Annotated in this window: 50 protein-coding genes, 1 tRNA gene and 2 pseudogenes (2 of these 53 only partly in view); 30 read left to right on the top strand and 23 right to left on the bottom strand. The window is 58.6% G+C overall.

Going from position 1 to position 57,671, the window contains the following annotated elements:
* The 4 genes from dinB to GMO_RS08105 form a co-directional block, all read left to right on the top strand.
* Positions 1–382, top strand: the final stretch of a protein-coding gene (gene dinB / locus GMO_RS08090; RefSeq protein ID WP_040508802.1) for a DNA polymerase IV. 698 nt of this gene lie to the left of the window's left edge; the window shows 382 of its 1,080 coding nt (coding positions 699–1,080); the start codon falls outside the window, past its left edge; its stop codon occupies positions 380–382.
* Positions 383–528: 146 nt separating this feature from the next.
* Positions 529–1,014 carry a hypothetical protein gene (locus tag GMO_RS13550; RefSeq protein WP_008851863.1) on the top strand — a complete coding sequence of 162 codons (486 nt, stop codon included), beginning with the start codon at positions 529–531 and terminating at the stop codon, positions 1,012–1,014.
* A 164-nt stretch (positions 1,015–1,178) separates the two neighbouring features.
* Positions 1,179–2,378: an MFS transporter gene (locus GMO_RS08100; protein WP_008851865.1), complete on the top strand. Its 1,200-nt coding sequence runs from the start codon at positions 1,179–1,181 to the stop codon at positions 2,376–2,378.
* 34 nt (positions 2,379–2,412) lie between these two features.
* Positions 2,413–2,967, top strand: coding sequence for an LOG family protein (locus GMO_RS08105; RefSeq protein WP_008851866.1), 555 nt, complete (start codon positions 2,413–2,415; stop codon positions 2,965–2,967).
* A 7-nt stretch (positions 2,968–2,974) separates the two neighbouring features.
* Here the strand turns inward: GMO_RS08105 and GMO_RS08110 are convergent, their stop codons facing one another.
* Positions 2,975–3,445 carry a GAF domain-containing protein gene (locus GMO_RS08110; RefSeq protein ID WP_008851867.1) on the bottom strand — a complete coding sequence of 157 codons (471 nt, stop codon included), beginning with the start codon at positions 3,443–3,445 and terminating at the stop codon, positions 2,975–2,977.
* 118 nt (positions 3,446–3,563) lie between these two features.
* Here GMO_RS08110 and GMO_RS08115 point away from each other — a divergent pair, with 118 nt between their 5' ends.
* The 4 genes from GMO_RS08115 (at position 3,564) to GMO_RS08135 (ending at position 8,672) form a co-directional block, all read left to right on the top strand.
* Positions 3,564–4,166, top strand: a complete 603-nt coding sequence (locus GMO_RS08115; protein WP_008851868.1) for a glutathione S-transferase family protein — start codon at positions 3,564–3,566, stop codon at positions 4,164–4,166.
* Between the two features lie 146 nt (positions 4,167–4,312).
* Positions 4,313–5,809, top strand: coding sequence for a mannitol dehydrogenase family protein (locus GMO_RS08120; RefSeq protein ID WP_008851869.1), 1,497 nt, complete (start codon positions 4,313–4,315; stop codon positions 5,807–5,809).
* Positions 5,810–5,906: 97 nt separating this feature from the next.
* Entirely contained in the window at positions 5,907–6,659 is a 753-nt protein-coding gene (locus tag GMO_RS08125) for a dienelactone hydrolase family protein (protein WP_008851870.1), read from the top strand.
* 1,038 nt (positions 6,660–7,697) lie between these two features.
* Positions 7,698–8,672, top strand: a complete 975-nt coding sequence (locus GMO_RS08135) for a hypothetical protein (protein ID WP_139064414.1) — start codon at positions 7,698–7,700, stop codon at positions 8,670–8,672.
* A gap of 82 nt (positions 8,673–8,754) precedes the next feature.
* Here GMO_RS08135 and murA read toward each other — a convergent pair whose 3' ends face one another.
* The 8 genes and pseudogenes from murA to GMO_RS08170 all read right to left on the bottom strand — a co-directional run bounded on the left by murA (position 8,755) and on the right by GMO_RS08170 (position 17,062).
* Entirely contained in the window at positions 8,755–10,011 is a 1,257-nt protein-coding gene (murA, locus tag GMO_RS08140; protein ID WP_008851873.1) for a UDP-N-acetylglucosamine 1-carboxyvinyltransferase, read from the bottom strand.
* A 23-nt stretch (positions 10,012–10,034) separates the two neighbouring features.
* Positions 10,035–10,586, bottom strand: coding sequence for a dCTP deaminase (dcd, locus tag GMO_RS08145; protein ID WP_040508718.1), 552 nt, complete (start codon positions 10,584–10,586; stop codon positions 10,035–10,037).
* Between the two features lie 70 nt (positions 10,587–10,656).
* Positions 10,657–11,565, bottom strand: coding sequence for a DMT family transporter (locus GMO_RS08150; RefSeq protein ID WP_008851875.1), 909 nt, complete (start codon positions 11,563–11,565; stop codon positions 10,657–10,659).
* 15 nt (positions 11,566–11,580) lie between these two features.
* A complete protein-coding gene (locus tag GMO_RS14395; protein WP_008851876.1) occupies positions 11,581–11,754 on the bottom strand; it encodes a hypothetical protein in 174 nt (57 codons plus the stop codon).
* Positions 11,751–12,928 (bottom strand): annotated as a pseudogene (locus GMO_RS08155) (glycosyltransferase family 4 protein). Before GMO_RS08155 ends, GMO_RS14395 begins: the two are co-directional and overlap by 4 nt.
* A 183-nt stretch (positions 12,929–13,111) precedes the next feature.
* Entirely contained in the window at positions 13,112–15,379 is a 2,268-nt protein-coding gene (locus GMO_RS08160; protein WP_008851879.1) for a pyrroloquinoline quinone-dependent dehydrogenase, read from the bottom strand.
* Positions 15,379–15,759 carry a hypothetical protein gene (locus GMO_RS08165; RefSeq protein ID WP_040508720.1) on the bottom strand — a complete coding sequence of 127 codons (381 nt, stop codon included), beginning with the start codon at positions 15,757–15,759 and terminating at the stop codon, positions 15,379–15,381. Before GMO_RS08165 ends, GMO_RS08160 begins: the two co-directional genes overlap by 1 nt.
* A 163-nt stretch (positions 15,760–15,922) precedes the next feature.
* Positions 15,923–17,062, bottom strand: a complete 1,140-nt coding sequence (locus tag GMO_RS08170; RefSeq protein WP_008851881.1) for a hypothetical protein — start codon at positions 17,060–17,062, stop codon at positions 15,923–15,925.
* Between the two features lie 303 nt (positions 17,063–17,365).
* Here GMO_RS08170 and dnaK point away from each other — a divergent pair, with 303 nt between their 5' ends.
* Positions 17,366–19,267, top strand: coding sequence for a molecular chaperone DnaK (dnaK, locus tag GMO_RS08175; protein ID WP_008851882.1), 1,902 nt, complete (start codon positions 17,366–17,368; stop codon positions 19,265–19,267).
* Between the two features lie 135 nt (positions 19,268–19,402).
* Positions 19,403–20,551: a molecular chaperone DnaJ gene (gene dnaJ, locus GMO_RS08180; RefSeq protein ID WP_008851883.1), complete on the top strand. Its 1,149-nt coding sequence runs from the start codon at positions 19,403–19,405 to the stop codon at positions 20,549–20,551.
* Positions 20,552–20,628: 77 nt separating this feature from the next.
* Here dnaJ and GMO_RS08185 read toward each other — a convergent pair whose 3' ends face one another.
* From GMO_RS08185 to GMO_RS08195, 3 genes are all read right to left on the bottom strand, one after another.
* Complete coding sequence (locus tag GMO_RS08185; protein ID WP_008851884.1) at positions 20,629–21,192, bottom strand: histidine phosphatase family protein; 564 nt, start codon at positions 21,190–21,192, stop codon at positions 20,629–20,631.
* Between the two features lie 140 nt (positions 21,193–21,332).
* Entirely contained in the window at positions 21,333–22,229 is an 897-nt protein-coding gene (locus GMO_RS08190; RefSeq protein ID WP_008851885.1) for a fructose bisphosphate aldolase, read from the bottom strand.
* Positions 22,230–22,442: 213 nt separating this feature from the next.
* Positions 22,443–22,904, bottom strand: a complete 462-nt coding sequence (locus GMO_RS08195; RefSeq protein ID WP_008851886.1) for an RrF2 family transcriptional regulator — start codon at positions 22,902–22,904, stop codon at positions 22,443–22,445.
* A gap of 82 nt (positions 22,905–22,986) precedes the next feature.
* Between GMO_RS08195 and GMO_RS08200 the strand changes: the two genes are divergently transcribed.
* Complete coding sequence (locus GMO_RS08200) at positions 22,987–24,168, top strand: globin domain-containing protein (protein WP_008851887.1); 1,182 nt, start codon at positions 22,987–22,989, stop codon at positions 24,166–24,168.
* Positions 24,169–24,244: 76 nt separating this feature from the next.
* Complete coding sequence (gene dapB / locus GMO_RS08205; protein ID WP_008851888.1) at positions 24,245–24,991, top strand: 4-hydroxy-tetrahydrodipicolinate reductase; 747 nt, start codon at positions 24,245–24,247, stop codon at positions 24,989–24,991.
* Positions 24,992–25,017: 26 nt separating this feature from the next.
* On the opposite strand, the gene GMO_RS08210 is transcribed toward dapB, so the two are convergent.
* Complete coding sequence (locus GMO_RS08210; RefSeq protein WP_008851889.1) at positions 25,018–25,815, bottom strand: SDR family NAD(P)-dependent oxidoreductase; 798 nt, start codon at positions 25,813–25,815, stop codon at positions 25,018–25,020.
* Between the two features lie 297 nt (positions 25,816–26,112).
* Between GMO_RS08210 and metK the strand changes: the two genes are divergently transcribed.
* From metK to GMO_RS14400, 7 genes are all read left to right on the top strand, one after another.
* Positions 26,113–27,297, top strand: coding sequence for a methionine adenosyltransferase (gene metK / locus GMO_RS08215; RefSeq protein ID WP_008851891.1), 1,185 nt, complete (start codon positions 26,113–26,115; stop codon positions 27,295–27,297).
* Positions 27,294–28,010 (top strand): tRNA (guanine(46)-N(7))-methyltransferase TrmB, encoded by a 717-nt coding sequence (trmB, locus tag GMO_RS08220; protein WP_040508805.1) that lies wholly within the window; start codon positions 27,294–27,296, stop codon positions 28,008–28,010. The genes metK and trmB overlap by 4 nt, the downstream gene beginning before the upstream one ends.
* A 53-nt stretch (positions 28,011–28,063) precedes the next feature.
* On the top strand, positions 28,064–29,704 hold the full coding sequence (locus tag GMO_RS08225; protein ID WP_008851893.1) for an electron transfer flavoprotein-ubiquinone oxidoreductase: 1,641 nt from the start codon (positions 28,064–28,066) through the stop codon (positions 29,702–29,704).
* Between the two features lie 105 nt (positions 29,705–29,809).
* The gene (locus GMO_RS08230; protein ID WP_040508807.1) at positions 29,810–30,559 is read left to right on the top strand and encodes an electron transfer flavoprotein subunit beta/FixA family protein; all 750 of its coding nucleotides are present in this window, start codon (positions 29,810–29,812) and stop codon (positions 30,557–30,559) included.
* On the top strand, positions 30,559–31,464 hold the full coding sequence (locus GMO_RS08235; protein ID WP_008851895.1) for an electron transfer flavoprotein subunit alpha/FixB family protein: 906 nt from the start codon (positions 30,559–30,561) through the stop codon (positions 31,462–31,464). Before GMO_RS08230 ends, GMO_RS08235 begins: the two co-directional genes overlap by 1 nt.
* A 320-nt stretch (positions 31,465–31,784) precedes the next feature.
* Positions 31,785–31,861: transfer RNA gene (locus GMO_RS08240), tRNA-Pro, on the top strand.
* Positions 31,862–32,074: 213 nt separating this feature from the next.
* Entirely contained in the window at positions 32,075–32,224 is a 150-nt protein-coding gene (locus tag GMO_RS14400) for a hypothetical protein (RefSeq protein WP_008851897.1), read from the top strand.
* Between the two features lie 71 nt (positions 32,225–32,295).
* Here the strand turns inward: GMO_RS14400 and GMO_RS08245 are convergent, their stop codons facing one another.
* Together GMO_RS08245 and GMO_RS08250 are read right to left on the bottom strand one after the other, a co-directional pair.
* Positions 32,296–33,594 carry a glycoside hydrolase family 68 protein gene (locus tag GMO_RS08245; RefSeq protein WP_083813636.1) on the bottom strand — a complete coding sequence of 433 codons (1,299 nt, stop codon included), beginning with the start codon at positions 33,592–33,594 and terminating at the stop codon, positions 32,296–32,298.
* A 57-nt stretch (positions 33,595–33,651) separates the two neighbouring features.
* Positions 33,652–33,939 (bottom strand): hypothetical protein, encoded by a 288-nt coding sequence (locus GMO_RS08250; protein WP_008851899.1) that lies wholly within the window; start codon positions 33,937–33,939, stop codon positions 33,652–33,654.
* On the opposite strand from GMO_RS08250, the gene GMO_RS14185 reads away from it, so the two are divergent.
* Positions 33,927–34,124, top strand: a complete 198-nt coding sequence (locus GMO_RS14185) for a hypothetical protein (protein WP_139064415.1) — start codon at positions 33,927–33,929, stop codon at positions 34,122–34,124. The genes GMO_RS08250 and GMO_RS14185 overlap by 13 nt on opposite strands.
* A gap of 79 nt (positions 34,125–34,203) precedes the next feature.
* On the top strand, positions 34,204–34,575 hold the full coding sequence (locus GMO_RS08255) for a hypothetical protein (RefSeq protein ID WP_040508726.1): 372 nt from the start codon (positions 34,204–34,206) through the stop codon (positions 34,573–34,575).
* A gap of 73 nt (positions 34,576–34,648) precedes the next feature.
* Here GMO_RS08255 and hemH read toward each other — a convergent pair whose 3' ends face one another.
* The gene (gene hemH, locus GMO_RS08260) at positions 34,649–35,680 is read right to left on the bottom strand and encodes a ferrochelatase (RefSeq protein ID WP_008851901.1); all 1,032 of its coding nucleotides are present in this window, start codon (positions 35,678–35,680) and stop codon (positions 34,649–34,651) included.
* 459 nt (positions 35,681–36,139) lie between these two features.
* Here hemH and GMO_RS08265 point away from each other — a divergent pair, with 459 nt between their 5' ends.
* Complete coding sequence (locus GMO_RS08265; RefSeq protein ID WP_008851902.1) at positions 36,140–36,562, top strand: host attachment protein; 423 nt, start codon at positions 36,140–36,142, stop codon at positions 36,560–36,562.
* 148 nt (positions 36,563–36,710) lie between these two features.
* Here GMO_RS08265 and GMO_RS08270 read toward each other — a convergent pair whose 3' ends face one another.
* From GMO_RS08270 to GMO_RS08280, 3 genes are all read right to left on the bottom strand, one after another.
* The gene (locus GMO_RS08270) at positions 36,711–37,778 is read right to left on the bottom strand and encodes an aspartate-semialdehyde dehydrogenase (RefSeq protein ID WP_008851903.1); all 1,068 of its coding nucleotides are present in this window, start codon (positions 37,776–37,778) and stop codon (positions 36,711–36,713) included.
* Between the two features lie 27 nt (positions 37,779–37,805).
* The gene (locus GMO_RS08275; protein WP_040508729.1) at positions 37,806–38,444 is read right to left on the bottom strand and encodes a 2OG-Fe(II) oxygenase; all 639 of its coding nucleotides are present in this window, start codon (positions 38,442–38,444) and stop codon (positions 37,806–37,808) included.
* Positions 38,445–38,523: 79 nt separating this feature from the next.
* A complete protein-coding gene (locus GMO_RS08280) occupies positions 38,524–38,850 on the bottom strand; it encodes a hypothetical protein (RefSeq protein WP_040508730.1) in 327 nt (108 codons plus the stop codon).
* Positions 38,851–39,019: 169 nt separating this feature from the next.
* Between GMO_RS08280 and GMO_RS08285 the strand changes: the two genes are divergently transcribed.
* The 3 genes from GMO_RS08285 to GMO_RS08295 all read left to right on the top strand — a co-directional run bounded on the left by GMO_RS08285 (position 39,020) and on the right by GMO_RS08295 (position 45,498).
* Positions 39,020–39,979, top strand: coding sequence for an alpha/beta hydrolase (locus GMO_RS08285; protein WP_040508731.1), 960 nt, complete (start codon positions 39,020–39,022; stop codon positions 39,977–39,979).
* Between the two features lie 447 nt (positions 39,980–40,426).
* Positions 40,427–42,646, top strand: a complete 2,220-nt coding sequence (locus GMO_RS08290) for a TonB-dependent receptor domain-containing protein (protein WP_008851907.1) — start codon at positions 40,427–40,429, stop codon at positions 42,644–42,646.
* Between the two features lie 206 nt (positions 42,647–42,852).
* Positions 42,853–45,498: a 2-oxoglutarate dehydrogenase E1 component gene (locus tag GMO_RS08295; protein ID WP_008851908.1), complete on the top strand. Its 2,646-nt coding sequence runs from the start codon at positions 42,853–42,855 to the stop codon at positions 45,496–45,498.
* Positions 45,499–45,527: 29 nt separating this feature from the next.
* On the opposite strand, the gene GMO_RS14405 is transcribed toward GMO_RS08295, so the two are convergent.
* The 3 genes from GMO_RS14405 to uvrA all read right to left on the bottom strand — a co-directional run bounded on the left by GMO_RS14405 (position 45,528) and on the right by uvrA (position 49,741).
* Positions 45,528–45,686, bottom strand: a complete 159-nt coding sequence (locus tag GMO_RS14405; RefSeq protein ID WP_008851909.1) for a hypothetical protein — start codon at positions 45,684–45,686, stop codon at positions 45,528–45,530.
* Positions 45,687–45,703: 17 nt separating this feature from the next.
* Positions 45,704–46,618: a DUF4232 domain-containing protein gene (locus GMO_RS13555; protein ID WP_008851910.1), complete on the bottom strand. Its 915-nt coding sequence runs from the start codon at positions 46,616–46,618 to the stop codon at positions 45,704–45,706.
* Between the two features lie 96 nt (positions 46,619–46,714).
* The gene (gene uvrA / locus GMO_RS08305) at positions 46,715–49,741 is read right to left on the bottom strand and encodes an excinuclease ABC subunit UvrA (RefSeq protein WP_008851911.1); all 3,027 of its coding nucleotides are present in this window, start codon (positions 49,739–49,741) and stop codon (positions 46,715–46,717) included.
* A gap of 129 nt (positions 49,742–49,870) precedes the next feature.
* Here uvrA and ssb point away from each other — a divergent pair, with 129 nt between their 5' ends.
* The 3 genes and pseudogenes from ssb to GMO_RS14555 form a co-directional block, all read left to right on the top strand.
* On the top strand, positions 49,871–50,422 hold the full coding sequence (ssb, locus tag GMO_RS08310) for a single-stranded DNA-binding protein (RefSeq protein WP_008851912.1): 552 nt from the start codon (positions 49,871–49,873) through the stop codon (positions 50,420–50,422).
* 118 nt (positions 50,423–50,540) lie between these two features.
* Positions 50,541–50,723 carry a helix-turn-helix domain-containing protein gene (locus tag GMO_RS14545; protein WP_217491392.1) on the top strand — a complete coding sequence of 61 codons (183 nt, stop codon included), beginning with the start codon at positions 50,541–50,543 and terminating at the stop codon, positions 50,721–50,723.
* A 162-nt stretch (positions 50,724–50,885) separates the two neighbouring features.
* Positions 50,886–51,248, top strand: a pseudogene (locus tag GMO_RS14555) (LysR substrate-binding domain-containing protein); the annotation flags it as partial.
* A gap of 73 nt (positions 51,249–51,321) precedes the next feature.
* Here the strand turns inward: GMO_RS14555 and GMO_RS13570 are convergent.
* The gene (locus GMO_RS13570; protein ID WP_008851915.1) at positions 51,322–54,354 is read right to left on the bottom strand and encodes a Hint domain-containing protein; all 3,033 of its coding nucleotides are present in this window, start codon (positions 54,352–54,354) and stop codon (positions 51,322–51,324) included.
* Positions 54,355–54,681: 327 nt separating this feature from the next.
* Here GMO_RS13570 and gyrA point away from each other — a divergent pair, with 327 nt between their 5' ends.
* On the top strand, positions 54,682–57,516 hold the full coding sequence (gene gyrA, locus GMO_RS08325; protein ID WP_008851916.1) for a DNA gyrase subunit A: 2,835 nt from the start codon (positions 54,682–54,684) through the stop codon (positions 57,514–57,516).
* Positions 57,509–57,671, top strand: partial view of a pantetheine-phosphate adenylyltransferase gene (gene coaD, locus GMO_RS08330; RefSeq protein ID WP_008851917.1) — the beginning only. The gene runs 350 nt beyond the window's last position; the window shows 163 of its 513 coding nt (coding positions 1–163); its start codon is at positions 57,509–57,511; its stop codon lies off the right edge, out of view. The genes gyrA and coaD overlap by 8 nt, the downstream gene beginning before the upstream one ends.

Here is a 57,671-nt window from a genome sequence, read left to right on the forward strand (position 1 = left end):
ACCCGTCGTAGTCGACCGGGAACGCAAATCCTTGGGGACGGAACAGACCTACCTGACCGATCTGCTGATTCTTTCCGAAGCGCTGGAAGCCTTGGACCAGATCGCGGCGAAACTCTGGTCACAGTCCCTGCGGCGCAATCTTCAGGCCCGGACTGTGACCCTCAAGGTAAAATACGCGGATTTCCGACAGATTACCCGGGCCCGCACGCTTGCCCGCCCCGTCGCATCCGAAGCGGAACTGCGGGAAGTCGGACAGATCCTCATGCGTCCGCTCTTTCCCGTCATGCCCGGCATCAGGCTTCTGGGCTTGACGCTGTCAGGCCTCAGCACACCGGTTCAGGACAGCAGCCCCTCTCGTTCGCAGATGGAACTGCTGTTTTAGGACCCATGACTTCATGGAATTGATGGAAACAGGCGTAATGTTTCACGCCGTTGCCCAACTTTTTCCATATCAGGCGTTTGTATTGCCGCCCGAAGGCTGCTCTGTCAGCTTTCCCATGCCGCCTGACAGGAATGATATCCACTCCGATGTACCACGTTTTCCACCGGGTTCGCACCGATGTCCTGATCATCGGTGCACTGGTCTGCGCACTTCCCCTGGCGCTGGGAGGCTGCGTGAAACAATCCGCCCTCTCCCCTGATTTTCCTACAACCATGGCGCTGGCGCAGGGCGGAGGACATGTATCGCGCAGTGGCGATCCGGCGGTGCTGCTCGGCGCGCCGGAACTGGCAACTGCCAGCTACGGCAATCTAACGGGAGCCCTGCGCTATTGTGTGCAGCAGGGTTTCGTGTCGGGCAGGCAGCCGATGCCTCTTGTCAATGCATCCGACCAGGAACCAGACGCCCTGAAAAACACGGATTTTCATATCGGTCAGCAGGGTGTGCTCCAGGCAATCGGCAGCCAGACGCGCCGCCCTGAGCAATACGCCCTACCATCCCTGCCGGAACCCATGCGCCGGCAGGCGTGTTCTGCCATAGCAGACCATCTGCAGACACGACACATACGGATGTAAGACCCGGCGCCTCACGCGCCGGGGCGACCATCGGATCAGTTGCGCAAAATGCCATTATTGCGGAAGGGTTTCCAGACCTGCCCGTGACGGATGGGATCATCTGTCTTATGCCATAAGGGCACTCCCATTTCCGGAGTGATCCACAGAAACGGGAGAACCAGCACATGACTGCGGAAGAAACGCCGGTGAAGCCCCCCTCACCGACACAGCGTGTTCTTGCGGTCGTGCTATTCAATCTTCTGGTCTATATCGTCATCGGACTGCCCAATGCCGTTCTGACGATTTTCGTTCATCAAGGTCTTGGCTACAGCACGACCGTCGCTGGCCTGACCTTTTCCCTCCAGTATTTCGCAACCTTTGCCGCGCGCCCTTCCGCCGGCCGGCTGGTGGACCAGATCGGCCCGAAACCCGTCGTGGTGGGTGGCCTTGTTACCTGTGTTCTCTCCGGAATCCTGATGGCTGTCTCCGGTATGCTGGGAACGACACCAGGCCTGTCCCTGGCGGTCCTGCTGTTCAGTCGCCTTCTGCTGGGATGGGCGGAAAGCTGGGCCGCCACGGGCGTGATTGTCTGGAATATCCGCCGGGCCGGGGCCGAGAACACCGCCATCGCCATTTCATGGAACGGTATCTGCTCTTATGGCGGCATCGCGATGGGCGCACCGATCGGGGCCAAACTTTCGGAACTTCCCCATCCCTATGGCGGGCTTGTTTCGGTCGGACTGCTGTCCGTCGCCCTTCCGCTGTTCGGCCTTGCGCTCATCGGCTTCTATCATGGCGTCAAACCTGTTCCCTCCACGGAAGCCCCCATTTCTTTTCCACGGGCGCTCCGGCTGGTTCTACCGCATGGCGCCGCGCTGGCGGCCGGGTCCATCGGGTTCGGCGCCATTTCCTCCTTTCTGGCGCTGTACTACTCCATCCATCACTGGCAGGGCGCGGCCACGGCGCTGGCGGTCTTCGGCTTCATCTTCGTCGTCATCCGCTTTTTCTTCGCATCGCAGATCGGTAAACGCGGCGGTGTGTTCGTCGCCATCGTCTCACTGGCGGTGGAATGCATCGGCCTGATGGTCCTGTCCTTTTTCCCGTCTCCCGCAGCGGCTATCATCGGCGCGGCGCTCGCGGGTGCGGGGTTCTCGCTCCTGTTCCCCGCGCTCGGCGTTCTGGCCGTCAACAGTGCGGGGCCGCAAAACCGGGGCGCAGCCCTTGGCGCCTATTCGATCTTCATTGACCTTGCCATTGCATGCTCTGGCCTCCTGCTGGGGCAGATCATCGAGTTCGCAGGGTATCAGGCCATGTTTGGCACGGCAGCCCTGTGCTGTGTGGCGGGCATTTTCATCAGCCGCACGCTGAAAGGGACTTCAGCGTGAGCTCTTTCCATCTTCTTCTGCAACAGGACCCGTCATGACCATTCGTTCCTGCGCTGTTTTCTGTGGTTCGCGTTTCGGGAATTCACCGCTCTATGCCAAAGGCGCTGCCGCCGTGGGGACGGCCTTCGCCCGTAATGACATCACGCTTGTCTATGGCGGCGGCCATGTCGGGCTGATGGGAACGGTCGCGGATGCAGCCCTGCAGGCAGGTGGACGGGTCATCGGCATCATCCCGGAATTTCTGCACAACCGCGAAGTCATGCATACGGGCGTCACCGAACTCGAAATCACGTCAGACATGCATACCCGCAAGGCACGCATGTTCGAACTGTCCGATGCGTTCGCGATCATTCCTGGCGGCCTGGGCACGTTCGACGAACTGATGGAAATCCTGACCTGGAAGCAGCTCGGCCTGCACAGCAATCCGATTTATATCGTCAATATCGGAGGCTGGGCGCGCTCCCTGGTCCGGACACTGAACGAGGCCGTAGAACAAGGCTTCGCCGATCCGTCCGCACGGAAGCTTTTCACCGTCGTCGAAGATGTGCCAGAACTGATGGCGCATCTTGGCGCTCACGTCCCGGCCTGATCCAGCCTCAGGGTGTCAGCCGCGCGGCCAGCAGGCTGACGACCTTCTCCAGACGCTCCCGGTCGTGGGCGGAGAACCGACCTTTCACCGGACTGTCGATGTCCAGCACAGCCAGCAGTTCATCTCCGACCACGAGCGGCACCACGATTTCGGAAGCCGAAGCTGCATCGCAGGCGATATGGCCCGGAAAGGCATGCACGTCCGACACAACGAGGGTTTTCCAGCTTTCGGCCACCGCACCGCAGACTCCCTTGCCTTTCGGAATCCGCGTGCAGGCCAGCCGCCCCTGAAAAGGCCCGAGAACGAGCTGCCCGTCCCGCCAGACATAGAAACCCGCCCAGTTGATCTCGGGGAGTGCCTCGAACAGCATGGCGGAAATATTGGCCATATTGGCAATCATGTCCGTCTCGGCCGAAAGGACAGCGTCAACCATCGGGACGAGTTCGTCCTCGGTCAGGCGATGGATGGGAGCACTCATGGATGAATCCTGCAGAACGGAAAGATAGCGGAAGCATAAAATGCCCGCGCCTATCCGTCACGCTGGACACGTCCCTGCCCTCGGATCATTCTCTCTAGTCTATGAAGGAGAAAAGTCCATGCGCGTCCTTTATGGCCTTGCCGTTTCCGGTCATGTCCACCGGGTCCGGCTGTTTCTGTCCATCCTGAAGCTCGATTACCGCGCGGTGGAAGTCGCCCCCCATGATCCCGTCGTGGAGGCGCTGAATCCGCTCGGGCAGATTCCTGTCTTTCAGGATGGCGACCTGACGCTTTGCGACAGTAACGCCATCCTCGTCTATCTGGCACGGAAATACGCTCCAGGCAGTTCATGGCTTCCCACCGATCCAATCGGTGAAGCGCATGTCCAGAGATGGTTTTCCATCGCCGCGGGGGAGATCCGCTTCGGGCTGGCCGCAGCTCGTGCCGCCACCCTGTGGAAACACCCGAAGGAAGAACTGCTTGCCGCCCAGGCGCGCGGCCGTCGTTTCCTCCCCATTCTGGAAAAAGCACTGACAGACCGGACATTCCTGACAGGGACCGGACCAACACTCGCCGATCTGGCCTGCTACGCCTATGTGGCCCGCGCACCGGAAGGTGGCCTGTCTCTCGACGCCTGTCCTTCTATCCGGAACTGGCTTCACCGGGTGGAAGCCCTGCCGGGGTTCGTCTCCATGCCGGAGACACAGGAACCTTTTGTATAGGTCTCGCTGTATCAGGTCTGACGATATTTCCGCGGTCTTCGCGGGAACGAGAAGTTTATTAGAAAAAATTCATAAAGGCCAAAACCTATTCCCTCACTTTTTTATGCTCTTAAAAGGGGTCGGTCCTTTCGTTCGGAAGCACCATCATGATCCTGACACCGGAGACGCTGGCCCAGCTGCCAGAGTCGATCCTCACCCTCCCCTATGATCGCAAGACCGTCACACCCGGGATAGCCCATCTCAGTGTAGGCAATTTCCATCGGGCGCATCAGGCGGTCTATGTAGACCGTGCCCTTGCCCTGCCCGGACAGGAGACATGGGGCATTGTCGGCATGGGGGTGCTCGATCACCCCTCCGAAATCGCAAAAGCAGAAGCCCTTCAGAGTCAGAGCGGGCTGTATACGCTGCGCGAATGTCCGCCGAACCGCCCAGACACGGTCCGCGTGGTGAAGTCGCTTGTCGAATACGTCCACGCGCCTTCCGACCGGAAAGCGGCGCTGCATCGCCTGACGGACCCGGCCATCCGCATCGTCACCATGACGATCACCGAAGGTGGCTACTACACGGATGAGAATGGCCGCTTCATGACGGATAATCCCGTCATTGCCGCCGATATCCATCGTGAAATCCCGGAAACAGTGTTCGGCCTTCTGGCGGAGGCCCTGCGCCTGCGCCGCGATGCCGGAACGGCGCCTTTCACGATCCTGTCCTGTGACAATGTCCCGGCGAACGGGGACATCGCCCGCAATGCCGTGCTGTCCTTTGCGAAGCTTCGGGATGCTACCCTTGCGGAATGGATCGGGCAGAACGTCGCCTTTCCATCCTGCATGGTGGACCGCATCACGCCAGCAGTCCGTGCGGAGGATATCCAGCGGCTGGATGCCGAAAGCGGCATTGATGACCGTGCGCCGCTTTACTGCGAGGATTTCATCCAGTGGGTCGTGGAGGATAAATTCCCGAACGGTCGTCCGGCCTGGGAGCAGACAGGCGTCCTGTTCACGGATGACGTCGAGCCTTATGAGCGCGTCAAGCTGCGGATGCTGAACGCATCGCATTCCATGCTGTCGCTACCCGGCGTCCTGATGGGATACCGTTTCGTCAGCGAGGCAATGCAGGACGATCACCTCTTCCGTCTGCTCCAGCAGTTTCTCGGCTGGGATGCGGAACCCCATCTGACCGCCCCTCCAGGCATCAGCCTGCCCGATTATGGCGCGCTTCTGCTTGAACGTTTCCGTAACCCGGCTGTCAATGACCAGCTTTTGCGCATCACGTCCGACAGCACGTCCAAACTACCGGTCTTCGTGCGTCCCACGGCAGAAGCCGTTGTGAAGGAAAACGGGGACATGCGGCGCATCGCGTTCCTTCTGGCCTGCTACTGCGCCTATCTGGGCGGCCGGGACGACACCGAGGCGTTCTATGACATTACCGAACCCCGTCTCTCCGATGCGGACCGTACCCTCGTCACCGCCGCCGATCCGGCCCGGGCTCTGGACATGACAGTCTTTGCAGGATGGGGCCTGACGGACAATCCGGCGTTCGTGAATCTGTTTGTCGCCATGCGAACGGCGCTGAAGACTGACGGGACGGCCGCCACGCTGGCAAACCTCGTCTCCCAGCCCGCCGACGCCACGGTTACAGCCTGATACCTTCTGCTCCCGGCCTGTCCGGGAGCAGTTTTTCCCCGGTCTGACATCACCGGTGCTCACAGTTTCCGCCCGTTCAGGACAAGGGTTTCCCGCCATGCTGATCCGCATTGACGAACATGTCGATCTTGCGACACCAACCGGCCCGATGCGCGTACATGTCTTCCGGCCCGTGGCGGCCGGAAAATACCCAGCAGTGATCCTGTATTCGGAAATCTATCAGGTAACAGCGCCAATCGAACGTCTGGCTGCCATGATTGCCGGTCAGGGTTATGTGGTTGTGATTCCCGAAGTCTATCACGAATACGAAGCGCCCGGCACGGCGCTCGCTTACGACAAAGCTGGCACGGACCGGGGTAATGAGCTGAAATATACCAAACCGGTGGCGGCTTTCGACAGTGACACCGCAACCATGATCGACTGGCTGCATGGTTACGCACCCTGTTCAGGCGCGATAGGTGCCTTCGGCGTCTGTCTTGGAGGGCATCTGGCCTACCGGGCTGCCCTGCACCCGGCCGTAAAGGCGACAGCCTGCTTTTACGCCACTGACCTGCACAGCGCGACGCTTGGTGCCGGAAAATCTGATGATTCCCTACGCCGTGCTGACGGGATTTCCGGTGAGCTCATGATGGTCTGGGGCCAGTCCGATCCACACGTTCCGTATGAAGGCCGCCGCATTATCCGGGACCGACTGGAAGAAGCCGGGATCACGCTGGAATGGCATGAAGTAGGCGGACAGCATGCCTTCCTGCGTGATGGTGCCCCCCGGTTCGATGCCGCCCTGTATCTTCAGGCCATGAGCTGGACCAACGCCCTGTTCCAACGTGCGCTGCTGCACGCCCCAACCTAATTTTCCCACAAAGGACATCATTTGCGAACGGTTTGTGAAAAATCAGGAAAGCACTATCCGTACTTTCTCAACGGATAGAAAGATCAAACACGGGACAAGGCATCGGATCGATGATCTCGGTGCCCGGTTGACCCCACGGAACTGACCAGAGGAGTATCTGAAGCCAGACGGCTGATCGCAATGGCGGCCTATACCGGCTTTCCAGTTTCGATCATTCCCATCATCACATCCGGGGTGGCGGGAACCGTAATGTCCAGACGTCAGCATCAACATGAAGACGCTCGGCAAAATTATCTCGGTCTGAGTGACCAGACTGCCCGTGACCATCCTGATTGCAGCCATCGTATTCCATTTTTTCGTCTGATGGCCGTTCCTGCCTCATATCCGGGACGGATAGAACCGCAGGAATGCCCCTGCGATCCTGTTTCAGAGCTGCGGTCCATACGGAATCACTGTTCGCTTTCGGACAGAAGCCAAAAAAATTTCTGTCAGGATCAGAAATTGAAATATATACCTCATGCGAAACGGTTAAGCCTGATTCAGTAAGAAAACAGAAATTTAACAGCATTCATTTCAGATACGAGGTTTTTGACAGTGAAATCGATTTTGAAAGGCCTCGTTTTCTTCGGAATCTGGGCATTCATTCTCTTTGCCTATGACGCCCTGTCTTCCCCATGCACATCAAAAAACCCTTATCTTATCCTGGGAATTATCTGCGGCTTTCTGATCGGAATTCAGCAGGTATTTTCTGCCTTCCTTCTGTCTCTTCTGGCACTCCTTCTTCTGAAGATACTTAAAATATCAGCAAAATTTGGAAGCAGTTATTCCAAATTATTACTATTGCATGGAATATTCACGATCTGTTTGTTCGTTACACTCGGAATTGCTGCGCTTGGTGGACTTTATTTCCTGCGCCGCCTTTGCCTGACAGGGAAACTGGATCCATTTCCATCGCTGAAAGCTTTTCTCGAAACGTTCAGCGGACTGTCTGACAAACCAACTTCAATCTTTAGGACGGGGCGGCATTTTCCGTCTGATTTGCAGATCAGCCAGGATTTTTTCGTCCTTGAACTCGACGATCAGGGCATGGCGTTCGACCCTGGAAAAATCACGTCCATCATTCAAGATATCGAAAAAGCTGCAGCTACCCCGGAAGCGCAGATCGTGATCATCACGTTCATCCACGGATGGAATCACAATGCCGCCCCGACAGACAGAAACCTCATAGATTTCAGCAACTACATTGCCAGACTCAGAGCGGTATCGCCCGGGAAAGCCGTCATGGGAATTTATGTCGGCTGGCAAGGGCAGCGCTATAACAATTTCATTCAGAAGAGCATCACGTTCTACGACCGCTCCAGACGCACAAGGATCATCTCGGAAGGAAGTCTGCTCGAACTGGTCACACGTCTGGGCGAACTGCGGGTCATGTACAACACCAGCCCTGCAGGAGGAGGAAAAAACCAGGGCAGGATAAGGGTCTATCACTGGGGACACAGCTTTGGAGGCGCCATTCTCTACGCCGCCATGAGCCGAGAAATTTCAAGTTACTGTAGGGGCGTCCTTGGCCAGACCTGCTGTGACAGGGTTTTCCTCATCAATCCCGCGACCGAAGGAATATTCTTCCTTTCGACATATCAGGCTCTGAACGCTCTACCGCTTTCTTCATTGCCCTCCTCAGAGGGACATGATCCATTTTTCCTGTGTCTGACATCCCGGACAGACAGAGACCTCAGCAGGTTGTTCCGACTGGCCAAGTTTCTCAGGATCACGACCGAATCATACCGTACGGCGCTTGAAGAGATCTGTCTTTACACGCCTCTGGGACTTGTGCCGCAGTTCGTGACGCATAACGGACAGTCCGTGAATGGCGCTTTGGTCCTGACTGCCGTTTCCCAGTCTGGCGTCCCTTACCTGAGAAACCCGCGCGTAACAGTCGCGATGGTTGATGAAGCCGTCATCAAGGACCACAACGACATCTTCAAAGATGAACTTCTGAAATACTTCTCATAACAACGGCGCCCGGAGCCGTTTCTGGAAAAACCGGCTCCGGGCAGTTTTCACGATCTTCTTCCAGATTCGTTATTCATTTTCTTCAGTCCGAAACGCGCTCGATATTCGCGCCACAGGCAGCCAGCTTGCGATCCACGCCTTCATAACCGCGATCCAGATGATAGATGCGGCTGAGCTGCGTTTCGCCTTCCGCCGCCAGTCCGGCCAGGATGAGGGAGAAGGATGCCCGCAGGTCCGTCGCCATCACAGGCGCACCGGAGAGCTTTGGCACGCCACGGATAATCGCGGAACGGCCATGCGGGTTGATCCGTGCGCCCATCCGGTTGAGTTCGGGAACATGCATGAAGCGGTTCTCGAAGATCGTCTCCGTAATGAGGGACGCTCCTTCGGCAATGGACAGCATGGCCATGAACTGCGCCTGCATGTCCGTCGGAAAGCCGGGATAGGGCTCCGTCATGATGTCCACGCCGCTCAGGCTTCCGCTCCGGCGGACGCGGAGGCCTCGTTCTTCTTCCAGAACCTCGACGCCTGTTTCCTCCAGCGTGCGAATGACAGCGCCGAGATCCTGTGCGCGACCGCCCACCAGAAGCAGATCACCCCCTGTGATCCCGGCAGCACAGGCATAGGTGCCACACTCGATGCGATCAGGCATGACGGCATAATTCGCGCCATGCAGGCTCTCCACGCCGTCAATCACCAGCGTGCCCGATCCTTCACCCGTAACTTTCGCGCCCATGGCATTCAGGCAATGGACGAGATCGCTGATTTCCGGCTCACGTGCGGCATTGACGATCTCTGTGCGCCCTTTGGCCAGAGTGGCGGCCATCAGCAGGTTTTCCGTCGCACCGACGCTTGCGAAAGGCAGGACGATCCTGTCTCCCTTCAGGCCATTGGGTGCCGTCGCATTGATATAGCCGTTTTCCAGACGGATCTCCGCCCCCAGCGTTTCAAGCCCCTTGAGATGCATGTCCACCGGACGGGTTCCGATGGCGCACCCCCCGGGCAGGGAGACTTTCGCTTCCCGCGCGCGGGAAAGAAGCGGACCGAGCACCAGAATGGACGCCCGCATCTTGGAGACAATATCATACGGCGCTTCAACCGATGCGATTTCTCCACCGATGGAAAGGGTGCGCGGCGCGACTTCCTCCACCGAGAGACCAAGCCTCATCAGGAGATCGCGCATCGTGCGGATATCAGCAATCTGCGGGACATTGGACAGGACGAGGCGCTCCGCCGTCAGAAGCCCGGCGACCATGAGCTTGAGGCCGGAATTCTTGGCCCCGCTGATCTCGATTTCACCGGAGAGGCGCTGTCCGCCACGAATAATGAAACGGTCCATGATGCGTTCCCTGGTCGGGCCTTTCAGAGACGGGGCGTGGTGACGCCGGACTGGCGCATGTATTTGCCGGCACGGTCGGCATAGCTGACTTCGCAGGGGCCCGCACCCTGGAAGAACAGGAACTGGCAGATGCCTTCATTCGCGTAGATCCGCGCCGGAAGTGGCGTGGTGTTGCTGATCTCGATCGTCACCTGCCCCTCCCATTCCGGTTCCAGCGGCGTGACATTCACGATGATGCCGCAGCGCGCATAAGTGGACTTGCCGAGACACACCACCAGCGTATCGCGCGGAATACGGAAATACTCGACCGTATGGGCCAGCGCGAAGCTGTTGGGTGGGATGATGATGTCGCCCTTGCGTGTGACGAAACTGTTGCCTGCAAAATTCTTCGGATCGACGATCGCACTGTCCACATCCGTGAAGATCTTGAAGTCTTCAGCCACACGCGCGTCGTAACCATAGGATGACAGGCCATAGGAAATGACACCGTCGCACTTCTGGGCTTCGACGAACGGTTCGATCATGCCGTGTTCCTGAGCCATCTGGCGGATCCATGTATCGGGCATGACAGACAAGGGGCATTACTCCTGGGCGCGGGGGATGACCTGCTCTAGCGATCCGCCGCTCTTCACGCAATGTGTCACTTCAGTCATTTTTCGTGAGCGACTGTTGCCCTTTTACCAGCCATGCGGGACGGAGCTCGCTGACCAGCACTCCCCCTACGATGAGTGCGGCTCCCAGAAGCGTACTCTTTCCCAGTGCATCACCTGCCAGCCATCCGACCAGACCGCCCCAGACCGGTTCCCCAGCATAAATGACCGCTGCACGGGTGGGTGAAACCGATTTCTGCGCCCAGTTCATGACAAGCTGCACTAGGGCGCTCAACCCTCCTAGGGCTGCCGCGCAAGATAACCAGATCCACGAAAAGGATGGCACACCCTCACCCGTCACGATCATCAGGGCAAAAGAAAACAGGCTTCCTGCAAGGAGCTGCGCGACCGTGATACGAAAGCTGTCCACTCCCCGTGCGAACAGACTGATGAGGATGATCTCCGTAGCGATACAGGTCGCCGCCAGAAAGGTCAGCAGGTCCCCCAGCCCGAAGGACAGGGACAACGCAGCCGGACCGGCCAGAACCACCAGCCCGGCAAACGCCAGCCCGATTCCGACCCAGCTCATGAGATGTGGCGCCTTGCGCAGGAAAATCCATTGCAGGACAGGAACCAGCGGAATGTAGAGCGCCGTGATGAAAGCCGATCGGCTGCTGGCGATGTCCCGCAGGCCGGCACTCTGGAGGATGTATCCACAGGCCAAGGCAATCCCGATCAACGCGCCGGAACGGATTTCGCGCTGGCTGATGTCCAGCATCCGTCGCCCGGCGATCAGCGCAACACACAGACCACCCAGCGCGAAGCGGACGCCCACGAAAAGCATGGGCCCGCAATGCTGCATGGCAATATGCAGGACCAGAAACGTCCCACCCCAGAGGGCCGTGACGATACCGAGCGCCACTTCCTGCCAGCTGGGCAGGACAAGACCAGAAGAGGTTGTCATGAATGGCGGGCCTGGTCAGTCGGAAGCAGGGCCGTCGCCCTCGGGACGCGCACGCTGCTGCTGTTTGCGCCTGAGAAGATTGGCGCGCAGGGCCTTGGCCTCACGCGCGCGGCGTTCCTCTTGGGCCGCCGGTGCCCGATCCGTGAAATGGGGAGCGGAGGGCTTTGAGGCCCCATCATCGGTTTTCATCGTACTTGTCCTTCGAACGTTTCCCGCAAATGAATACCCAGAAGCTCGTCATAGACTCCAAGAGTCGCAGCCTGCATCTGACGGATGGTGTAATGTCTGAGAACATGGGCGCGGGCCTTTTCCGCCAGCCAGTCCAGCGCATCCTGAGGAGCGGACAGGACAGATGCGAGCGCCGCGGCCAGGGCAGGCGCATCATCAGGCGGGACAACGAGACCTGTTTCCCCAGGCAGGACGGTCTCCATCATGGCACCCTGCGAAGTGCCAATCACCGGACGTCCCATCATCTGCGCTTCTACAAGCGTCCGGCCGAAAGGTTCAGGCCGCAGCGACGGCGCCACAACAACGCTCGCCAGAGCACAGGCGGCGGGTATGTCAGCGCAGTTCCCCGCGAAACGGACATGGTCCTGAAGACCCAGCTCCCGGACGCGCCGTCCCAGCGCCTGCGCGAATTTCCGGTCCGTTTCAGGCCCCGTCAGGACACAGACCCATGCCGTCTCCGTCATGCGCCGTAACAGCGCAAGCGCCTCGATCAGGACGCCCTGTCCTTTCCATCGGGTCAGACGCGCCGGCATAAAGATCACCTTCGCATCGTCAGGGAGATCCCAGGCCTCAGCCAGCGTCTGGATCTGTTCGCCAGAGACCGCATCCGGGCTGAAGAGCCGGGGATCAGCTCCGCGCGGAATGGTCCGCAGCCGGTCGTCTGTCACGCCGTATTCGCGTTTCATCCGGCCGGCGATGAAATCCGAGATCGCAATAACGCGCGCGCCACGCGCTAGAACGGAATTGTAGCGCCGTTTCCCCCACCATTTCGCCTCATGAACGCCATGCCATGTCGTCACGAGGGGGATTCCCTCCCGGCGGCAGGCCAGCCAGGCCGACCATGCCGGAACGCGGGAGCGGGCATGGACCAGATCCACCCCCTGTTCACGAATCAGACGTTGCAAATCCCGCGCACGACGACGGATGGCAAAAGGCGATTTTTTTTCAGATCGAGCGGAACATGTATGGCTCCGGCATGACGAAGCTGAACCAGCAGCGGTCCCGGCCGCGAAGCGACCAGCGCCCGACCGCCTCCTATAGTAATGGCGGAGGCAATTTCCACCGCACCCCGTTCCAGACCACCTGTACTCAGGGCAGGCAGAACCTGAAGAATGACGGGAGGACGATGGGTCATGGATGTGTTGGCGAGCCGCTCTGGAAAGGTGATCCCGAAAGAAGGCTGCCTATGGGCCGTTTCGACCGTCCAACTTGCATGGCAGAAACACCAAAGGGAGACTTCCTGCCATTTCTAGCACGAAAATCTCCCCCTGACGATGGACTGTGGCGGATGTGCAATGTATTTCCGCCACGCCTGTAATCAGCCCTTGTTATCGGGCAGTTTGAAGACGACCAGCTGGTCGGTCACCGGTGTCATCATGAAGTGATGACCACCTGCCATGATCGCAACGTACTGGTGGCCATTGGCCTCATACGTCATCGGATTGGCCTGACCACCACCCGGCAGGACGTGCTCCCACAGAACCTTGCCTGTCCGCTCGTCGATGGCACGGATCTGGTTGTCTGTAGCCGCAGCGATGAAGATCACGCCTCCGGCCGTCACGACGGAACCGCCGTTGTTCGGAGTACCGATTTCCCAGGGCAGTCCGGTCGGCAGACCCCACGGACCATTGGCACGGGCCGTACCCAGCGGGTGCTGCCACAGGACCTTCTGGCCATGCTTCATGTCGATGGCCGTAATCATGCCATAGGGCGGACGGTTGCACATCATGCCCGTGTACTGATCCCAGAACGGCGTCACAACGATACCGTAAGGCGTTCCTTCCATGGCACCATTACCCTCGGCGCCACCGCCACCCGGTTTGTAGTTCGGATCGTCGACCGGCATCAGGCCAAGCTGGTCGGCCTTCTTGCGGGTCACAAGCTGATCATACATCGGCGTGACGTTCCAGTTCGCGATCAGGATGCCGCTTTTGGGATCGTAGGACATGGAGCCCCAGTCGCTGCCGCCGTTATAACCCGGATATTCGATCCAGGGCTTGTCGACGCTCGGCGGCGTGAACTCACCCACATAATTCGCACGACGGAACTTGATGCGGCAGAAGAGCTGGTCGATGGGGGACATGCCCCACATGTCTTTCTCTTTCATGTCCGGCAGACGCAGGGCTGGCATTCCGGTGGACCAAGGCTGCGTCGGAGACCGCGGATCGCCTGGGATCACACCTGGAGACGGTGCAGGACGTTCCTCGACCGGCAGAATGGGCTGACCCGTCCGACGATCAAGCACAAAAGTCTGCCCGCGTTTGGTCGGCATGATGAGGGCGGGAACGGTCTGTCCGTCCTGACCCGGCATGTCGATCTTGGTGGCCTGGGAGCCGATGTCATAATCCCACACGTCCTTATGGACAGTCTGGAAGACCCAGCGCGGGGAACCCGTCTTGACGTCAATCGCCACAACAGCAGACGAAACCTTGTTTTCCAGCGGACTACGCAGCGCGCTGTAATAGTCCGAGGCCGAGTTGCCGGTCGGGACGTACACAAGACCAAGCTCGTTGTCGCCGGTCATGGCCGCCCACGAGTTCGGGGTTCCACGGCTGTAATGATTATTGCCGGTCGGCTGGTTATGATCGTCCGGGTTATTGACGTCCCATGCCCAGACGAACTTGCCGCTTTCAGCGTCATAGCCACGGATCACACCGGATGGCGCCCAGCGGCGCTGACCGTCGAGAACCTCATGGTTCACAACCACCACGCCATTCACCACCGGCGGCGGCGTGGTCATGGATACGAAGCCCGGGACGGACTCACCCAGACCCTGCATCAGGTTGATCTGACCGTTAAAGCCAAAGCTCTGACAGGCATTGCCGGTATCAGCGTCCACTTCCACCAGACGCATGTCCAGCGTGGCTTCTATGATCCGGTTGTGACAGGGCTGTCCTTCCGGAACCTGTGACGACGTGAAGTATGTCACACCCTTGCAGGCAGCTGTGTAGGGAATGGACTCGTATTTGACGCCCAGATTGTGACGCCAGATCTCCTTACCCGTCGTCGGGTCGAGCTTCATGATGTCATTGAGGGCCGAACACATGTACAGACCGTCACCCACCTTGATCGGCGTGGTTTCGGCAGCCCACTTGTTGACCTGTCCCTTACGGGGATAGCTGCCCGTATGATAGACGAAGGCTTCCTGAAGCTGGGATGCGTTCTCCGGTGTAATTTCCGACAGCGGAGAATAACGGGTCTCACTATCGTCATTGCCATAGGCAGCCCAGTCACCGGCTGCAGGGCTGGCGCTCTGCTGCGGGACCATCTGGGGCACCTGGCTAGGATCCAAAGACGGATCGTCGGGAAGGTTGGCCGCATTGACGCCCGGTGCCTGAGGGGCATAAGGGGACGGGCCGGCGAAAAAGCCTTTCTGAGCCGGGGTCTGTGCCGTCGGCTCGTAGGGGTTACCGCGGTCACCGGACGTGTTTCCGTTTTCCGATGCCGTCGTACCGTTTCCCAGACCTGGAACGGTCGGAGATGGCGGGCCGCCCGTACCGGACGGTGCGAACTGGGCATTGGCGGCGAACGGAGCACAGACCAGCGAAAGACAGGCTGCGGTCGCGAAAAGTTGGGACCGGCGCATCAGACAGCTCCTCTCAGAGTACGGCGGGCTTCCATCCGACGCAGGGCAGGAATGGTCAGGGCCACGAGAATACCGAGAAGAGTCGGCCCGAAAGCACGGGGAAGAAGGTCAACGGGGCTGAAACCAACTTCCCAGAAAGACCAGATCCAGGTGTAAGCTAGAGCACCGAGATAAAGGAACGCTCCCAGAGTACGCCCCATCACCATGAAAACACCGCTCGCCAGAAGCACGATGCCACAGATCACATAATAGGTAGAGCCACCGAGCATGGCGAGATCCGCCCCTCCGATGACAAAAAACAGAGCCACCAGAACGATTACGATCCCCAGAAGGATAACAAGCCATTCCACGGGGGTTCTGTTGCCGTAAGTATTCGGCATAACCAAAAGCCTCCTTGATTGATGGACAAACGGTAAGTCCATAAGTCTAAGGAGGTCCATAATCCTTCGATGGCGTTTTAGTGACAAATTCGTGTTCAGAAAAGATAGCCACACTTTTTAGTGAAAATAATCATTTTCAGAACACATTCCTATTACTTGCCTTTTACCCGGCTGGAATCGTTACCACGGCACCCGCTGTATGGTTGGTAGCAGCGAGAGCCGCCAAAACCTGAACCATCGTAAATGCCAGTTTGCTCTGGAAATCCTTGTCATCGATCCAGAACCATGTGTCTTCATACTCCACGGCCGCATAGCGCTTGTTCGGAGCGTGCTTGCCGGAATGAATCAGCACTTCCGGACGATTCTCGATCCCGACCTGACCGATGGTAGGCGGAGTGCGGCCACTCTTGATGTCCCCCTCCGGAACTTCGACCTCATAGGCAAGCTGCGTGAGCATGGCGAGCATCGAGCGTGTAAGAATGGCGATCTGCCCCGGATGCTTGGGATAGGGCCCGTACACGATCTCGGCTTCCTCCGCATGGACATCGAGATGTAACAGTCTGCGGACTTCCGCCTGAATGGACAGGAGATTGCTGTCCGAGGTCGATGTCAGAACAAGATAGGCATGCTCAGCGCTGTTTCCGCCCCCGTTGTCGGACTTGCCGCCACTATTATTCCCTTTCTTGTTGTTCCCCCCCTGAGCGGGTGGTGCATCGGTCGTGATCCGGATGGTCATGGCGCCAGCGATCTGAAGCTGACGCAGATCGTGCAGCAGAAGGTAGAATCGCACGGACCCACCACCGAACGGCCCGGCCCCCAGACCGCGGACGTTTGACAGGCCATCAATCGACTGGGCCGTCAGACGCAGCAGTGTATCAATGGGCAGGCCACCGAGACTGAGCGGCATGATGACGGTGGGAGAAATAGGCCTGACAACGTTTTCAGCATATTGCTGACCGGTCACGGGCTGATATGTGAAGGTCGGACTTTCACCGGCCGTCATGGTTCCCGTTCCGAACAGGTAATTGCCCACTGCCGTGGCGGGATAGGCATAAAACCCGCCGCTCACGCTTTCCGAAAGGCTATATCCGGCAATGACCTGCGTGGTGTCGAGGAAGGTCGGGGGATCAGCATAGCGCAGGCGGACGATGTTCAGGAGCATTTCATGCTTCTGGCTATCCCCAAGTGCACGGGAATATTCGAGCTGGTCATTTCGCAGATGTCCCGGCCCGAGAGGACCGCAGGCGGAAAGACAGGCAAGAGTAGCCACCAGCGTGGCATGACGGATCGGATGTTTCGGCATGGCTGGACTGGAGACTGGACCATTGAACGGGGAAGCGGAAGCCATATCTCTCCTAAAAAGAGCGGGGGATTTCTGAAATTCTCTCCACAATTCTTCTGGGAGTAGGCCCGTTCTCTCTGTTCGTGCCACTTGAAATTCATGACACATATGACAGAAATCTCTGGGAACGGTTCTTGAAAGGAAACATCCCCTTTCCTAGATCAAGAGTCGAAACACGGGCCTGTGAAGGGTCCGCACTGACGTCAAGGGTTCGCCCTGGTGCCTGACAGGGCCGGGACGGACCGCTGAAAGGACAAAAAGCATATGAGCAAAGTTATCGGTATTGACCTCGGTACCACCAACTCCTGCGTCGCCGTACGCGAGGGTGACGAAACGAAGGTCATCGAGAATAGCGAAGGCGCACGCACGACCCCGTCCATGGTTGCTTTCACCGAAAACGGTGAGCGCCTCGTCGGTCAGGCCGCAAAGCGTCAGGCTGTCACCAATCCGTCCAATACCTTCTATGCCGTCAAGCGTCTGATCGGCCGCCGCTACGACGATCCGACCGTCCAGAAGGACAAGGAGATGGTGCCGTATGCCATCGTCCGTGGTGACAATGGCGATGCATGGGTTGAGGCCCGCGGCGAGAAGTATGCTCCGGCGCAGATCTCCGCCTTCGTACTCGGTAAGATGAAGGAAACGGCTGAAGCCTATCTTGGCGAGACCGTGACGCAGGCCGTCATCACCGTTCCGGCCTACTTCAACGATGCACAGCGTCAGGCAACGCGTGACGCGGGCAAGATCGCCGGTCTGGAAGTCCTGCGTATCATCAACGAGCCGACCGCCGCCGCTCTGGCTTACGGCCTTGGCAAGCGTGATTCCGGCACAGTTGCTGTCTATGACCTTGGTGGTGGTACGTTCGACGTCTCCATCCTCGAGATCTCCGATGGCGTGATCGAAGTGAAGTCCACGAACGGTGATACGTTCCTGGGGGGTGAAGACTTCGATAACCGCATCATCGGTTACCTGGCTGATGAGTTCAAGAAAGACCAGGGCATTGACCTGCGCGGTGACAAGCTCGCCCTGCAGCGCCTGAAGGAAGCGGCCGAGAAGGCCAAGATCGAGCTGTCTTCCTCCAAGGAGACCGAGATCAACCTGCCGTTCATCACGGCTGACGCTTCCGGTCCGAAGCACCTTGTCGTCAAGCTGACCCGCGCCAAGCTGGAAAGTCTCGTCGACGACCTGATCCAGCGGACACTCGGCCCGTGCCGTGCCGCCATCAAGGACGCCGGCGTCTCCACCAGCGAAATCGATGAAGTCATCCTCGTCGGCGGCATGACCCGTATGCCGAAGGTCATCGAAGCGGTTAAGGAATTCTTCGGCAAGGATCCTGCCCGCAACGTCAATCCTGACGAAGTGGTCGCTATTGGTGCAGCCGTTCAGGGCGCCGTCCTGAAGGGTGATGTCAAAGACGTCCTGCTCCTCGACGTAACGCCGCTGTCACTCGGTATCGAGACGCTGGGTGGTGTCTTCACCCGTCTGATCGACCGCAACACGACGATCCCGACGAAGAAGAGCCAGACCTTCTCCACGGCCGAAGACAACCAGAACGCCGTGACCATCAAGGTCTATCAGGGCGAACGCGAAATGGCGGCTGACAACAAGCTGCTGGGCAACTTTGACCTGACGGGCATTGCTCCGGCCCCGCGTGGCGTGCCGCAGATCGAAGTCACGTTCGACATCGACGCCAACGGCATTGTCAACGTGTCCGCCAAGGACAAGGCGACGGGCAAGGAACAGCAGATCAAGATCCAGGCTTCTGGCGGTCTGTCCGAGTCCGACGTCGAGCGCATGGTCAAGGACGCCGAAGCGAATGCCGCGGCCGACAAGGCGAAGCGTGAGCAGGTCGAACTGCGCAACAGCACGGAAAGCCTGATCAACCAGACCGAAAAGTCTCTGACCGAGGCTGGTGACAAGGTGCCGGCTGCTGACAAGTCCGAAGCTGAAGCTGCGATCGCCGCTGCCCGCGAGGCTCTGAACGGAGACAACGCGGAAGCTCTGAAGAGCGCCAGCGAGCGTCTGACGCAGGCCGCCATGAAGGTCGGTCAGGCTGCTTACCAGGCCCAGCAGGGTGCTGAAGGTGCAGCTCCGGAAGGCGAGAAAAAGGACGAGAACGTCGTCGATGCCGACTTCGAAGACCTCGAAGACGACAGCAAGAAGCATTGATCGGGTGACTTCCCGGGATGGGGCAACCTGCCCCATCCGACTTGTTTTCGAAGGGGCGCCCGTTCCCGCAAGGGGGTGGGCGCCGTTTCTCGTTTGGACCGCCCCTTTTCCCGGCCCTCAAGACAAGGACCGCTCATGGCCACGAAAATCGATTATTACGAATGCCTTGAAGTTTCCCGCACGGCTTCTGCGGACGAGCTGAAAAAAGCCTTCCGCAAGCAGGCCATGCGTTACCACCCTGACCGCAATCCGGGCGATGCGACGGCTGAACAGAAGTTCAAGGAAATCAACGAAGCCTATGACGTCCTGAAGGACGACCAGAAGCGCGCCGCCTATGACCAGTACGGCCATGCCGCGTTTGAAGGCGGCATGGGCGGCGGCGGCTTTGGCGGTGGTTTTGGTGGCTTCGGCGGCGCAGGCCCCGGCGGCTTGGGCGATATCTTCGAACAGATGTTCGGAGACATGATGGGCGGTCGTCGTGGCGGCCGGCGCACAGGCGCGGACGTTCAGGTACATGTCGAGATTTCGCTGATGGAGGCTTTCTCTGGATGCAAGAAAGATGTGGAAGTCCGCACCCGCGGTGCCTGTGAAGCCTGCCATGGTTCGGGCTCTGCCGATGCGGACGGGGGCAGCAGCACCTGTCCGACATGCCACGGTGCCGGCAAGGTGCGGGCGCAGCAGGGTTTCTTCCTTGTCGAGCGTCCCTGCCCTACCTGTCATGGTTCGGGCAGGACGGTCCGCAATCCGTGCAAGGTCTGTCATGGCACGGGAACGGAAGCCAAAACCGAAACCATCTCCATCGATATTCCCGCTGGCGTCGAGGATGGAACGCGCATCCGCATGGCCGGGCGTGGCGAAGCCGGAGGCGAAGGCGTCCAGCCGGGCGACCTGTACGTTCACATCTCGGTAGAGAACCACTCTATCTTCCAGCGTGATGGCGCCAACATCTACTGCCGCGTTCCCCTGCGCATGACGCAGGCGGCACTGGGCACGGAAGTGGAAGTTCCGGTCATTGATGGCAGCCGCAGCAAGGTCCGCATCCCGGCCGGGACCCAGACAGGTGAAACCTTCCGTCTGCGCGGCAAGGGCTTCTCCGTCCTGCGCTCGTCTGCACGGGGAGACATGTATATTCAGGTCAGCGTCGAAACACCGCACCACCTGACGAAACGCCAGCGCGAACTTCTGGAAGAATTCGAGCAGGAAGCAGGGGACGATCACACAAAGGCAAGCCCGGAAAACAGTGGCTTCTTCGCCAAGGTCCGGGACTTCTTCGAAGGACGCTGATCCGACTGCAGATCACGGCCCTCCCATCGGAAACGGCCCTGACCGGGAAGGTCAGGGCCGTTTCCCGTTTCAGTATGTCAGGCGTTCAGTTTCCGGATGACCCGTGCATCCCGGTGAAAACCAAGAATGGAAACAGAACCTGTATCCAGAACAATATGCTCTCCCAGCCTGACATCTCCTGTTGCCCAGACTCCAATAACGGAACGCAGGATATGGGCATGGGCGAACAGGAGCGTCGTTCCGCCCAATTCGAGGAGATGGTTCACCAGTCGGGTCGCGCGTAACTGCACATCGGCAGTCGTTTCCCCATTGGGGACGGAAGACGTCCACAGGGACCAGCCCGGTTCGGCACTGGCAATTTCGGCGGATGTCCGCCCTTCATAAATACCGTAATCCCATTCCAGCAGATCCTGCTCTATCTGTGCCCGCGCCTCATATCCAGCGAGGGCACAGGTTTCGCGCGCTCTTTGCAGCGGGCTACAGAGCACATGATCAAAAGCCTGTCCCGACAGCCGGGGTGCCAGAGACTGCGCCTGCTTTCGCCCGTTTTCCGTCAGGGAAATATCGGTGCGGCCTGTATGCTGGCCGCTCAACGTCCATTCCGTCTCACCATGACGGACAAGCCAGAGGGTCGTCGTCATTGCAGCACATCCTTGCAGTCTATCTCCGTCATGGCTCCATCAGGACCATGATTGCCGACCAAGGACGGAGAAAAGGGAAAAGGTCAGATGCGGGTCAGCGAGCGTCCCGACAGATTACGAACGCCCGCGCTCCGGGATGATCAGGTCTTGTTGACCGAGGCGTCGTAGATCTTGCCCACGGTCTGGCCGAGGATGGCGTTGAACTCCTCATCGGACTGTGAAACCCGCAAGTCATCCACAAGCGCCCGCGAAAAACTGGCAATCATGCCGTGATTGGCTTTCAGCCGTTCACAGGCCGTGTCCAGCGGATACCCACCCGAAAGAGCGACAATGCGCTGAATCCGCGGATGCTCTGCAAGCGAAGCGTACAGATCGGCCTTCTCCGGGATCGTGACTTTCAGCATGACCGGATAATCGCCCGGCAGCGCCTCGATACCACGGGTGAGCTCCTGAAGCAGAAGGTCTTCCGCTTTCGCCTTTTCAGGGCTTTTCACCAGTACTTCCGGCTCCAGGATCGGCACAAGATCATGAGACGCCACCTGCGCCGCCAGCTCGTACTGCTGCTGGACAATTGCCCGGATGGCATCAGGATTGGCAAGACGGATGACCGAACGTTCCTTGGTGCCATACACACCCAGCTTCACGGCGCGGGCCAGCAGGGCATCCAGGCCGGGAATGGGCTTCATGAGCTGCACCCCGTCCTTTTCTGCTTCAAGTCCCTTGTCGATCTTCAGGAAGGGAACAATGTCAGATTCCTTCCAGAGATAGGTAGGCACCGGCGTCCCGTTCACATCGCCATCCATGGTTCTTTCGAACAGGATGGCTCCTATGACCTTGTGCGTCCTGAAAGCAGGTGATGTGATGATCCGGACCCGCATCTCATGCATCAGGCGGAACATCTCTTCGTCGTTCGAATAGGCGTCTGAGCCAATGCCGTACTGGGCCAGGGCTTTCGGGGTCGAACCGCCACTCTGGTCGAGCGCTGCAATAAAGCCCGGTTTCCCGGCGATCTGACGGACCATGGTTGCATCAGGCATGAAAACCGCTTCCTTTTCTGAGTCTCAAGACTCGCATTAACGGCTGACCTTCGCGCGGGATGGACGCCGTATCCAATCACATTGAGACGAAAACAGCCTGTCTGTCTTCCAGAGCCAGGCGCGGCACTCCCCGAAAAAGAGATTTCCGGCCAGAATCCGGAATATAACTCCATTCCAGTGACATAATATGTCAGATACATCCCCGTTCACCGCTCAGGGCCGTTCAGGTTGGACTGAACTAGCGGGCGCCAGAAGCACGGCTTCCTTTCCCGTCAGAAGATCGGCCACCGTGTAACGGTCGAACACGGACATAAAAGCGCCCAGCGCCTCTCCAAGCACTCCACGCAGCACGCAGGCCGACAGGAGAATGCAGGGCTGCCCGTCCGTGCTGTTCCGCCCTTCGCAATCCACCAACGCTATGTCTTCTTCCGTGAACCGGATGACATCACCGACCACGATCTGGTCAGCGGGACGCGCCAGAACGAGCCCGCCGCCTCGTCCGCGGATGGTGGTAACAAATCCCCCCTGCCCCAGCCGATGCACGACTTTCACAAGATGATTTTCGGAGATCCGATAGGCCTGCGCGATTTCACGGATCGAGACACGGCGGGTTGTATGAACGCCGAGATGGATCAGAACGCGCAGGGCATAATCAGTATGAAGAGTGAGACGCATGGCGGTCTCTTCTTGCAGGATTGACAGTGTGAAGTCACGTTCTTAAAGGTATATTTTAAATATACCTTTAAGGGGACCGCTCATGTCCACTTCTTCCGATCGCAGTCTGACGCCCGGGGATATCGCCATCATCAAGGCCACCGTCCCGGCTCTTGAGGCACACGGCCTCGACATCACCACGGAAATGTATCGCCGCCTTCTGGCCGATCCCACCATCGCGGAAATGTTCGACCCGGCTCATCAGAAGAATGGCGCCCAGCCCCGCGCCCTTGCCATGGCCGTGCTGGCCTATGCGAAGAACATCGACAATCTGGGTGTCATGGGCAGCGCAGTGGAGCGTATTGCCCAGAAGCATGTCAGCCTCGAAATCCAGCCAGAGCATTATCCGCATGTAGCGACCGCCCTGCTCGGCGCCATCAAATCCGTACTGGGCGATGCCGCAACTCCGGACATCCTGAACGCCTGGGGCAAGGCCTACTGGGCACTGGCCGATATCCTGATCGGTCGTGAACATCAGCTCTATGACGCCAGCGCTCATGCCGAAGGCGGCTGGACCGGCTGGCGTCCGTTCATTATCGACCGCACGGAACGCAACTGCGAGACCGCCACGTCCGTCTATCTGCGTCCTGCCGACAACAAGCCGGTCATCGCACCCAAGCCGGGTCAGTATCTGGGTGTCGATCTTGAGATTCCGGGCCATGGCCGCACACGCCGCAATTACAGCATCACCTCCAGCGGACATCGCCATGGTTACCGGATCACCGCCCGACATATCCCGAATGGCGCGGTCTCAACCTGGCTGAACAGTGACCAGTGCCCCGGCACGCCGGTTCTGCTGTCTCCGCCCGCCGGTGATTTCACATTGCCGGAAAAACTGAACGGTCCGATCGCGTTCGTTGCCGCCGGGATCGGCATCACACCCTTCATCCCGATGCTGGATGTTCTGAGCCGCCCGGAAAACACGACGCCCGTACAGATCGTTCAGGTTGCCCATTCTTCGGCAACCGCTCCGTTCGCGCGTGAACTGGCCGAGGTGGCCCGTAATTCGGATGGACGCATCCGGCTGACCACGCGCCTGACGGAAAAGGATGGACATCCGGATGCCGTCTGGGTGGCGCAGCAGATCCCGGCAGAAGCCACCGTCTATATCTGCGGCCCACTCGGCTTCATGCGGGATATCGTGAATGGCCTTCCGAAAGCCGGCATCGCGACAAACCGGCTCCGGTACGAAACTTTCGGTCCGGATACCGGCGTCACGGACTGAGCCGTTTCCAAAAGGGTGCAGAGCGGATGCTTTCCGCCTTGCATCCTCCATTCGATTGGTGATGAGTTGTCCCATCATGACAACATCCCCAAAAATCGGCATTGCCGGCATCACCGGTCGGCTTGGCACCCTCTGCGCCGAAGAGGCCGGAACAGCCCTCGCGGGCGGTCTGTCCCGTACAGCGGATCCGTCCCGTCACGTCACCGACAGCCCATCCGCTCTGGCGCGGCAGTGCGATGTGATCATTGACGTCAGCCACGCCTCGACCGTGCGCTCACATGCAAAGGCCTTTACGGCGGCCGGCTGCGGCTGGGTTCTGGGCACGACAGGTCTCGATGCTTCAGATCAGAAAGCGGTCGAAGAAGCCGCACGGAAAATCCCCGTTCTGCAGGCCGCGAATTTTTCTCCGGCTCTCACACTGTTTCTCGATCTGGCCCGGCAGCTCGGCGCGGCCCTTCCCGATTATGATGCGGAAATTCTGGAAATCCATCATCGCCAGAAGCTTGATGCGCCCTCCGGCACGGCCTTGGCCATTGGCCGTGCCGTTGCGGGCGGTCGCGGCGTAAAACTGGAAGACGTCGCCCGGACGGATCAGAATAACCGTCGCCCAGACGGAGCAATCGGATTTGCCTCTCTCCGGGGCGGCCAGATTGTCGGAGAACATGATCTGGTCCTGATGGCGGCAGACGAGCAGATCACGCTGTCGCATCGGGCCCTGGATCGCCGCGTTTTTGCCCGTGGCGCGCTGATGGCGGCACGATGGTTGGCAGGATGCCCGGCCGGGCTGTATGGCATGGCGGATGTCCTGAAGCGGAAGGACTAAGCCCTTCCGCTCCTTGGAAACTGGTATCAGCCGCCGCAGATCGGCAGATTGACGCCTGTCATGTAGCTGGAGTCATCCCCCAGCAGGAAAGCGACCACTCCCGGGATTTCATTGATGTTGCCATAGCGGCGCATCGGCACGCTGCCGATCATCTGCTTGGCGACCTCTTCGGTATTGGTGGAAAAATACTGCGTCCCGGCCTTGGCCTGGAGCTCCACCTGGCGGTCCCACATGAAACCGGGCCCCATGTAGCCCGGGCTGATCGCATTGACGCGAATGTTGTAAGGCGCCAGATCCTGCGACGCCGTTTCCGTCAGCGCGATGATCGCTCCCTTGGATGCACCATAGGCCGCCATGTTCGGCGGTCCTTTCACCCCGGCCATGCTCGCCGTATTGACGATGCGACCGTATTTATTGGTTACCATGTGTCGCGATACGGCTTTCAGCACGTGAAAAGCCCCCGTCACGTTGATGGACAGGACGCGGGGGAAGTCTTCGGAGGGATATTCCTGCACCGGCGCAAAAGCTCCCTGATACCCGGCATTGTTAAACAGGAAATCGATTTTGCCGAACGTATGGATGATCTCCTCGACCACGTCGATGACATTCTGTTCATTCGTCACGTCGCAGACATAGGATGAGGTTTTCACGCCTTTTGCGTGGATTTCGGCTTCCGCCTTGTCCAGCGCGTCCCGGTTCATGTCGAGCAGGGCGATGTCCGTTCCGTCCTCTGCCAGTCGCAGGGCCGTTGCCAGACCAATATTGCCGCCCGCACCTGTAACCAGACAGACTTTACCGCTAAACTTCTTTCCCGATACTGTCATTGGTTCTGTTCCCGGATAATGGTGTTGCAGTTTTCAGCGTACAGGAAGCAGACAGGAACACCCAATACCGCCCCGGCTGAAAAACGACGTATCCGATGATTTTTCTTCCGCGTCACAGATGTCCCGGACAGCGGAAAATTTCCTCCCATTCCGTGGGAACTCTTTTGACCAATGTCGCTCCTGCCCCCTTGACCCTTGCGTCCAATTCGGCCAAGCCCTCACCTTCCATGATGCCGCAGTCTCTCTGCCAGACTGGCTGCGACCCTTCTCACCACTCATTCCCTGCGAGGTCCCTGAGTGCGCAATCACGGCGATTTCCTGTTCACCTCCGAATCCGTTTCCGAGGGTCACCCCGACAAGGTAGCGGACCGTATTTCCGATACCGTACTGGATGCCTATCTTTCTGCCGACCCGGAAGCGCGTGTTGCGTGTGAGACGCTGGTCACGACCAACCGCGTCATTCTGGCCGGTGAGGTTCGCGGCCCCAAATCCGTCGAAGACACGCTGATCGACCGTGCCCGCGATGCCATCAAGGACATCGGTTACGACCAAGAAGGCTTTTCCTGGAAAAAAGCGGACATCACGTCTTACCTCCACGCCCAGTCCGCCGATATCGCCCAGGGCGTCGACAGCGCAAGCGACAAGGACGAAGGTGCCGGCGATCAGGGCATCATGTTCGGTTACGCTACGCGTGAGACCGAGCATCTCATGCCGGCGCCGCTCTATTACGCCCAGACGATCCTCGAGCGTATCCGCGACTACCGCAAGAACGGTGACGCACGCGGTGTCGGCCTGCTACCGGACGCCAAGAGCCAGGTGACGCTGCGTTATGTCGACGGCAAGCCGGTAGGTGTCACGTCCGTCGTGATTTCCACCCAGCATGTCGAAGGCCTGAGCCAGAACACGATCCGCGAGACGCTGCGCGACGTTGTGCGCGAAGTCCTGCCGGACGGCTGGATGTGCCCGGAAGACGAGTTCTACGTGAACCCGACCGGCAACTTCGTGATCGGCGGCCCGGATGGCGACGCCGGCCTGACGGGCCGCAAGATCATCGTCGATACCTATGGTGGCGCAGCTCCGCATGGCGGCGGTGCTTTCTCCGGCAAGGATCCTACGAAAGTAGACCGTTCCGCAGCCTATGCCGCACGCTACCTCGCGAAAAACGTCGTTGCTGCAGGTCTTGCCGATCGCTGCACGATCCAGCTCAGCTACGCCATCGGCGTATCCAAGCCGCTATCGGTCTATGTCGACCTCGACGAGACGGGCAAGGATGTGGACGAAGCGCGTCTCGGCAAGATCCTGAACGAAGTTGTGGATCTGTCCCCTCGGGGCATCCGCAGGCATCTGCGCCTGAACCGTCCGATCTATGTACCGACTTCCGCCTATGGACATTTCGGGCGTGCGCCAGATCCGGTACTGGACAACTTCACGTGGGAACAGACCGACCTGGTCACCACGCTGAAGAACGCCCTGAACCGATAAGACCACGGGGCAAAACCCTGACACAGTCCCTCAAACCCCAGCCGGAGCGGCTTTATGGCCGTCAGCGCGGCCATCCGCTCCGCCAGAGACAGCAGCGCCTCCTTGATGAGGCGCTGCCGCGCTTTTCCTTCATGTCTCCGGGAAACCCAACCGCCGGTTTCTCGGATCCGGTTTCGCGCGTGTTTCTTGAAATCGGATTCGGCGGCGGCGAACATGCTGCAGCACAGTCCGAAATGAATCCGGATGTCGGCTATATTGCTTCCGAAGTCTTCGAAAACGGCCTGTGTTCGCTCCTGTCCCGGCTCGTCCCGGAAGAAGAAGAAGCCACGGCCGCGCCTCCCCCGCATTTCCGCATCTGGCCCGAAGACGCCCGCCAGCTCCTGAAAACCATGCCGGATGCCAGTGTGGACCGGGCCTATCTGATGTTCCCGGATCCGTGGCCCAAATCCCGCCACGCCAAACGCCGCTTCGTTCATCCGGAAAACCTTCGGGAACTGCACCGCGTTCTCAAGCCGGGCGCCATCTGGCGGGTTGCCAGCGATCATCCGGTCTATCAGGAATGGGTGACGGAGGTGATGGGCCAGCAGGATCTGTTCGATGCGCCAGCGCCTGTGACGGAACGGCCAGATGACTGGTCTCCGACCCGTTACGAAGCCAAGGCTTTCCGCGAGGGACGCCAGCCCTTCTACTGGACCTTCACGCGACTTCCGTAAAATCCTGACGTCGGTGCGGCGTCGTTTCTGTCTTACAGCGAGTTCCTGACATCATGACCCAGATCGAACGCGAAGAAATGGAATTTGATGTCGTGGTGGTCGGTGGTGGTCCCGCCGGCCTGTCCGCGGCCATCCGCCTCAAACAACTCGCACCGGACACGACGGTCTGCCTGATCGAGAAAGGCAGCGAGATCGGCGCGCATATCGTTTCCGGTGCGGTGATCGAGCCGCGCGCCCTAGAGGAACTACTCCCGAACTGGCGTGACCTGAACGCTCCCCTGCGGACGCAGGTCACGGAAGAGCGGATGCTGTTCCTGACGGAAAGCCGCGCCATCCAGATCCCGTATCTGGACCGCGTGATGCCGCACATGGCCAATCACGGCAATTACGTCGTCTCCCTTGGCGAAGTCTGCCGCTGGCTCGGTGAGCAGGCCGAAGCCCTTGGTGTTGAAGTCTATCCAGGCTTTCCCGGTGCGGAACTGTTCATCGAGGACAATCGCGTCGCCGGTGTCGTCACCGGTGACATGGGCATCGAACGCGACGGAACGCATGGTCCGAATTTCACCCCCGGCATGATCCTGCGCGCGAAACAGACCATCCTGACGGAAGGTGCGCGTGGCTCCCTTTCCGCCCATGCCATGAAGCGCTTTGGTCTGCGCAAGGGCGTCGATCCGCAGACCTATGGCCTTGGCGTCAAGGAAGTCTGGGAAATTCCGGCGGAAAAACACCGTCCAGGTCTGGTGCAGCACAGCTTCGGCTGGCCACTCGATGATCACACCTATGGCGGAGCATGGCTGTATCATTTCGGGGAAAACCTGGTCAGCTACGGCTTCGTGACCGGTCTTGATTACAGCAATACCTATCTCTCGCCTTTCGAGGAAATGCAGCGCACCAAACTGCATCCTGCCTTTCGCGAGCATTTCGAAGGGGGCAAGCGCCTGATCTATGGTGCGCGCGCCCTGTCGGAAGGTGGGTTCCAGTCCATTCCGCGCCTGACGTTCCCTGGTGGCGTGCTGGCCGGTGACTCTGCCGGTTTCCTGAACGTACCCAAGATCAAGGGAACCCATACGGCCATGAAATCCGGCATGATCGCCGCGGAGGCTGTATTTGAAGCACTGGAGAAAGACCGCAGGGAAGCCGCCAGCATGACGGCGCGCGTGCGGGACTCGTGGCTATGGTCCGAACTGCGAGACGTCCGCAACATCAGGCCTGCGTTCTCGAAATGGGGCATGAAGCTCGGTGCACTCTATTCCGGCATCGACAGCATGATCTTCCGTGGGCGCGCGCCCTGGACACTGCATCATCGGCACGGCGATAACGAAACACTCAAACCGGCATCTCTGTGCGAAAAGATTGCCTATCCCAAACCGGATAACAAAATCACCTTCGACCGCGTTAGTTCCGTTTTCCTCAGTGCGACAAACCATGAGGAAAACCAGCCCGTTCATCTTAGGCTGCGGAACCAGGCCATCTGGAAGACCGTCAATCATGACGTCTTCGATTCGCCGGAAAGCCGTTACTGCCCCGCAGGCGTGTACGAGCAGGAAAAAACCGGCGAAAATGACTGGAATCTGCGGATCAACGCGCAGAATTGCGTGCACTGCAAGACCTGTGACATCAAGGATCCCACCCAGAATATTGAGTGGTGCACGCCTGAAGGCGGTGGCGGCCCGAACTATCCGGTTGGGATGTAAAGTTCCGGCCCATCGGGCGCATCTGATCGCGGGGGTGTGACTTTTCAGGCTGTCACCGCTACGATGCCGCCCGTTTTCCAGCGGCGACAGCAGCGAAAGATGACGATGAAAGTTCTTGTCCCAGTCAAAAGGGTGGTCGATTACAACGTCAAGGTGCGGGTAGCGGCCGATGGCAGCGGCGTCGAAACGCAGGGCGTGAAAATGTCCATGAATCCGTTCGACGAAATTGCCGCTGAAGAAGCGGTACGCCTTCGTGAAAAAGGTGCGGCAAGCGAAGTAGTGGTCGTGACCATCGGTCCGCAGGTGGCACAGGATGTCCTGCGCACGGCGATGGCCATGGGGGCGGACCGGGCCATTCTGGTCCGGACGGACGAGACGCTGGAACCGCGGGCCGTCGCCAACGCTCTCAAGGCGATTGTCGAACGCGAACAGCCGGGTCTTGTCTGCATGGGCAAACAGGCGATCGATGACGACATGAACGCCACGGGGCAGATGCTCGCCGCCAAGCTGGGTTGGCCCCAGGGCACGTTCGCCAGCAGCGTGGCCGTTGCGGATGGTCGCGTTGAAGTCGCTCGTGAAATCGATGGCGGAATCGAGACGATTGCCCTGACGCTCCCTGCCGTCATCACGGCGGACCTGCGCCTGAACGAACCGCGCTACGCTTCCCTGCCGAACATCATGAAGGCCCGCAAGAAGCCGCTTGAGGCACTGGATGTCGACAGCCTCGGCGTTGATCTTGCCCCGCGCCTGACGGTCGTTTCCGTGACCGAGCCACCTGCCCGCAAGGAAGGCGTGAAGGTGAACAGCGCAGCCGAACTGGTCGAGAAGCTCAAGACAGAAGCGAAGGTGATCTAATGACCGCTCTTGTTCTGGTTGAAGTCGAGAACGGTGAAGTCCGTCAGGCTTCCCGTTCCGCCATCGCCGCAGCCTCCCGGTTCGGGGATGTGGATGCCCTCGTCTTTGGTGAAGGTGCTGACGCCGCTGCCCGCCTGCCGGGTATTGCACGTGTCCTGAGCGTTCCCTCGCTCGCCAATGAACTGGCCGAACCGGCTGCCGCATTGCTGGCGTCCCGCGCAAAGGATTACAGCCATATCGTGGCGGCCGCCTCCGCAACGGGCAAGAACATTCTTCCACGTCTCGCAGGTCTTCTGGATGTCCAGCCCATCCCGGATGTCATCGAGATCAAGGACGCCGAGACCTTTGTGCGCCCGATCTATGCAGGAAACGCACTGGCGACCGTTCGCTCCGCTGACAGCATCAAGGTGCTGACGGTACGCGGCTCCAACTTCGATCCGGTGGCAAAGGATGGCGGTTCTGCTCCCATCGAGACACTGGATGCGCCGGCTGGGGAAACTTCCGCTTTCGTGAAGGTCGAACTTTCCACTTCCGACCGCCCGGAACTGGAATCTGCGCGCGTAGTAATTTCTGGCGGCAAGGGCATGAAGGACGCAGCAAACTTCAAGCTGCTCGAACCGATTGCCGACAAGATGAATGCTGCCATCGGTGCCTCTCGGGCAGCCGTGGACTCCGGTTTTGCTCCCAACGAGATGCAGGTTGGCCAGACCGGAAAGATCGTAGCGCCAGAGCTCTATATCGCCGTGGGCCTGTCCGGTGCGATCCAGCATCTGGCCGGCATGAAGGACAGCCGCGTCATCGTGGCCATCAATGCCGATCCGGAAGCTCCGATCTTCAAAGTCGCGGATTACGGGATTGTCGGCGATCTGTTCCAGATCCTTCCGGAACTCGAAAAATCCCTGTAAGGCTCAGGGTTTCAAGGCCGGATAACAGGAAAAGCGGGTGTTTCCATAGCAGAACGCCCGCTTTTTTCATGACACTTCGTGAGGGAAATTTTCTTGGTTCCCGCAGACCGCCTTTTTGTCATGGATGACAATTCCGGCGATTGCCAAGGCAGTGCCGCGGATGGTGGAGTCGGCTTTCTTCCATTGTGGAATCTTCAGGGACAGGTTCAGACCGTTCTGTAGTCACGAAGAAATCCGAGGTGAATGGCGCTCGTCCTGTAATTTTTCATCGGAGCCCCTTGCGTGAATTACACATCCCTTGTAGGAAAAGCGCCGTCGGCCGGAGTGTAGCTCAGCCTGGTAGAGCACTGTGTTCGGGACGCAGGGGCCGGAGGTTCGAATCCTCTCACTCCGACCAGCCGATTTTAGAAAAGCCCCAAAAATTTATCGATTGGTTCAGGCAGACATACGGTACGCCCGTCTGTTCGTCTCCACATGAACAGCGGCATAAAAGCCCCTGCCCCCGGTGCCGCATTTGCGTAAGATATCGGCATGTGGATCTCTCCGTTGCAAAAATGGATTTTCCACCTTCTGTCATGCAATACTCGTTTCCATCCCAGAGGAGGAAATCATGACACCTGATCCGGAAGACAACGATCCCTGTCCCGACAGCATGAACCCGGACGATCTGGCTGCTCAGGAAACCCTGCGTGAAGATGCGGAAAATGACGGGGAAGCCACTATGAACTCCATGTTCGACAACCCCCTGCCTTACGGCTGAATCGTCTCTTTATCTCCTGAAACGCAAAAAAATGCCTTCCCCCCAATCGGGAGGAAGGCAAAAGACCTAGCTCAGGAACGCTTATCCCAGGCCGCGCCGGTTGGCCAGGCAGCCTGTGCGTAAACCTGACCGTAGGCATGAACTTCGGTCAGATAAGTACGCTCGCCCTCCAGCACGATCTTCACGGTCGGCGCGAGCGTCCCACCGATGCGATAGGTTGTCGGATTTTCCGGATCCGTGGAGCCGGGCTGCGGTAGCGTGTCGATGAAAGACTGGACGTAACCTGCCGGATCCACGAAATGCGAGTAGGTTTCGTAAGGAGCACTGGAAGGGTTCCCCAGAACAAGGCCGGAGCCATTCAGCGGAGCATACGGTCCGAAGATACCGTTGCGCGATACGAAACCATACACTCCGTCCGGGCCGGTGCTGTTACCCGTAAACGTCGAGTGATGGGAAATCGTAAACAGGTAAGTCAGACCATCCTGGAAGACGAGATGCGGACGCTCCGTCTGGTCATTGACCCCGAGCGCCGTCACCAGCGCGGGCATCAGTTCCCAACGTGAAAAATCTCCTTCCTTGTAATCGGAGACAAGCCGCGCAATGCCAATGGCGGCCGCACCGTACTGTGCGCCGCCCGGCACCGTCGTCGCAGGGGGCACAAAGCCCATTTCGTCCGTACCGATCGTGAAATCGCCCCGCATTCCCGGCACATTGCCTTCGAACAGCGCATAGATTTCACCATCACCCGGATTGCGGAACACATGCGGGTCACGGAAATCCCAATACGGATCCTCGACGATATTGGCGTAATTTACGCCATCGGCCTGGAACATGTCCGTGCAGACATCGAAACCTTCCAGCCAGACACCATTTTCATCCGCCATGACCTGACCGGATGTATGGGCCGGAACGGATTCAGACGGAGTCCCGTTCACAGACGTATAGAAAAGGTCCACGACATTGCCGGTCCCTTCCCGCATCACGGAACAGCCAGACCATTCCCAGTCACGCTTGTTGGCACCCATCTTGATGACATTGCCACCGAACACCCAGTCGGAACCATTACCGGTCTTGCTGTAGTAATAGGCAATGTAGGAGTAGTTGTTACGGCTATGCCAGCCTTCCACGTTATCACCCGTGGCGGAACGATCCGCCACGAGGGCGAACATGACATACCAGCCTTTGTACGTGACGGTACGACCCTGGATGTCCCGCAGCAGCCAAGTGTCCCACTGCCAGACATTGGAATCGATGACCGGGAAAGCATAGTCGATCACCGGCATGGTTGTTGTGGGATCATCCGCATGAATTTTCATGGCGTCGGCAATAGTCCAGCGCGAGCTATACTGATTGACAGCAGAAGCGTTCATTATTTTTTTCCGTATTGAATTGTTTTCAGAAGAAAAACCGCACGATCGTCGTACGTATTACCTGTCTCCGGACTTTGGAGACGGAGAGGGTTCTGCTTCCTTCGCATAAGAAGATGCAGCTTTCGAAGGCTGTGCAGACATGCGCAGATGCGTGGCTGCCCAGCCGATATTCAGACCGAGAAATGCAATCAGGCGGTAAGGACCGCTAAAAAATGATTTTTCCTGGGGTGGCGGCACAAACACCGTGACCAGCTTGCAGGAGATGATGAAGAGAGCCACCCACAATTCATAACGGGTCGGTATGTCCGCCAGCAGGCCGGACATATCGAAAGATGAAATATCCACGACAAGGAATCCTGCTGAATAAGACAAAAAAAGAGGCGCTACCGAACGGCGCGCCTCTGGAAAAACTATTTTCTGAAATCTTTTATCGAGCCGGTGACAAGTTAATTATGGCTCAATGCCACAGTTATAGAAAAACGCTGCGCGCAATGCAAGCCCTGATTTGTCCCCCGATGAGCGCCAGTTGAAAGTCCGGGGCTTTCTGCCTATTTCTGATGCCCAACAGTCTCTCTTTTCATGAGAGACCGGAACAAAGGAACTGTCTTCATGACCAGCAAGACTCGGGCCCTTCTGGCTCTTACAGCTCTGCTTTCGGCTTCACCCGCTCTGGCTGAACCTGGCGGATGCCTGAAATATGGCGCAGTTGGCGCGGTTGGCGGTCATGTAGCCAATCATCATGGTGTGGTTGGCGCAGTCGGCGGATGCGCCGCAGGCATGTACCGTCGCCACGAGTACCGCAAAGGCCTGCGTGAAAAAGCCGCACTGTGGGACAAGGAACATCCCGCTGATCCGAACGCAAGCTGGTGGCAGCGCCATCATGATGCTGCTTCCGTTCAACAGAAAGCGGACTGGTACGACCTCGAACATCCGCAGCCCGGTCAGCCAGGCATGAACACGCCGCCGGCCCCGCAGCGTTAAGACAAACAGAAAACCCCGCCTTTTTACGGCGGGGTTTTTTTCTGAAAGTCCTAAAGCCTGGCGTCGTGCTCGATCACTCGCGCGCGAACCCGCGTAACGCGGAGCGGGACAGACCTTCCAGCAGGTCCACCGCTTCCGGCGTGTCATTCAGGCAGGGGATGATGGCAAATTCTTCGCCACCTGCCGCAATAAACTCTTCCCTCAGTTCATTGCCGATTTCATCCAGCGTCTCCAGACAATCCGTCATGAAACCCGGCATGATGACCGCGATTCTCTTGATACCCTGCGCGGGAAGGCCCGTCACATAAGGCGCGGTGTAAGGCTGGATCCATTCCAGCGGCCCGAAACGTGACTGGAAAGTCATCGGCATTTGATCCGGCTCCAGGCCAAGGCTTTTCCGCAACGCCACGATCGTCCGCTCACATTCATCCCGATAGGTATCACCTTTTTCCACACAGACCTTGGGCAGACCATGAAAGGACGCCACGATCTGCTGCGGTTTGAAGGGAAGCGCCTTTAGGGTCTGCTGCACCGATTCTGCCAGTGCCCTAATGAACAGCGGATGATCCGGAAAAGATGGCAGCGTCAGAACAGACGGTTGACGACGCAACGTCATCAGCGCCCGGAACACCTGATCATTCGCGGTGGCAGTCGTTGTAGCGGAATACTGGGGATAAAGCGGGATACAGACAATCCGGTCACAGCCCTGATCCATCAGGCTGGCAACTGCCGTTTTTACGGATGGCTGGCCATAGCGCATGCCCCATTCCACCGGAATGCCGTCAGCACGCAGCCTTTCGCCAAGCTTTTCAGCCTGCCGGCGGGTATAGACCCGTAATGGTGAAGCATTTTCTTCTCGATCCCAGATGCGCGCATAATTCGCGCCACTGGCGAAAGGACGTTTTGCAAGGACAATGCCCTGAAGAATGGGCTGCCAGATCAAGGGCGGACTTTCGATTACGCGCCGATCGGAAAGAAACTCGCTCAGATAACGCCGGACAGCGAGATAACCTGTGTCATCGGGCGTACCAAGATTAACGAGCAGGACACCTGACCGCCCTTCAGGCGGAGGAGCAATACGGGAGGTTTTATGAAAAAATGTCATAGTGCCCTTTACCTTGGGGCCGGGCACGACAAGAGGAAAGAGAAAATCGTATGCAGGATACGCGTCCCTTTCGGGACGCTATCGTCGGTGCCTTACTCTCGCATAGGAGAGACTAGACTTCAGAGATCCTTGCGAGGTACAGTAGGCGAACAGCGCCAGAGCGACACCCAGTGGGCCGATATACGGCAGAAGAGCATTCGTCAGAGCCATACTTGCCTCCTTAGAGCCCTGATGGAAGTTTTTCTTGAGGGCTCGATTCAGAGATTGAGCATCTCCGGCAGCGTATTCAAGAAAAAAACGCATCCTTTGCGAAAAAAATGCTCCATTCCCAGAAATATTGTTTTCTATCAAGAAGGTAGCGAGAAAGGAATCGTCTCGCTCTTGCAAGATGGTGCAACCATCCCATCTCAGTTCTGTTAAAATTCAATCAGTTCGATTGAACCGTAAGGAATTGTAGTTATGGCTACCCAGGATCCTGTCATTTACGTTGTCGCCGATGGTGAGAAAGCCCGTTTTCTTCGCCTTGAAGGCCCCCAGCTCCGCACCATTGTCAGCTTTGACCTGCACAAGGGATCAAATGCAGAAAAGGATGTCGGCTCCATCAAGGCGCCTCATACCAACCCGAACGAACAGCTGAAGGTTCGTTTCACCCATGATCTGGCCGGTCACATCAACAAGGCTGCACAGGATAGCAATGTGGAAGGCATTCTGCTGATCGCTCCGGCGGACGCTCTCCATGCCATCCGCGAGCATCTTGACAAGCCGACCACGAAGAAACTGTTCAAGACCCTGACAAAGGACCTGACAAACGTCAGCGACCACGATCTTCTCAAGCATCTGGACCGTCCGGAAACAGGTTGGCCCGAACTCTCCCCGGTCTGATCCCGGGCACGATCTGAACAGATTGTACAGTCTGACGTCTCTTCCGGTCCTTCCGGACAAGAACGTCAGACAAAAACAGAAAAGCGCACCAGGAGGATCGCTCCGGTGCGCTTTTTTTTGTCATCAACCCTATGGAAGGATCAGGCGCTTAGACCGCCTCATCCTCATCAGGAATTTCATTCCGCCTGAAAAGCTGGCCATCTTTCAGCAGTCCCTGCTGGACAATGCTTTCCGCAATCTGCACCGCATTCAGGGCTGCCCCTTTGCGCAGGTTGTCAGACACGCACCAGAAAGCCAGACCATTCTCGACAGACGGATCAATCCGTAGCCGGGACACATACGTCGCATCCTCACCGACACATTCAATCGGCGTGACATATCCCCCATCTTCACGCTCATCGCGCAGGATGACGCCAGGGGCCTTGCGCAGAGCTTCCCGTGCCTTTTTCAGGTCGACCGGCTTTTCACATTCGATGCTGATGGCTTCAGAATGACCAATGAAAACCGGAACACGCACGCAGGTTGCCAGAACCTGAATGTCGGGATCGAGAATCTTGCGCGTCTCGACCGCCATCTTCCATTCTTCCTTGGTAGAGCCATCCTCAAGGAAACGGTCGATATGCGGGATCACATTGAAAGCAATCTGCTTCGTGAACTGGGCCACCGTCGGAGGATCGTTGACGAACGTCCCTTTCGTCTGGGCAAACAGCTCGTCCATGCCATCCTTGCCCGCGCCGGACACCGCCTGATAGGTGGACACGACAACACGCCGGATATTGAACAGGTCATGCAGCGGCTTGAGCGCCACCACCATCTGGGCCGTCGAGCAGTTGGGGTTTGCGATAATTCCCCGGCTCGCCTTCTTCAGTGCCGATGCGTTCACTTCCGGCACGACGAGGGGAATGCCGGGTTCCATGCGGAAATGGGACGTATTGTCGATCACTACGCATCCGGCCGCTGCGGCTTTTGGCGCATACTTGGCTGAAACGGCCCCACCTGGCGAAAAGAGGGCAATATCCCATCCCTTGAAGTCGAACGTCTCAAGATTCTGGACCTTCAGAACCTTGTCATCTCCAAAAGAAACCTCCCGACCAACCGATCGCGGCGACGCCAGCGCCACCACCTCGTCCGCCGGGAAATTGCGTTCCGCCAGAATGCGCAGCAGTTCCCGCCCCACCGCTCCCGTGGCGCCAACGACTGCAACCCGATATCCCATGATGTTTCTTTCCGTTTTCTTAAAAATTCAGCCCGTGAAGGGCAGGCGCTTTGCCAGCGCCGAAAGACGGTGACGCCGCAGCTCGTACTGCGCCTTGCGTCCCGTCGCCATGTAATTGAGCTGAATCGCATACCGCGTTCCCACGAACTGCCGATGCCCGTGCCATGTGTCCGGCCCGTTCGGAAACACCAGCAGCGTTCCTTCGGCAGGTGTTACCTCAACGTCGTAATCCTCGACATCATCCGGCCCGTTCAGAAGCCGGAGACATCCGTCGCGCGATGCCCAGTCTTCTCCCCCCGGGTTCAGATAGAGCAGGACCGTCACCAGTTTGGCGTCAGAATCCCGATGAATCCGTCCGTCCTTCTCGCGCGTACGACCTCGGACAGTCAGCATGGTCGGCGCCTTCGCCAGATCCAGCCCGAATTTCTCCGCAATGATGGCTTTGAGCTTCGGCCCCTGCAATTCGGCGATCATGGCGGAAACATCCGGAGGCAACCTGAGTGCTTCAGGGGGGAAAGAACCACCGGACCTCATTTCCGGAAGTCCGGATACCACCCTTCTGAGATCCGTATCCCCTACGAAGTGCGGCACTACCACATGGGGAAATGGCTTCTCCTCCACCGGAACGTGCTTCAAGGCATCATAATCAAGAGAAATCCTGCTCATGCTTCGGAAAGCTAGACGTGCCCACGACGGGCGACAAGGCCTATTCCGTGTCTGTCAGGCCATCTGACATGAAAGGATATTACCCTTTCCGCAGCTTATGAGGCCGAACCACCCTGTTCGTGGCCAGATAACGAACATATCCTGCTCCCAGCCGGTTTGCTCCACCGGAACAGACCTGCGGGCGGGCGGGCTCATTCACCGCCGGCCCCCAGGCCGTATGCAGCAGTCTGGGCGTGACCTGACAGATCACGGAACGACGGTCCACGGCTGACATGCCAATATCTTCCACCAGATCATCCTGTACGGACACGGTCTGTACGACCGGCGTCCGATCCCGGGCCTCTCCCGCGGAAACATCAATCGTCATGAGAGCAAGCAAAAACAGTAGAGCACGCACGAGTACCATTCCCCATCACAGGGCCGGCCACACAGTCGGCACAGGAACATGACGACTCTCGCCCCGAAAAGTTGCGGCAACTTTGTGGCAGGTTTGCCAGATTTTTGCCTTCAACCCGGCGGACGACTGGATATCTTGCCTTTTTCACTGTTTTTCGCCCCAGCATGAAAGCGGTTCCATGGATACCCTTCCCCTTCTGCGTCCCGAACTTCTCCCTCTCGTCGAACGGACAGGCAGCACGGATGTTTCCGCAGAAACGCTGACGTCCTTCCGCGCCTTTCTCGACCAGAAAGCAGGACAGGCTTTCCTTCAGGCCGAAGATTACCCCGTCAAACTCGAACAGCTTCATATTCCCGGCCCCGATGGCGCACCGGATATCCGCCTTTTCACCCTACGTCCCGACAAAAGCAGTTCGGAATCACGCCCCGTCCTGCTGCATTTTCATGGCGGCGGACAGGTGGCCGGACGTCCCGAGCTCGCTACCACCCAGCTTTGCAAATTCGTACAGGCGCTGGATTGCGTCGTCATTTCTCCCGATTACCGCCTCGCTCCGGAGACACCCTTTCCCGGTGGTCTTGAGGATGCCTACACCACGCTCTGCTGGATTCACGACAATGCCGACAGCCTCGGAATCGACCCCGCGAAAATCGGCGTGACAGGAGAAAGCGCGGGCGGCAACATCGCCACTGCCGTCTGCCTGCTGGCCCGCGACCGGAAAGGCCCGGCCATTCTTTTCCAGAACCTGCTGTATCCCATGCTGGATGACCGGACGATCATTGGTGAATCCGATCCTTCTCCCGTCGCCGGACAGTTCATCTGGACCCGCGCCAGCAATACCTATTCCTGGCAGGCTTTCCTGAACCCGGTGCTCCCTGCCAGTGCGGACGTTTCCGTCTATGCATCGCCCGCCCGCGCCACAGACCTGTCGGGGCTTCCGCCTGCCTTCCTCTCTGTTGGCACGCTGGATCTGTTCCTGGATGAAAACCTGACCTATGCCCGTGCCCTCATTCGCAGCGGCATCCCCGTAGAACTGGAAGTGATCCCCGGCGCCTGTCACGTTTTCGATGAAATGGAGACCTCCTTTGGGCGAAAATCCCTGGAGCGACGCATTGCGTCAATGGCGTACTATTTCGGATAAAAAACAAATTGGCATTCAACAAAGAGATTGCGATTATATGTTTTAATTAAAGTAACAAATGCCAGGAATAGGTTTTTGTCCGCTCTTGAAAGACAGCACAGCTGAGGCTGTGTTGTTTTTCTGCATCATTACTATAGCAACAGGAAAAGAACCCTCATTCAACATATTGTTTTGTGAATTTTTTTTGACATACGATGTTTCCCGATACGCACCGTTTAATCTCGGAAAACAGGAACACGATCCACCATGAATGGATTGGGACGACATCTGCTCTCTAGTGCTGCTCTTGCCGGTCTCCTCATTGGTACGACCCAGGCGAGTACAATTTCTGCCACCAGCAAAAAATCACGCAGTCCAATGCACTCCGTTCGTCCCGGGCATCACCCTCAGACCACTGCTCATGCCGTGCACAAACGGCCCGCAGAGGTCAAATCGGGCTCCGAGACAATGACCATTCACGTCCATCGCCGGGGCGGCCATAGTGCGGTCGAAGTCGTCAGCCGCCAGACGATGGATCACTTCGTGGCCGGTACAAGCCCGATGCAGATCCTGGCCCTTACCACACCGGGTGCCAATTTTGCCTCCGACGATGCGTTTGGCCTCGATACGGTCGCCAATACGCTTTATGTCCGTGGCTTCAACCAGACACAGCTCGGCGTCTCGATGGATGGCATTCCCATGGGCGGCCAGGGCTTCCATAACTGGAACGGCCTGGGTGTGGACCAGATGGAAATCCAGGAAAATATCAGCAGCCTGACCATGTCCCAGGGAGCAGGCGCACTGGACACTCCTTCAGCCCAGACCCTTGGCGGCGCCATCACCTTTGCTACGGATGATCCGCTGGACAAGGCCGGTGGGCGTGTGAGCCAGCTGTTCGGCAGCTACAATGCCTTCCGGACCTTCGGACGCGTGGACAGTGGTGTCCTGAACCACACCGGCACAAAATTTTACGCCGCCTATGCCCGGACCGATCAGAACAACTGGAAAGGTTATGGCGATCAGCAGGAACAGCAGGCCAATTTCAAACTGGTCCAGCCCGTGGGCGACCGTGGTAAGATTACGGCTGTCTTCGACTATTCGAACTTCTCCCAGTACAACTATCTCGGTCTAACCAAGAACATGTGGGAGAAGATGGGGCGAAACACCACCTATCTGAAACCCAACTACGCCCTCTCCAAGGAATATGCCACCTACGCGCAGAACGGCGGCGTTCCACCGGGACTGGAAGGCGTCCTGTCCAACGACGAAGTCGGCGACTATGCCTATGACGGAACCCAGATCCAGCGGAACTATCTGTCCGCCATCACGGGTGATTTCCATCTGTTCCCGAACGTCGATTCCAAGACCGTTGCTTACGCACATGTCTCGAACGGTGATTACGCCGGAACCAATCCGTTCCTAGTCTCACCGTCCTCGCAGGTCCCCATGGCGCTGGAAGTCGGTCATCCGGATGTGCGCCGTCTTGGCCTGGTACAGAACTTCGATATTCACGCCGGCTACAACAACACCATCAAGACCGGTGTCTGGTACGAGAATGACCGCTTCAACTACCCGATGATGATGTACGAGGACGGCGTCAACTATCCCCATGCGTCCCTCTCCGGCTTCACGAACGGGACCCAGTGGTACAGCGACTCGTTCAATACCAATACATTCCAGTTCTACCTTCAGGATACCTACCGGATCATCCCGGGTATGACCGTCACTGCCGGCTTCAAGTCCATGCTTCAGACAACCCATGGTGGCACCAGCACGGACAATACTGAAAAATATTCGAACTGGGGCACCTATTACAGCCACCCGGCCACGGGTAGCCTGACGGCCGCCGATGCGTTCCTGCCGCATTTCAATTTCGACTATCACTTCCTGAATCATCATGAAGTCTATTTCGATATTGCTGAAAACATGCGGGCCTATGATTATGGCCAGCAGTCTTCAAGCGGCACGGCCTGGGGCGGTCTGGGCACTGCTACCAATTCGGCGCAGAGTGTTTTCAACGCGAACCTGAAAACCCTCAGACCCGAACGCACATGGAACTATGTCGTCGGGTACCGCTACAATTCCACCCTCTTCTCGGGAAGCGTGGATTTCTACCACACCGATTACTACAACCGTCTGGCAGCGATCACGACCGGATCAACCAGCAACACCTACGGCGCCTTCATCAATGTCGGACGTGAAACAATGAACGGCGCAGACGTCGCTGGAACGCTACGTCCTGTCCGCGGTCTCGCCATCACGAACAGCTTCAGCTGGAACAATGCCACCTATGAGGACTCCCACCTTCCGTATAATGGTGGTTACGTCAGCATCAAGGGCAAGCATCAGGTCTATTACCCGAAGTTCATGTACAAGGTGGACGTCAGTTATACCTGGCATCATGCCACGTTCAACTTCAATACGACTTACACCAGCGCCCGTCAGATGACCTATACCAATGACGAGCAGATCCCGGCTTACTGGACCTCGAACCTGAACCTGGCCTATGACTTCGGCAAAGTCGGTTTTGCCCAGAATCTCAAGACGACGTTTGGTATCACCAACCTGTATAATCAGAACTATATCGGCGGCGTCTACGGCGCGGCTTCCGTTGCCGGTGATGACAACGCCAACCTGTTCGTCGCTGCGCCACGCGAATTCTTCGGGACCGTAGCCGCACAGTTCTGAACGCAAGAATTCAGAGAAAAGACAGACAGGAAACGGACAGGGTCATGCCTGTCCGTTTTTCGTTCTGGCATTTCCCAACAGGCCAATGACATGCCGGATGCGATAAAAAAACGCTTCTCCCTGTCAGGATCTGTCACTTTCGGCAAGATTGGCCCGTCCCTTCCAATCCGCTAGACTCCGCCTCCCTGGGCAGGAGAATATTTTTCATGGGCGATCATCACGACGACCGGGATGCCATCAACGGCGACAACACCATCTATCTGGCGGAGCTGCACGCACGCTGGCAGGATGACCCTGCATCCGTTGATCCGGCCTTTGCTGCCCTGTTCGCCACCCTTGGCGCCGAGAAATCCTCCCCCCCGACCGAAGACAGCAGCGCCGAAGCCCTGAAAAACGCCTATCGCCTCCGTGGCCATTCCCTGGCCCGGCTCGATCCGCTGGACATTGCGCCACGGCCGGATATTCCCGAACTCACACCCCCGGATGGCGACCGTGATCTTCTGGCCCGGCTGCGTCGTGCCTATTGCGGAACCATTGCCGCCGAATTCATGCATCTTCAGGATACGGCGCAGCGTCAATGGTGGATCAATCGGCTGGAGGAGGGCCCCCTCCCAAGTCCCATGGAGCCGCGCCGCATCCTGCAGGCCCTGACCCGTGCCGAAGGATTTGAAGCCTTCTGCCAGAAGCGTTTCATGGGGATGCGCCGTTTCGGCCTTGAAGGCGGCGAGAGCGTTATCGTTGCCCTGCGCGTTCTGATTGACGCCGCCGCCCGGGAGGATGTCCGTTCCGTTTCTCTCGGGATGCCACATCGTGGCCGCCTGAACGTGATGGCCAACATCCTGCGCAAGCCCTTCGCCGCCATTTTCAGCGAATTTGCCGGCGCATCCTTCAAACCCGATAACATCCAGGGCTCAGGCGACGTCAAATACCATCTCGGGACCGCCACGACACTGGAACATGCCGGACGCACGATGCGCGTCTCGCTCCTGCCCAACCCGTCTCATCTGGAGGCCGTTGATCCGGTCGTGCTCGGCCGCGTCCGCGCAGATCAGGACCGTGAAAAGGACAGAAACCGCAACCGCCATCTTGGCATCCTCGTCCATGGCGACGCCGCCTTCGCCGGTCAGGGCGTCGTGTACGAATCGCTCTCCCTCTCCAGACTGGAAGGCTATCGCACGGGCGGTACCGTTCATGTCATCATCAACAACCAGATCGGCTTCACTACCGTTCAGTCCGATGCCCATTCCGGTGTGCACAACACGGATATCGCCAAGGCGATCCAGGCTCCCGTCCTGCATGTAAACGGAGATGACCCGGACGCCGTGGCCAGCTGCGCCCTGCTGGCCCATGAATGGCGCGCCACCTTCCAGAGTGATATCGTGCTGGACATCGTCTGTTACCGGCGTCACGGCCATAATGAAGCGGACGAACCCGCCTTTACCCAGCCCGCAATGGTCCGCGCCATCCAGAACCGCCCGACGACGCGCCGTCTCTATGCGGACCGCCTGATCAAGGCCGGAATCCTGTCGGAACAGGACGTCGAGACGATGTGGCAGCATTTCCAGAAAAAACTGGAAGACCAGTTCGCCGCCTCCACCGATTATCATCCGGATGCCACGGACTGGCTGGATGGCCCGCAGGATCCGACACGCCTTCAGGACGAACCCGAGCGCATCCAGCCCATGACCGGCGTACCGCTGGCCCGCCTGCGCGCCGTAGGCGAAGCCATCGGCACCATCCCGGACGGCCTGGCCGTGCATCCCCGCCTGGCCCGCCAGATCATGGCACGCGGCAAGGCCGTGGCCGATGGTGGACCACTGGGCTGGGCCACGGCGGAGGCCCTCGCCTTCGGAACCCTGTCCATGGACGGTCACCCCGTCCGGCTTTCCGGGCAGGACAGCCGCCGGGGCACATTCAGCCAGCGTCATGCTGTTCTGTTCGATCAGGAAACCAGCCGTGAAGATACCCCCCTGATGCACATCGCCCCGCATCAGGCCCCGCTGAACATCTGGAATTCTCCACTGTCGGAATATGCCGTTCTCGGGTTTGAATATGGCTATTCCCTGGGCGATCCGGACGCGCTCGTCCTGTGGGAAGCCCAGTTCGGAGACTTCACGAATGGCGCCCAGATCATTCTCGACCAGTTCGTGGCCTCAGGCGAGACGAAATGGCTGCGGACATCCAACCTGACCCTTCTTCTACCTCATGGTTATGAAGGTGGTGGCCCGGAACACTCTTCCGCCCGTATCGAGCGTATTCTCCAGCTCTGCGCCGAAAACAACATGCGCGTCTGCAACATCACCAGCCCGGCGAACTATTTCCACGCCCTGCGTCGGCAGATTGCCCGGCGCTGTCGCAAGCCTCTGGTGGTCTTTACCCCGAAATCCCTTCTGCGGAACCGGGATGCCGTGTCCATGCTGGATGAAATGGGACCGCATACCCGTTTCCGTCCCGTTCTGCCTGATCCGGAAAAAACCGAAGATGCCCGCAAGGTCATCCTCTGCTCCGGCAAGGTCTATTACGATCTCGCGGCCGAACGGACGCGCCGGAACCTGAAGGATGTGGCCATCATCCGCCTCGAACAGCTTTATCCTTTCCCGCATCACGGGTTGATGGAACAGCTCTCACGCCACAGGAACGCCGAACAGGTTCTCTGGTGCCAAGAAGAACCGGAGAACAACGGCCCCTGGATTTTCGTGGATCGCCGGATTGAACGGGCCCTGCGTGAAAGCGGGCATCGCGTCCAGCGTCCGGTCTATGTAGGTCGCGAAAGCGCAGCGTCTCCCGCGACCGGCCTGCCGGGAACCCATGCTGCCCAGCAGGGAAAGCTGGTTCAGGACGCCCTGTCCTGAACCAGCTTTCCCTCAGTGGCGGGCCGATCTCAGGTCGGGCCGCCCTGATACCCGAAACTGCTCTGACCGGCGCCGACATTTCCAAAACCGTCCCCGCGATACTGGCGGGAGCCCCGCTCGCCATAATCCGGCCCACAGGCCGACAGCGTCAGCAGAAGCGCCAGCGCAATACCAATCCGAAACCGCATATCCGTTTCCTTTCCCGCTACGTTCTTTTTCGAAACATCAGGTTTTCTTTACTGCGCCACACCGCTACAGACCAGCACACGCCTGATAAAGACTTCGGAAAACCTATTTTCCCGTCAGGGGCGTCTGATCGAAATACGTCTCCGCACGCGCCGACACACAGATGCCGCTCAAAGGCCTGTTGCAGATGACCACCCCTCATATCCATGACCATCCTGCTCGACGTGACGCACCGCCCTTCCGGATAGACGTCCCCTGACACCCAGTGCAGAGAGGCCGTCACAGTCCCGTTTGGTCTGATGACCACCTGTTTCTGCGCAGATGCTCCAGATCTGGAGTGCAAGACATGGCCCGCACCGTCCTCAAGATAAAGACGCGGCAGGGAAGACATCACACAGGCCGCAGGACCGGAATTGTGTAGGATGATGCGCGTGCCGCTCTGGGACATGCCATCGAACGCACCATTTTCATCATCCGTCCGAAGTGTCATCTGTGACACCCGACACTCGGGAAAAGGCTGGCTTTTCCCCGCCGGAACAGCATCGAAACGCGCCACCCGTCCCGTCGCCGGATCAAGATGACAGGACCATGTGAACGCCGTCCAGTGAATGGGACCGTCGCCACTGTTCAGGAACTGCCCCCGCCCTTGCAACAGGGACGGTGTGACGATCCGCTGACTGTCCGGCTGGTCATCCTGAAGGAAAAACCGATGTGGCGCACTGCCTATCCCTGCCAGAACGGGGCGTGCCGCATCCTGACACAGGAATGTTGTTGCCATCCACGGCAGTCCCTGCTCCTGCACGGCCCGCCGCTCCGCCGGGTCAGCAATCGCGTTCACTTTGCTGGCGATCAGGTTTTCCTCAGCCGGTGACAGACGCACCGGAGCAGGCACAGGAGCGCTGGCCACACAAGGGAGCGCCAGAATACCCGCCATACTCTTCCACACCCGCTCCATCAGAACCGCACACCCGCCAGACTGATACGTCCGCTAATGCATACAGCCGGTTCGCCCATCATCATGCCGGTTTCATCAGGCCTTCACCTTATTCCGGGCTCCGCGCGGACGCGCCCGGGAGGTCTTTTCCTTCGCTTCAGGCTTGTTTGCTTTGGCCTTTGCAGATTTCCGGTCCGCCTTAAGCGGTGGCCGGGCGTCAATCATTGCCTGTGGCGTCCCGATGGATGCGGTCTCACGGGGTTGCCGCACGCCGGGAGCATTCAGAAGCGGTGCCAGGAAACGCCCCGTATAACTGGCCTTGCAGGCGGCAATATCCTCCGGCGTTCCGCTCGCCACGACCTGACCACCACCATCACCGCCTTCCGGACCAATATCGATCAGCCAGTCCGCCGTCTTGATGACTTCGAGATTATGCTCGATCACCAGCACCGTGTTGCCCTGATCCACAAGCGCATGCAGCACTTCCAGCAGCTTGCGGACATCCTCCGTATGCAGCCCCGTCGTCGGTTCATCGAGAATATAGAGCGTGCGTCCCGTCGCCCGCTTGGCCAGTTCCTTGGACAGCTTGACGCGCTGCGCCTCACCGCCGGACAGCGTGGTCGCCTGCTGGCCCAGCGCGACATATCCGAGCCCGACCTGCTGGAGAATGGCCAGACGGTCACGGATCTTCGGCACTGCATGGAAGAAAGGCAGCGCCTCATCTACCGTCATGGCCAGAATATCGGCGATGGACTTGCCCCGGAACTTCACTTCCAGCGTCTCACGATTATAACGCGCGCCCTTGCAGGTATCGCAGGTCACAAATACGTCCGGCAGAAAGTGCATCTCGATCTTCAGGACACCATCACCCTGACAGGCCTCGCACCGCCCACCCTTCACATTGAAGGAAAAACGCCCCGGCTTGTATCCTCGCGCCTTGGCCTCCGGCAGTTCCGCGAACCAGTCCCGGATGGGTGCGAACAGATCCGTATAGGTCGCCGGGTTGGAGCGTGGTGTCCGGCCAATCGGGGACTGGTCGATCTCGATGATCTTGTCGAGATTTTCCACGCCTTCCAGACGGTCATACGGAAGCGGCGTCTGGCTCGACTTCATGAGCTGGCGGGACAGGGCCTTGTAAAGCGTGTCGATGACCAGCGTGGACTTGCCACCACCTGACACACCCGTCACGGCAATGAACGTTCCCAGCGGGAAATCGACCGTCAGATCCTTGAGGTTGTTGCCCGTCGCCCCGCACAGCCTCAGCGTCCGGTCAGACGTCCGCCGCGTTTCAGGAACCGGAATGAACCGGCGTCCGGACAGATAGGCCCCGGTCAGACTGTCTTTGTTCTTCGCGACTTCCTTCGGCGTCCCGTAGGCAATGACATTGCCGCCGCGCGTGCCGGCACCCAGCCCCATGTCGATCAGATAATCCGCTGCCCGGATGGCGTCCTCGTCATGCTCGACGACAATGACGGTATTGCCGAGCCGCTTGAGACGCTCCAGCGTCCCGAGAAGACGCTCATTATCGCGCTGGTGCAGGCCGATCGACGGCTCATCCAGCACATACAGTACGCCGGTCAGCCCAGACCCGATCTGGGACGCCAGACGGATCCGCTGGCTTTCGCCGCCAGAAAGAGTCGCCGACCCACGCGACAGGGTGAGATAATCCAGCCCTACATCGTCAAGAAAATGCAGCCGGTCCGTGATCTCCCGCAGAATTCGTCGGGCAATTTCGGCACGCTGGGGCGTCAGCGTGTCTTCCACGCCCGAAAACCAGTCCAGCGCCTTGCGGATCTGCATGTCCGAGGCTTCGGCGATGTTCAGCCCATTGACCTTCACGCACAGGGCTTCAGGCTTCAGCCGCGCCCCATGACAGGCATGACAGGGTTTGTCGGATTGATAACGCGAGAGTTCTTCCCGCACCCACATGCTGTCCGTCTGCGCCATACGCCGGCGAAGATTCTTCAGAACACCTTCAAACGGCTTGGTGACGGTATGGACCTTGCTGCCATCCCGATAGGGAATAGAAATCGGCTCTTTCGATCCGTACAGGATCAGTTCCCGCGTGGCAGGCTGAAGATCACTCCAGGCCGTGTCCATGTCATCGCCGCAATGACGGGCAAGTGCCGCGAGCGTCTGGTCGTACCAGTCCGTACTGGCGCCTTTCCAGGGCGCAACGGCCCCTTCTGCCAGCGTCAGGCTGTCATCCGGGATGATCAGGTTTTCATCGAAATGGGTCTCGACGCCAATCCCGTCACAGACCGGACAGGCACCCATCGGTGCATTGAAGGAAAAGAGACGCGGCTCGATCTCCTCCAGAGTGAAACCTGAAACCGGGCAGGCGAAACGTGAGGAAAACACGACATGCGCCAGTGCCTCTTTCTCGCCCGCGCGCTTGACCTCCTCGGCATAGGCCAGTCCGTCCGACAGCTCGAGCGCCGTTTCGAAACTGTCCGCCAGACGCGATTCAAGCCCCGCCTTGACGACGATCCGGTCCACCACGACTTCGACCGTATGGCGCGTCTTGCGGTTCAGTTCCGGCGCCTCGGAAATCTCGTACAGCTCCCCGTCGATTTTCACGCGGGTGAAGCCCTTACGCGCGAGTTCGGCCAGTTCACGTTTGCAATCGCCCTTGCGGTCACGGATGACCGGTGCGAGCAGCATCAGCCGCATGCCCTCGGGCATCGCCATGACACGATCGACCATCTGGCTGACAGTCTGGGCCTCAATCGGCAGTCCCGTCGCCGGGGAATACGGAATACCTGCCCGCGCCCAGAGAAGACGCATGTAATCGTGAATTTCCGTGATCGTACCTACAGTCGAGCGCGGATTCTTGGACGTGGTTTTCTGTTCGATCGAAATGGCCGGGGACAGCCCTTCGATCGAGTCCACGTCCGGCTTGCCCATCAGTTCGAGGAACTGGCGCGCATAGGCGGAGAGACTTTCTACATACCGCCGCTGCCCTTCCGCATAGATCGTATCGAAGGCCAGAGAAGATTTTCCGGAACCTGACAGACCCGTGATGATGGTCAGGGAATCCCGCGGGATGGTGACGTCGATGTTCTTGAGATTATGGGCGCGGGCCCCACGGACGCGGATCGAATGATTGTCTGGAAAGCTCACGGAACCCCCGAATTGTGGAGAAGATGCGATTGTGAGATGGGAACGCCCTTGAAGGGGTGCTAGATCATTTATAGATGGGCTTTCTGAGCCGCATGAAAAGAACAATTCGAGAAAATTGGTTGGTACGGAATGGCAGGTAGCGTCAACAAGGTGATTCTGGTCGGAAATCTGGGCCGGGATCCGGAAGTCCGCAATACGCAGTCAGGAACGAAGATCGTCAACCTGACCGTGGCGACGTCTGACACATGGAACGACCGCCAGTCCGGGGAGCGTCGCGAGCGCACGGAATGGCACCGCGTCGTCATCTTCAACGAACGCACGGCCGATGTGGCAGAGCGGTTCCTGCGCAAGGGCCGCAAGGTCTATATCGAAGGCGAACTGCGCACCCGCAAATGGACAGACCAGTCCGGACAGGAAAAATACACGACCGAAGTGGTGATCGACCGTTTCCGCGGTGACCTGGTGCTGATCGACAGCAACCGGAGCGGTGGAGACGAAGGCGGTTCCTATGGCGGCGGCGGAAGCCGAAGCGGCGGATTTGGAGACGGTAGCGAAGGCGGCTTTGGAAGTGGCGGCCGGAGCGGAGCCACCCCCGCTTCGGGCGGGGGAAACCGCAGCGGCGGCAACAGCGGCTGGGACGCTCCACCGGACAACGATCTGGACGACGAAATCCCATTCTGAGTGCGCCCGTCCAACGTTAGTTCAAAAAAGCCCGGAGGTGCCTGCCGCATCTCCGGGCTTTTTCGTTCCATGATGCAGATTGCCATACCGAAGACATCCTTGATTATGCTTTCCGATAATGACTGAAAATCTTCGGGACCTGAGCGCTTTTCTCATTGTCGCCACCGAGGACAGCTTCACACGCGCTGCGACCCGTCTGGGCGTTTCACAATCCGCCCTGAGCCAGACAATCCGCCATCTGGCCGGTGCTGGAACGGTTCCTGACCGAATACCCGGCCATCCGTGTCGATCTGACAACTGATTATGGCCGGACGGATATTGTGCGCGAACGTCACGATGCGGGCATACGTCGCAGCCAGCTCGTGCCCAAAGACATGATCGCGCTTCAGATCGGACAGGAAATTCCCATGTCGGTCGTAGGGACACGGATTTTTTCAGCCGGTATCCCTTTCCCCGAACACCCCGTGATCTCGCGGATTGTCCCTACATCAATCTGCATTTGCCCATCCATGGCGAACTGCTAGCCTGGCATTTCCATGAAGACGGCAGGGACATCCGGGTTACGACGACGACTAGGCAGTTCGTTCTGACAAATCTGTCTCAGGTTCGCCGGGCCTGTCTGGCGAGACTGGGGCTGGCATGGCTTCCCAGTACCTTCGTGTCGGAACGGATCGCGGCCGGAGACCTGATGGACGTTCTGGGCCACTGCCGCAAAATCTTCGAGCCCTATCACCTCTACTATTCCAGCCGCCGTCAGAAACCGCCCGCTCTTGCCGCATTCATTCAGAGTCTCCGTCAGGTCCACTGGCCGGAAAGCGGGGAGTAAACCCCCGGACAGGCTCATAAAAAAAGCCCCACCCCGAAGGGTGAGGCTTTCCGTCATCAGAGATCCGGAAGGATCAGACGTTGACGACCATGACGCCTTCGGCACCATCTTCCAGAACATACGGACCGGCTGCCAGAACCTGAATGGCCAGCATACCGATGCTGTTCGGCTGACGCTGACCCAGCGTCAGGACGGCATTACCGTTCGTCCAGCGGCAGGCCGTAGCTTCCTGAACATCCCAGCCAGCAAGGCCGGCATCCGTCAGATGCTGGTCGATGGAGACCGTAACACCCGAGTCAAACAGGGTAACGCCACCCACCAGAACGCCAAGCTGGCGACGGTCATCAACGAACGGACCGACCGTGTCGCTCGGACGGCTTGTCCGGGAGACAATCCGCACAGTCTTCACACTGGACGGGATCATGAACATGGCCCGGTCACCAGCCTGACGGACCATGCGAATGACTTCCCCACGATCCGAAACGAGATACAGGTCTGCATCCGTGGTCAGAACCGGTGCGACAGCCGTGTTCTCGAGACCGGCCTCAATGGCGCGGCTTTCGATCCGGCGGAAGAGGGGCTCGACGATGGCACGCTCGACAGCCAGCGGTGCTGCTGCGTCATGAGCCCAGTCACGAATCTGTCCACCCAGAGCAACCAGCGTGCCATCCTGACGGAAGGAGCGGCGGTTTCCGGTGTCCAGATAGCTCTCCGTCAGCATCCCGTTTGCCATGATGACGGAATGTTCGGCCGTCTCGATGTGGAAGTAGTCATAGGACGTGTAGGAGCGGTCATAAACGATGGAACGACCGTTCACGAGCATACGGGCCGGCACGAAGCTGCCTTCCAGGAAGAGGCAGTGTTCGGGTGTAACCAGAAGGTCAGCGGCAGGCACGTTTTCGGCAATGGCATCCTTGAAGATGCGGACCGGGTAGCCAGCCTCGTCATCGGAGACGCCCGCCTGGACCATCTGATGTGCCTTGCCGGCCCATGTGATCCGATGTTCCGCTGCTTCGCCGTTCACGAACGTCACCACGGTGTCGCCCAGACGCAGATCCTCAACCGCCACGTCACCGTCAGGCGTGCGGATCAGGCTGCCACCAAGGAAGCAGACCGTGACCCCCTTGTCCTCGATCAGCCAGCCATTCGTGCCGTCCTGAACGATGGTTGCAGATGCATCGGGCGTATAGCCGTCAGCCGTGTGGATGTCGCCGAAAGTCAGGGTCCGGCCATCGGCCAGCGTGACTGTCAGGGTATAGGAGCCGTCATCGTTTGGCGTATAGGTCGCGGTCTTCGGTGCGGACGTCACACCGGAAATGCCGAAATGCGTGTTCGCGGAGACGCCGTTGACCATGACATTCTGGCTGTTGGCACTTCCTCCATGTAGGAAGCCATTGGCTTCGACATAGACCGTGTTGACCGTCGAAGGATCGACATTGATGGTGTTCAGCGACTCACCCGGATTCAGGTACAGGCTGCTGTTCTGGGAAAGAGTGACCGTTCCGCCATTCACCCAGATCGGATCAGTCGGGCTGCCAAGAGCAGAATTAACCAGATTGATCGTTCCGCCGTTATTGACGTTATTATTATCGAAAATGACGTTGTTCTGGTTGCCGACGATCGTGATGACACCGCCGTCGCGATTCATCGTCACACCGCCGAGTTCAACCTTGGACGGGGTATCGATGAGGATCGTACCGTTGTTTTCAAAACCGGCCGTCGCGAAAACATAGCCCTGGTAGTCGGTGCCACCCTGCGCGGTGATTTTCAGCGTGCTGTTCTGCCAGACACTGAGGCTACGGATCTGGTTGTAGTCAGGGGCATTGTCCACAATGGTGATCGGCGTGGTGTTGCCGTCATAGCCAATGTTGACATCGGCATTCTGCTCGCTCTGCGGAATGGCGTCACCACCATAGGACTCGCCGGACGTGTCAACCGGCTGGTTCTGGCTGTTGTACAGCGTCCAGTTTGCCGGATCGGACCAGTCACCACCGGAGGCAGGTCCCGTCCAGCGCCACTGGTCGTCATGCTGATGGAAGCTGTTGCTGTTGCTGCTGTACTGGGAGGTAGCTCCCCCGGCATTCTGGGCATCCGTTGCAATCACAGAGAGCTGCTGGTGCAGATCGCTGCCCGTGTAAGAAACCGTGGAAGCGGTCGGGCTTTCGATCAGCCAGCCGTTCGTGCCGTCCTGAACGATCGCCTCATGTGCCGGTGGCGTGTAGCCATCTGCCGTAGTGACGGTCGGGAACGTGATGGAACGACCGTCCTGCAGGCTGATCTTCAAGGTGTAGGACCCGTCGGAATTCTGCGTGTAGTCAGCGGAAACCGGCTGGGAAGAGCCCGACAGGATGCCGAACTGCGTATTGGCGGAAACGCCATTGACGACCGTGCCCTGAACCGTGCCGCTGTCATTGGAATAGCGGTCATTCAGATAGATCGTATTGACCGTGGCCGGATCGACATTGATCGTAGCCCCGGCTCCATAATCATTGGCGTACAGGGTGCTGTTCTGCTGGAGGTTGATAGTGCCGCCAGCAACGTTAATGGGCTGATCCGCCGTCCCGAGAGAAGCGTTGATCAGATTGAGCGTGCCACCGTTGTTGAAACGTCCGTCATCAAAGGTCACGTTGCCATGGTTGTTGATAATGGTGAACGTACCATCACTGCGGTTCATGGTAACGCCGCCAAACTCGACCTTGGACGGGGTGTCGACGATGATCGTGCCGTCGTTTTCAAAGCCAGCCGTGGCAAAGACATTGCCTTGATCGCTACTGTCACTCTGTGCAGTAATTTTCAGCGTGCTGTTCTGCCAGACGCTGAGACTGCGGATCTGAGTGTAGTCAGGGGCATTGTCCACAACGGTAAACGGCGTGGTATTATTGTCATAACCAACGTTGACGTCGGCGTTCTGCTCGCTCTGCGGAATGGCGTCGCCATTATAGGACGAACCAGACGTATCAACCGGCTGGTTCTGGCTGTTATACAGCGTCCAGTTTGCCGGATCGGACCAGTCACCACCGGTGGCAGGTCCCGTCCAGCGCCACTGGTCGTCATGTTGGTGGAAGCTCTGCTCGCCGCTTTTATAATCCGTTGTATTATCGGTCATTATTCATATCCGTAAGTCTGCCAGCAAGAAGGTTTCTGGCCAATGTTGGTCTTTTGTTAACTGCAAGACAGACACAAAACAAGTTAATAATATGCAAACCGAACGGTGATTCTGCCCGTTTTTCGTTAATGATTCGTTGATCGGGGTCATTACCCCAGGAAACGCCCGGAAAATGGTCACGAAGCTCATTTTGCCTCTGCGGGGCGGATGACTCCGGAACAGGGCAAGCACCACACCTGCCATCATGCGAGCCGCGGGGCAGGTGTGGCGCAGCAGACCGGCATGCGGTATGCTGTACAAACTGAATCCTAGTATGGTGGACCTGTCTTGAGCGACCTGAACGAGCCGGCTGATCTTGTTCCTTCCGACCGCCTTCCGGTAACGATCGAGGAGGAGATGCGCTCCTCCTATCTGGCCTATGCGATGTCGGTCATTGTGTCGCGCGCCCTGCCCGATGTCAGGGACGGGCTCAAACCAGTTCATCGTCGCATTCTCTACGCCATGCGGGAGAGCGGCTTCACATCAGACAAGCCCTATCGCAAATCGGCTCGTGCAGTCGGTGACGTGATGGGTAAATATCATCCGCACGGTGACAGCTCGATCTATGACGCCATGGTCCGGATGGCGCAGCACTGGTCGATGCGCGTCAAGCTGATCGACGGACAGGGTAATTTCGGATCGGTCGATGGCGACAGCCCGGCAGCCATGCGTTACACCGAAGCGCGCCTGGCGAAGTCCGCATCCTTCCTGCTTGATGATATCGAACGCGATACGGTCGATTTCCAGCCGAACTACGACGAAAGCGAGAACGAACCAACGGTTCTCCCGGCGTCGTTCCCGAACCTGCTGGTCAACGGCGCTTCGGGTATTGCCGTCGGCATGGCCACCAACATTCCGACGCACAACCCCGCTGAAGTCATCGACGCCACACTGGCGATGATCGCCAATCCCGCGATCGAACTTGATGAGCTGATGCAGATTATCCCCGGCCCGGATTTCCCGACCGGCGGAATCATCATGGGGCGCAGCGGCATCCGCAAGGCGTTCGAAACGGGCCGCGGGTCCATTCCTGTCCGGGCGCGGGCCGAGATCGAGGAGATCCGCAAGGACCGTCAGGCAATCATCGTGACCGAGATCCCGTATCAGGTGAACAAGGCCACACTTCAGGAAAAGATTGCCGATCTTGTCCGCGCCAAGGAAGTCGAAGGCATTTCTGATATCCGCGATGAGTCCGACCGGTCCGGAATGCGCGTGGTCATTGAACTCAAGCGCGATGCCACACCGGAAGTGGTACTGAACCAGCTCTATCGTTTCACGCAGCTCCAGACGTCCTTCAGCGTCAACATGCTGGCGCTCGATGAGGGCAAGCCCCGGACGATGGGACTGAAAGACGTTCTGGAAGCCTTCATCCGCTTCCGCGAGGACGTCATCCTGCGTCGGGCACGGTTCGATCTGAACAAGGTCCGTGACCGTGGACACCTTCTGGTCGGACTGGTTCTGGCTGTTGCGAACATTGACGAGGTCATTGCCCTGATCCGCGCGGCCCCGGACGCCGCCGCAGCCCGCGAGGCGCTTCTCGCCCGTGACTGGGAAGCCTCGGACGTCCAGCCCCTGCTGGAACTGATCCACGATGAGGGCAATGTCATCATTGACGGGCGGGTCCGCCTGACGGAAGCGCAGGCCCGGGGTATTCTTGAACTGCGGCTCCAGCGCCTGACAGGCCTGGAACGTGAAAAGATCCAAGGGGAACTGGGCGAAGTCGCGGCAAAGATCGCCGAACTGCTCAAAATCATCGAAAGCCATGTCCGCCGCATGGAAGTCATGCGTGACGAACTTCTGGCGGCCCGGGCCGAAATCGCCACCCCTCGCCTGTCGGAGATTTCCGATGCGCTGGGCGACCAGTCCGATGAAAGCCTGATCGAGCCGGGCCAGATGGTCGTGACCATTACCCGTGACGGTTTCATCAAGCGCACGCCCCTCGAGATGTTCCGCTCCCAGAACCGCGGGGGACGTGGCCGGACGGCGGCCGGACGGCGGGGGGACGATGTCATCGTCCGCAGCTTCAACGCCCACACCCATCAGTGGGTGCTGTTCTTCTCTTCCGGGGGCAAGGCCTATCGCACAAAGGTGTGGCATCTGCCGGAAGCGTCTCCGACATCCAAAGGCCGTGCCCTCGTCAATCTGCTGCCGGAACTGGGATCGGACGCCATTACCGCCGTCCTACCACTGCCGCAGGATGAGGAACTGTGGGAAGACCTGCATCTCGTCTTTGCGACGGCCAGCGGCAATGTCCGCCGCAACCGTCTGAGCGATTTCCGCAACATCCGTTCGTCCGGCCTGATCGCCATGAAACTGGATGAAGGAGATTCCCTGATCGGCGTAGCAACATGCCGTGAAGGACAGGACGTCTTCCTGGCGACGAAGAACGCCCGCTGCATCCGCTTCCAGATCACGGACGACACGCTGCGTGTTTTCGCGGGTCGTGGCAGCTCGGGCGTTCGCGGTATCCGTCTGGGTGAAGGCGATACGGTCATTTCCCTGTGCATCCTCAACCATGTGGATGCCAGCGTTGAAGAACGCGCGTCCTATCTTCGGATGGCCAATGCCAAACGCCGCGCCGAAAACGCCGCTATCGGCGAAAGCGACGACGACACCGTCTCCGGTGATGAGGAAGCCGTGGAAATCATCGGTGACCTGTCGCAGGAGCGCTTCGAGGAACTGGAGCGGCAAGAGGAAATCCTGCTAACCGTCACTGATGGCGGCTATGGACGCCGGTCCTCGGCCTATGACTACCGCGTCTCCGGACGGGGTGGTCAGGGCATCACGAACATGACCTTCTCCGCCAACCGCAGGGGCAAGGAAGTTGTTGGAACCCTGCCGACGCTGGATGGCACGGACGTGATGCTCGTGACCGATACGGGACGCCTGATCCGCCTGCCCGTATCGCAGGTGCGTGTCATGGCACGCCAGGCCAGCGGGGTCACACTCTTCCGCTTGAATGACAGCGAGACGGTCATCTGCGTCTTCCCGGTCGTCGAGGATGACGGAGAGGAAGGGGACATTGACGAAACGTCCGAAGCCGGGGCCAAAGTCATCGGTGACGCCGGCCCGGCAGACAGCGAAACACCAGCTCCGGATGGGGACGCTTCTACGGATGAGTAAGGGTGATCCACGTGTCGGGTTTTATCCCGGCACGTTCGATCCCGTGACTTTCGGCCATCTCGACATCATAGAGCGCGCATCGGTACTGTTTGACAGGCTTCTGGTCGGCATAGCCATCAACGAAGGCAAACAGCCCCTTCTGTCCTTGGATGAAC

Origin of the sequence: Gluconobacter morbifer G707, assembly GCF_000234355.1 — a bacterium.
Taxonomy (GTDB): Bacteria; Pseudomonadota; Alphaproteobacteria; order Acetobacterales; family Acetobacteraceae; genus Gluconobacter; species Gluconobacter morbifer.

Coding starts and splice junctions, on each gene's coding strand:
- ssb (WP_008851912.1), top strand. CDS start 49,871: ATGGCAGGTAGCGTCAACAAGGTGATTCTGGTCGGAAATCTGGGCCGG.
- GMO_RS13550 (WP_008851863.1), top strand. CDS start 529: ATGTACCACGTTTTCCACCGGGTTCGCACCGATGTCCTGATCATCGGT.
- GMO_RS14395 (WP_008851876.1), bottom strand. CDS start 11,754: ATGAAAACCGATGATGGGGCCTCAAAGCCCTCCGCTCCCCATTTCACG.
- GMO_RS14545 (WP_217491392.1), top strand. CDS start 50,541: ATGACTGAAAATCTTCGGGACCTGAGCGCTTTTCTCATTGTCGCCACC.
- GMO_RS08200 (WP_008851887.1), top strand. CDS start 22,987: ATGTCCACTTCTTCCGATCGCAGTCTGACGCCCGGGGATATCGCCATC.
- GMO_RS08190 (WP_008851885.1), bottom strand. CDS start 22,229: ATGCCTGATGCAACCATGGTCCGTCAGATCGCCGGGAAACCGGGCTTT.
- dnaK (WP_008851882.1), top strand. CDS start 17,366: ATGAGCAAAGTTATCGGTATTGACCTCGGTACCACCAACTCCTGCGTC.
- GMO_RS08265 (WP_008851902.1), top strand. CDS start 36,140: ATGGCTACCCAGGATCCTGTCATTTACGTTGTCGCCGATGGTGAGAAA.
- GMO_RS13555 (WP_008851910.1), bottom strand. CDS start 46,618: ATGGCGGGTATTCTGGCGCTCCCTTGTGTGGCCAGCGCTCCTGTGCCT.
- GMO_RS08235 (WP_008851895.1), top strand. CDS start 30,559: ATGACCGCTCTTGTTCTGGTTGAAGTCGAGAACGGTGAAGTCCGTCAG.
- GMO_RS08295 (WP_008851908.1), top strand. CDS start 42,853: ATGGGCGATCATCACGACGACCGGGATGCCATCAACGGCGACAACACC.
- GMO_RS14185 (WP_139064415.1), top strand. CDS start 33,927: ATGAAATATCCACGACAAGGAATCCTGCTGAATAAGACAAAAAAAGAG.
- GMO_RS08110 (WP_008851867.1), bottom strand. CDS start 3,445: ATGAGTGCTCCCATCCATCGCCTGACCGAGGACGAACTCGTCCCGATG.
- GMO_RS08105 (WP_008851866.1), top strand. CDS start 2,413: ATGACCATTCGTTCCTGCGCTGTTTTCTGTGGTTCGCGTTTCGGGAAT.
- GMO_RS08195 (WP_008851886.1), bottom strand. CDS start 22,904: ATGCGTCTCACTCTTCATACTGATTATGCCCTGCGCGTTCTGATCCAT.
- GMO_RS08115 (WP_008851868.1), top strand. CDS start 3,564: ATGCGCGTCCTTTATGGCCTTGCCGTTTCCGGTCATGTCCACCGGGTC.
- GMO_RS14405 (WP_008851909.1), bottom strand. CDS start 45,686: ATGCGGTTTCGGATTGGTATTGCGCTGGCGCTTCTGCTGACGCTGTCG.
- GMO_RS08225 (WP_008851893.1), top strand. CDS start 28,064: ATGACCCAGATCGAACGCGAAGAAATGGAATTTGATGTCGTGGTGGTC.
- GMO_RS08275 (WP_040508729.1), bottom strand. CDS start 38,444: ATGAGCAGGATTTCTCTTGATTATGATGCCTTGAAGCACGTTCCGGTG.
- GMO_RS08255 (WP_040508726.1), top strand. CDS start 34,204: ATGACCAGCAAGACTCGGGCCCTTCTGGCTCTTACAGCTCTGCTTTCG.
- GMO_RS08165 (WP_040508720.1), bottom strand. CDS start 15,759: ATGCCGAATACTTACGGCAACAGAACCCCCGTGGAATGGCTTGTTATC.
- GMO_RS08270 (WP_008851903.1), bottom strand. CDS start 37,778: ATGGGATATCGGGTTGCAGTCGTTGGCGCCACGGGAGCGGTGGGGCGG.
- murA (WP_008851873.1), bottom strand. CDS start 10,011: ATGGACCGTTTCATTATTCGTGGCGGACAGCGCCTCTCCGGTGAAATC.
- GMO_RS08160 (WP_008851879.1), bottom strand. CDS start 15,379: ATGCGCCGGTCCCAACTTTTCGCGACCGCAGCCTGTCTTTCGCTGGTC.
- GMO_RS08125 (WP_008851870.1), top strand. CDS start 5,907: ATGCTGATCCGCATTGACGAACATGTCGATCTTGCGACACCAACCGGC.
- GMO_RS08185 (WP_008851884.1), bottom strand. CDS start 21,192: ATGACGACGACCCTCTGGCTTGTCCGTCATGGTGAGACGGAATGGACG.
- dapB (WP_008851888.1), top strand. CDS start 24,245: ATGACAACATCCCCAAAAATCGGCATTGCCGGCATCACCGGTCGGCTT.
- GMO_RS08230 (WP_040508807.1), top strand. CDS start 29,810: ATGAAAGTTCTTGTCCCAGTCAAAAGGGTGGTCGATTACAACGTCAAG.
- GMO_RS08285 (WP_040508731.1), top strand. CDS start 39,020: ATGGATACCCTTCCCCTTCTGCGTCCCGAACTTCTCCCTCTCGTCGAA.
- GMO_RS08150 (WP_008851875.1), bottom strand. CDS start 11,565: ATGACAACCTCTTCTGGTCTTGTCCTGCCCAGCTGGCAGGAAGTGGCG.
- GMO_RS08280 (WP_040508730.1), bottom strand. CDS start 38,850: ATGGTACTCGTGCGTGCTCTACTGTTTTTGCTTGCTCTCATGACGATT.
- GMO_RS13570 (WP_008851915.1), bottom strand. CDS start 54,354: ATGACCGATAATACAACGGATTATAAAAGCGGCGAGCAGAGCTTCCAC.
- GMO_RS08245 (WP_083813636.1), bottom strand. CDS start 33,594: ATGAACGCTTCTGCTGTCAATCAGTATAGCTCGCGCTGGACTATTGCC.
- GMO_RS08100 (WP_008851865.1), top strand. CDS start 1,179: ATGACTGCGGAAGAAACGCCGGTGAAGCCCCCCTCACCGACACAGCGT.
- GMO_RS08120 (WP_008851869.1), top strand. CDS start 4,313: ATGATCCTGACACCGGAGACGCTGGCCCAGCTGCCAGAGTCGATCCTC.
- hemH (WP_008851901.1), bottom strand. CDS start 35,680: ATGACATTTTTTCATAAAACCTCCCGTATTGCTCCTCCGCCTGAAGGG.
- GMO_RS08210 (WP_008851889.1), bottom strand. CDS start 25,815: ATGACAGTATCGGGAAAGAAGTTTAGCGGTAAAGTCTGTCTGGTTACA.
- GMO_RS14400 (WP_008851897.1), top strand. CDS start 32,075: ATGACACCTGATCCGGAAGACAACGATCCCTGTCCCGACAGCATGAAC.
- GMO_RS08170 (WP_008851881.1), bottom strand. CDS start 17,062: ATGCCGAAACATCCGATCCGTCATGCCACGCTGGTGGCTACTCTTGCC.
- dnaJ (WP_008851883.1), top strand. CDS start 19,403: ATGGCCACGAAAATCGATTATTACGAATGCCTTGAAGTTTCCCGCACG.
- GMO_RS08290 (WP_008851907.1), top strand. CDS start 40,427: ATGACCATTCACGTCCATCGCCGGGGCGGCCATAGTGCGGTCGAAGTC.